Origin of the sequence: Corynebacterium sp. HMSC064E10 (assembly GCF_001812505.1) — a bacterium.
GTDB classification, from domain to species: domain Bacteria; phylum Actinomycetota; class Actinomycetes; order Mycobacteriales; family Mycobacteriaceae; genus Corynebacterium; species Corynebacterium amycolatum.
Genome location: NZ_KV809174.1, coordinates 515,329 through 572,999 on the forward strand (window position 1 = coordinate 515,329; position 57,671 = coordinate 572,999).

Genomic DNA, 57,671 nt, shown 5'->3' on the forward strand with positions numbered 1-57,671 from the left:
CCCGGGAAGGCCAGCACATTATTAATCTGGTTCGGGTGATCCGAGCGGCCGGTGGCCACCACTGCGCCGTACTTGCGAGCGATTTCCATCGGGATTTCCGGAATCGGGTTGGCCAGCGAGAACAGAATCGGGTCAGCGGCCATCTGGCTAATCGCATCCTCGCCGATACGGCCGGCAGAGACGCCGATGAACACGTTAGCGTCGACAAGCGCATCGTTGATCGAACCGGTGATACCGCGCGGGTTAGTCATGCCGGCGACCCACTGCTTGATGTCACTCAGTGGCTCGCGGTCCGGATGGATGATGCCGCGCGAATCGACGACAACGATGTCGGACACGCCAGCGGACAGCAGCATCTTCGTCGCAGCGACACCAGCGGCACCAGCGCCGGAGATGACCACGCGGAGATCCTGGAAGCTGCGGCCGGTCAGCTTGCAGGCGTTGATTAGGCCGGCGGCGATGACAATGGCGGTACCGTGCTGGTCGTCGTGGAAGATTGGGATGTCGAGCTCTTGGTCGAGACGCTGCTCAATCTCGAAGCAGCGAGGCGCGGAGATGTCTTCGAGGTTCACCCCGCCAAACGACGGTGCCAGCGCCTTGACCGTCTGGATGATTTCCTCCGTGTCGAGGGTATCCAGGACGATTGGCACCGCAGAGATACCGGCGAACTGCTCGAAGAGCTGGGCCTTTCCTTCCATAACTGGCAGTGCAGCCTTGGGTCCGATGTCGCCGAGGCCAAGGACTGCGGTGCCGTCGGAGATCACCGCGACGTTCTGGCCGGTCCAGGTGTAGGTGCGGGCCAGGGCCGGATCTTCGTGGATGGCCTCACAGACACGGGCGACACCTGGGGTATAGCCGATGGAGAGGTCGCGAATCGTCTCGAGCTTCATGGTCGAGTGCGAGCGGAGCTTACCGCCACGGTGCGCCTCGAAGATTTCCGCATCGGTGATGGTCGACGGATCTGTGGGGGCGGTGTCTTCTGGCACGGCGTGAAGCGGCGTCTTAGGGGAGTTCGCGTTCGCAGTGTGGTCGGAGGAGCTAGAGGAAGAATTCGCAGCAGGCATGATGACAGTCCAAAACGTGTTGAGTACTGAGTACTTTGTACTTTGAGAAAACTCGACCGCGGCGAGAGCTGCTGGTGGGCAGCACGCAAAGCCGGGAGCAAAAGCTGGCGAGTGATACGTAGTGGTGTGTGTAAAACTGAACCAGTCTTGCTATACGGGATTGGTATCTCATTATATGGACAGTTGGGTGGAAAATAAAATCTTTGCGGTTGGGGGAGCGGGGGCGGAACCTTGCTGCTGAAGCTCAGATTGCGCCACTTCGCGCCATATAATCAGAATTCAATCGATTGAAAGGTCCATTTCGTCCCATGCAAGATCAGACCAAGCTCATCCACTCCGGCTACGTTCCAGGTAATAAAGACCCACGTCAGGTGCCGATCATTCAGTCAACGACCTACACGTTCGACTCTTCCGACGACATCGCTGCGGTCTTCGACGAGCCAACTCACGCACTGATTTACTCCCGCTTCGCCAATCCAACGGTTATGGCCGTCGAAGAGAAAATCGCCGACCTTGAGGGTGGCGCCGCAGCAATGGCTACTACCTCCGGCCAGGCGGCAACTGCACTCGCAATCATGAATCTTTGCTCCGCGGGCGACTCGTTTGTCACCTCATCTGAGATTTACGGCGGTACCTCCAACCTCTTCGCTACCACGCTGAAACGCTTCGGTATCGAGGCAATCTTCGTCGATCAGAATGCCTCCGAAGAGGAAATCGCCGCGGCATTCAAGCCGAACACCAAGGCGCTATTTGGTGAAATCATTGCCAACCCGGCGATGAGTGTGCTCGATGTCGAGAAGTTCGCCCGCATCGCCCACGGCCAGGGGGTACCGCTGATTGTCGACAGTACCTTCGCCACCCCGATCCTGTGTAAGCCCATCGAACACGGCGCAGACATCGTCGTCCACTCCACTTCTAAGTACATGGACGGCCACGCAATCCAGGTCGGCGGCGTCATAGTCGACTCTGGCAAGTTTGACTTCACCAACGGCAAGTTCCCCGGCTTTACTGAGCCCGATGAGTCCTACCACGGCGTCGTCTACACCAAGGACTACGCCGTCGCGCCGTTTGTCATTAAGGCGCGCATGCAGCTACAGCGCGACTTTGGCGCGTACCCATCTGCTCACTCCGCCTTCATGCTGAACCAGTCGCTCGAGAGTCTCGATGTCCGCATGCGTCGTCACTGTGAGAATGCGCTGAAGGTCGCCGAATATCTCGAATCACGCACGGATTTGCTTAACGACGTTCGTTACCCCGGCCTGAAATCTTCCCCATACTACGAGCTTGCTCAGAAGTACCTCGACGGAGCTTCCGGTGTGGTCACGATTGACCTCAAGGGCGGCCGTGAAGCTGGCACGACCTTCATGGATGCGCTGCAGCTGGTGACCCGTCAGGTGCACGTGGCCGACTCCCGTTCCTGCGTGCTGCACCCGGCTTCCACCACGCACCGCCAGGTTCCGGATGAGCAGCTGCCGGCGGTGGGAATTACCCCTGGTCTTGTTCGACTGTCCATTGGTTTGGAAAACGTTGACGATATTATTGCCGATATTGAGCAAGCGCTGGCCAAGGTTGAAAGCTAGTTTGTCGAGAGTTTAGCCAGGTCCATGCCCTGTTTTTGTGGGCAAAGCCTGGTTTTTTCTTACCTTAATCGGCGTCTTATGGTTCGTGAATCGAAAATTTTTGTGTAGTGCGGAAGATTGAATCCAGGGTTCCTGAGATAGTTCCAACTGACGACAGAGAGCTGTTCGTTTATTGCAACTTCTACACAGGAGGCTTCTTACGATGTCCGATTCCACTTTCCCTCAGAACCCGCAGTGCCCACAGGGGCCGTATGGCCCCGAGGGGTCGTATGGCTCCCAGGATTCGCTGGGGCAGCAGTCCTACCAGCACAACTCGCAGGATCCGCTCGGCCAACAGTCCTACCAGCACAACCCGCAGGATCCGCTCGGCCAACAGTCCTACCCGCAGGGGTAGTCGGCAGCTGGGCAGATGGCTCAGGCTCCGAAAGAAAAGAAGAAGGGTGGCTGCTTCAAGTGGGGTGGTATCGCCGCGGGTGCTGTTGTGGTCCTAGCCGTGGCGGCCAGCTTGACCGGTGGCGGCGATGCTGATTCGGGCTCCGATTCTGAAGCTGCGTCTCTCTTTGATTCGGACACTGCAGTTGCGGCTGATTCTGGCTCTGTTGAGAATGCCGATTTCGCTGAGAACCCTGGGGCTGCTCTAGAGGAGCAGCAGGGCCAGGCGGAGGAGCAGGAAAAACAGGAAAAGCAGGAAGAGAAGGCTCCGACCGAGTACAAGAATGCTCTCCGCAAGGCCAAGAGTTACTCGGATTTGATGCACATGTCCAAGGCCGGCATCTATGACCAGCTGACCTCGGAGTATGGCGAGAAGTTCTCGCCGGAGGCTGCCCAGTATGCAATGGACAACCTTGAAGTGGACTGGAATAAGAATGCACTGGAAAAGGCGCGCTCTTACCAGGATTCGATGGCAATGTCCCCGGATGCGATTTACGAGCAGCTGACGTCGGAATATGGCGAGCAGTTTACCCCGGAGGAAGCTCAGTACGCGGCGGATAACCTGTAGCAGCGGGTTTCGTTTGTTGATGACGCCAATTGGCCAGAGCCCCGTTTGGATGCATGCTGCAAAAGGACGGTTTCCGCTTCACCAGAATGCATTTGCTGCACACTGAACGGTTGCTGGTGAAGCGGAAACCGTCTTGACTGTTTTAATGCGTGACCTGGCAGTTGAGCGACTGTCGGCAGCAAAACTTCGGCGCGGTGCAGATTGTGCCGAGAAAAATGTGGATTAGATGGCTGATTATGCATATTTCTCTAATGGTTCGTGGATGATTGGTGCTGCTGAAGGCGAGCCTTAGGGGAGTCCTACGTACTTTGTGGCAATAGACGAAAGGATTATCGAAAAGTCACATCGCGAATTAAAAGTGATAATTCGGTTTGCATACAATGCTGTAGAGATTGCTTTGTAGGTTAGTTCCTGCATATTGATCCAAAGAATCAATACCATCGGCAAATGGGTATCACGATAATTGTCAGCGTGTCGGCACCGATCTTTGTGGAGAACGAAATCGTCTTGTCCGTACCATCAGCACATCCTGAAGAATTTAAGCAGGCGGTGATGACCACGTTCCGCGTGGTGAAGGTTACGTGCACAAATGATATCAACGTGCCGACCATATCAGATTCGGCTGGACCTGCTGAAGACTGGGCAGGCTGCAAATAATAGGGCAGCCATCCGGCTACCCCGGCAGTCGAATGGCTGGAGACATAGTGTTTTAATGCGTTAACTTATTTGTGTACCTGGATTGTCTATAGGTCGTCCGAAGGGGTTCTTTATGCAAAAGAAGATTCGAAGTCTTTTCAACAGGTTGTTGGCCGGGATTGGGATAGCATCTCTATGTCTGGTGCAGTTACCCTCACCTGCACATGCTGAAAGTATTGAAGAACTCGCTAAGCAAGGAGTTCTCGAATGGCGAATTAAGCCAGATATTCCCAACGAGAATCCGTTGAACTCTGTACCCATGTCGTGGAACCCCGATTCGGGGCTTCCGCCATTTGCAGCGTGCGGTCCAGCAACTGACACATTAAAAACGGTAGCAAGCTGGAAGTATGTTGATTTAGGAACGCCGCAAGACTTCATGCACGCAAATGAAATTACATTGCGCTGTGGAGATGCTCATCACGGATTAAAGCACATCCGACAGAATCATCCTGAATGGTCAACGCTCGCAGACATTGAAGGAAAGGACGGGGATTCACTAATCCGGATTGCGATTGATGCTGCACTGGAGAACACTACGTGGTCAAAGAGAGTTGAACCTTCAAGTCAGAATCGTGATGGTAAGTTTTGCGCGTCCGCTCAGATTTACTTAGTTGATAAAGTCCGAGGGATAATTGTAAAGACACTTGAACCATCAATCTTTGTCGCTGAACATAGCCACCACGTTATTACTGCCTACCCCACCAATACGTCGAGGTGTAAATAGTATGGGGTTTGCACAAAAATTTATCGGTGCTCTTGAGGCAGACACCCATGTCGATGCTGACCATGCTGCTTTTATCGGATCTGACGGCGATGCTGTTTTGATTCGATACCGGGGCCGGGATTTGCAGTGGCAGATTCCTGTGCGAATCAATGAACCCGGTTGGCAGAAAATGGACTATATTACAAGCAGCTTTGATGGTGTAGATTTTGGTCTCTTCTTAGATGAGGAGCTTTATAAACTGAACGAAAAGGAGTGGATTAAACCGGAGTTGCACCTTAGTGATGACACAGGGAAGTGGCATTTGGTAGAAACAGCTAAGACCTTTACCTAGTCTGGGCAGTCTTCACCGTAGTAATCACTAACTCCAATCATCAATCCCGTCACATTGGTGAATTGCTCCCCATTAGTTGGACTGAGAAATCAGTTACCGACTCGTGGGGAGTAGCTTTCATTGAGAGCACGAAGTTCGCTAAGTAAGCAGCAGCGTGAGCAGTTGGTTGAGCTTTTCGAGCAGGGCAACGAACTCGATTTAGTTGTCCAGCTGGCTCCGGCCAAGTCGACGAGTGGATATGACCTGAAAATTACGAGTGTCTTTTTCCGCACGAGGAGAACGCGTACGCGGAATTGACGAAGATGGAAACATACGGGAGGTGACTTTCAATGATGGGTATCGTTTCGTTGTGCCAGAGGATCGAGAAGGAGTCTAGCCCGCGGGTGCAGTTCGACCGGCTGCATGGAGCAGGTGGTGACTTGACCCTCGAAATCTTCCTCAATGATCTCGTCGAAGCCCGAGCTTATGTGCCTGAATCTCTCAAGCGTGAGTTCCTTATGACCTGGGCCGATGAGCCAATCATTTTCGATGCAATCCCGGGGGAAGAGGAAGAGGGCATTACTCACGATCTCGTTGTCGAGTTCGCTGCGATGGATCCGGTAATCGACCTCGGTCCGAACTGGGGCTAATCAGAATCACGCCCTAATCAGCCCGGCCGCCCCACTACGGGGCGCGCCGGGCTCCGTCATGGAAGGCCCCGCCCGTGGTGGGCAACCGGTTTCGAAAACCGGCATGGGGCGTCACGGCGTCGGGGTTCGATTCCTCGGGCATTGACCCCATTTCCCCCTGGCGGGCTCTGTGGGGTTTTGCGTACCCGAAGTGTTTTTCTCCCAGGAGGGGCAAAAAGATCTATGTCTACGAATGAAGCGGCCGCTGATGTACCGGCCTCCGATTCCACGTCAGATGCTCCGGTGCAGGCTGAACCTGCTCGCGAGAATCACGGCGCGGAAGAGAAGCAGGTAATGACCATCGAGGATTACAAGTCCGCGTTGGAAAAGGTTCGTCGTGAGGCAGCGAAGTATCGCACGGAAAACAAGGAGCTTCATCCACAGGTAAAGAAGGCCAGGGAAGCCGAACAGGTCAGTTGGGGCGAGCTGCTCAAGGTGCAAGAGCGCATGGCGGCATTGGAGGCGGAAAAGGCCGCAGACGTGGACGAACCCCGGTCACCACGATCAGCCCGAAGGCACCGGATCATCGCCCGGACCTGGTGCAGCGAAACTTTCGTGCACACGGACCGGGCAGGCTTTGGGCTGCCGATATTACTTACGTTCGCGCCCTGTCCGGATTCGTCTACACCGCGTTTGTCGTTGATGTCTTCAGCCGGAAAATTGTTGGTGTTGCTACTCGCTCGACGATTCGTACCGATGGAGGCCTTGGAGCATGCGTTAACGACTGCTGGGGCGGATTAATGGCAACCAGTTGATTCACCATAGTGATCGGAGCAGTCAGTACGTGTCATTGAAATATTCCACGGCTTTATCTGAGCCTGGAATCCGCCCGAGTGGGGGAACAGTCGGCGCTTCTTATGACAATGCTCTGGCCGAAACAGTCAATGGTTTCTACAAAGTGGAACTCATTCATGCCCAAGGCCGATGGACGGCGGTCGGAGAAGTCGAACTGGTCATCTTGCGGTGGGTGCATTGGTGGAATACCAAGCGCCTTCACGAAGCATTGGACTACGCTGCCCCACAAGAGATAGAAACTGAGTACTATCTCACCCAGCCGGTCAGTACAGGGCAGTAAAAGAAGCGGAACTAAACCCAGGACGCTTCGCACCGCAGCCGGACTTGGCGAGACTGACCGGGATTGTTGGGGATTCGCAGGCGCTACCGACGGCCCGGAACCCACCGAGCGAGGAATGAGTCAAGAATCTTTGCCCCGCTAGTTTGAGTTGTTCGGTTTTCCCGAACGGCTTGGCTGGCGGGGCGTTTTTCATGCCTACAAGGCGGGGCTAGGCAACGATACTGTTTTCGAAAAGTACGATTTCACAGCCGAACTCTTGAGTTCGGAAATCGTACTGCTTTACGGCGCAATTGCGTGGTGCGTTTGTGGCTCACTTTTGGCTCAAAATACCCGTGAAAGTGCGTGAAAGTGCGTGAAAAGGAGTGAAAGATAGTGAATACAAACCCAAGCAAAAACCCGCCCCCACCAGGCTAAACGCCAGATGAAAGCGGGTTTTAAAATCGTGCCCCCGGTGAGACTCGAACTCACACTGGACGGGTTTTGAATCCGTTGCCTCTGCCAATTGGGCTACAGGGGCGCAAAGCCGTCGATAAGCGAAAATGCTCTGTCGAAGCGACCTTGACTAGTTTAGTCCATCGACCCCGAATTAGAAAAACGGCGCTGCGCATAAGCGACGACACTGACGATTGCGGCGCCGAGAATGAACAGTCCGAGGGCGAGTCCCCAGTCGGAGCCGATGCCCTGGAGCTCGTTGTTCTCGGTCTGCCACGGCCAGAGCGCGCGCAGGGAACCGAGCATGAGTCCGGACATGGCGACCAGCGTGAGCGCCTGGTGTGTACTCAACAGCCATTCGAGGAGGCGGATGAACAGGACGATGCCGATCAGCGCGCCGACGAAGAAAGTGCCGATGTAGGCGATGTCACGGTCATGAATTGCGCCCATGGTCGGCGCGTAGAGTCCGATGACCAACAGGAAGAAAGAGCCAGAAACGCCCGGCAGCACTAGTGCACACACGGCAATCGAAGCGGCGATGAGCACGAGCCATAGAGGTGGCTGTGTCGGCGCAGCTTGGGGTAGCGAAGTCAGCGCGAACAGGGCGACGCTGAAAAACAGGAAGACTGCGATGGCCTTGCCGCGCATGCCCGGCTGACGCAGGGCACCCGGCTGCAGCTCGTTCAGCGGCATGGTGATTGAGGCGGCGATCATGCCCATGAACAGTGCTCGGGAAGCGACCGGCTGATTGGTGACGAAGTTCTCCATGACTCCTGCCATGGAGAAGACCACGGCAACCATGCCGATAGCCACCGGGATGAGCAGCCACCAGTCAACCCTGCGCAGGTCCTCCTTGAAGGTGCCCTTGGAGATCGCTCGCGGCAGGTCGGTGATGCGCTTTGCCGATTCAATCAGGCGTCCGTAGATGCCCGTAATCAGCGCAAGCGTACCTCCGGAGACACCCGGAATCGTCTCGGCGAGACCAATGAGGCCACCACGAACTGCGTTGGCGATGACACCCAGCGGGGTCGGCTTCGGGATTTCAGAGTAGGGGCTCGTGGTCGGCAGCGTAGTCGACTCTGCACCAGGAGCGCTCATATTTTCAGTAGACATCGCAGGCCATTGTATGTCTTCCACCTGAGAAGAACCGTATTTCCGTGTGTGTATTAGCAGCTTCGGAGTGCGATTAAGAACACAAAACAAAAAGCAGCGCCTGGGGCGGCGCTGCTGATTCAGTGAGTTACGCAGGAGTAGGCGGTGGGTGGTGGATGGTGGAGCTGCTTCCTGAGCTGTTGAGCTGTGCTCGGACCTTAGCCGTGCTCGATAATCTGCTGCAGGCAGCTCCCCAGGGCCTCCACTGAGATCTTCGGCGCGTTGGTCTCGTCGATCAAACCGGTATCGGAAAGAACTAGGTATCCGACGCAGAGGGAAATAACCATCTGGCTGCGGTACACAGCAGTTTCGTGGCTGATGTTCTCTGGGCCGTCTTCTTCGACGCGGTGAATCAGGTCGTCGGCGATAGCTTCATTGAACCGTTCGGCGATGACTTTTGCAGTTTCCTCGGAGTCAAGGGATCCGACGATCAGCGGAATCATGGACTGTCCGGCCATTCCTTGACCAGTCAAAATAGCGCTGGCCATCCGCTGGCCAAGTTCATTGAAAGGAGCTCGGCTGAGCGTGCCTTTGAACTGGCTGAAGTCAATCAGTTCGGCCATGAGGCCTTCTTTGGAGCCGAAGTACTTGATGATGAGCGGCGCGCTAACGCCCGCATCGCTGGCAATCTCCTTCAGTGGCACGCTTCGCAAAGGCTTGCGCGCGAAGTGCCGAGCTGCAGCCGCGATAATGCGCTCGCGGGTGGACTGGGCACTCCGTTGGAAATTGGTCGAATCGAACTCACTCATGCTGACGAGTCTAAAGCCATGAAAGCGTAACTACGCCAATTGCTTTCAGGTGCACGCGCAGGACGTGGCGATATGTTTTCGCGGCCACCTCAAAGAGGGGGTAATTTCTAGACGCCTCATTGGGGGCAGGTTCTATGCATGTTGTTGAACAATCGTTGGAAAATATGGAAAAACTCCAGGAAAATAAGGCGAATATTAAAGTTGGATTACAGTATTTCGGAAACTGAAACCAAGTACCAAGCGACGCTAGGGAGGCTCCCTCTTGCGAATCACTGTTCAGGTGGACTAATGGGCTGCTGAGCCCGTTTCAAAATACAGCCTGATTACCGTAATTATTATTCACCGAAGCTGGTCGGCTAACAGCTCATCCTGCGCAGCCCGCGAGTCCCCAGCGCGAATCTCAGTTTTCCTACGCTGTTCGATATTTTCCTACACTGGGATGTCATGAAGAAGACCCTCATGCTTATCGACGGTCATTCCATGGCCTTCCGCGCGTTCTTTGCCCTTCCGGTGGATAATTTCTCAACCACCGGCGGTCAGACAACGAACGCGGTGTACGGCTTCCTTTCTATGCTGTCCAATATCCTCAGCGAGGAAAAACCCACGCACGTGGCGGTCGCCTTCGATGTCGCCCGCGAGACCTTCCGCAACGAGATTTTCCCGGAGTATAAGGCCCAGCGTGAGAAGACTCCTGAGGAATTCCGTGGTCAGGTGCCGCTTATTCAACAGGTGCTGAAAGAGATGGGCATCGTCACGCTGGAAAAGGACAACTACGAGGCCGACGACATTATCGCGACGTTGGCTACCCAGGCCAAGCCTGAGGGCTTCGAAACGCTCATCGTCACCGGCGACCGCGACTCATTCCAGTTGGTCAATGACACCACCACGGTGCTCTATCCAATGCGCGGCGTCACCACGCTGCATCGCTTCACGCCTGCGGCTATTGAGAAAAAGTACGGTCTAACGCCGACTCAGTACCCGGACTTCGCGGCCCTCCGTGGCGACCCTTCCGACAATCTCCCGGGCATTCCAGGGGTCGGCGAGAAAACCGCGACGAAGTGGATCGTTCAGTACGGCACACTGGAAAACCTCATCGATCACGCCGACGAAATCCGCGGCAAAGTCGGCGACAACTTCCGCGAGCGCGTCGCAAATGTCCAGCTGAACCGTGACATCACCGAAATGGTCAAGGACCTGCCCTTGCCGTACGGTCCGAACGAGCTCGAGCTCCGGCCCGCTGATGCCCAGGGAATCATCGACTTCTTCGACCGCCTCGAATTCGGCGATAACCTCCGCGAGCGCGTCTTCCGCACCCTTTCTATCGAAGGCGCGGGCGTCACCGCCTCCACCAGTGACAGCGCGACAAAGCTCGAGGCTGTCTCGCTTGACGACGGCGCCCTGGCTGTCTGGCTCGATGAACTGCACGAGCCGGCCGCGTTGCAGGTCGGGGAGCATACCTTGATGATTGGCTCCGCTGATGAGAAGGGCAAGACCTCCAGTCAGGCCGTTTCTCTCGACCTCGGCGAGCTATCCGCAGAAGATGCCGACACACTGCGCGAGTGGCTCGCAGGCGACCACCCGAAGCTGGTGCATGACTGTAAATCGGCCATGCATGCGCTCTGGAACTATGGCTTCGAGCTGGCGGGGGTTATCCACGACACTTTCTTGGCCGCGTACCTGCTGCGCCCAAGTCAGCGCAGTTACAGCTTGGACAACGTCGTCCAGCGGCACCTGGGGCAGACTCTTTCGCAGGCCGACGGTCAGATGACCCTGCTCGATGGCCCGGCCGAAGACGCTTCCCATGTCGCCGCCGTTATCGACCTGGCTGAACGACTGGCGGTCGAACTCGACGAGGCCGGGCTCTACAGTGTGTACGCCGACCTGGAAGTTCCGCTTGCTCCAGTGCTTGGCCGGATGGAACGCGTCGGTATCGCTGTGGATGTCGATGCGCTCGAGGAGCTTCACAAGCAGGCGCAGGCGGCTACCGATGAGGCGGAGAGTGAGGCTCGCAACCTCGTCGATAAGCCTGAGCTGAATCTCGGATCGCCGAAGCAGTTGCAAGAAGTCCTGTTTGACCAGCTGGGAATGCCCAAGACGAAGAAGACGAAGACTGGCTATTCCACGGCGGCGAAGGAAATTGAGGGGCTGGCGAAGGTCAACCCGCATCCGTTCCTGGATTACCTGCTGAAGTTCCGCGAGTCGCAGAAGATGAAGTCGACCGTGGAAGGATTGATTAAGGCCGTCGCTGATGATGGCCGTATTCATACGACCTTTAATCAAACGGTCGCGGCGACGGGGCGCCTGTCGTCGACGGAGCCGAATCTGCAGAATATTCCGGTGCGCACGGAGTTCGGGCGACGGATTCGTGAGGCGTTCGTGGTGGGCGATGGCTATGCGCAGCTGATTACCGCGGACTACTCGCAGATTGAGATGCGTGTGATGGCGCACCTGTCGCAGGATCCGGGGCTGATTGAGGCCTACCGACAGGGCGAGGATCTGCATAACTACGTCGGCTCGAAGGTCTTCGGTGTCGGCATTGATGAGGTCACGCCCGAGCTGCGTCGTCGTGTGAAGGCGATGAGCTACGGTCTGGCTTACGGTCTGAGCGCTTTTGGTCTGGCTCAGCAGCTGGATATCCCGCAGCGCGAGGCGAAGAAGCTCATGGAGGACTACTTCGAGCGCTTCGGCGGCGTGCGCGATTACCTGCACAAGGTTGTTGAGCAGGCGCGCAAGGACGGCTTTACGGCCACGATGTTCGATCGGCGCCGCTACCTGCCGGAGCTCAACGCCGACAACCGCATCGCTCGCGATAACGCGGAACGCGCGGCATTGAACTCGCCGATTCAGGGGTCCGCTGCAGACATTATTAAGATTGCGATGCTCCGGGTCGACGATGCTTTACGACGCGGCGGGTTGCGCTCGCGTGTCCTCCTGCAGGTTCATGACGAACTGGTTGTGGAAGTTGCAGATGGGGAAGAGGCGGCAATCAAGGAGCTGTTGCATCGGGAGATGGACTCGGCGGCTGAATTGCTGGTACCGCTGGATGTTTCCATCGGTGCTGGTGTGAACTGGGATGCTGCTGCGCATTAGTGGTGCGAAGGCGGGGCGGAGGTCGCGGCCGGCGGACCTTTTGCGGACTCACCGAGGGCGTGTTGCGGACTTGAATGTCGCAGCTCAAATCGGTATTGTTCGCTAGGTATGCATTAGCATGCCGACTTTGCAGCCTCGAGTTCCGGGGGACATCGGGTTAACTAATTGCCAATGGCGAGATTCGCCGAAAGCGGATTTGGCCCGGTTGTCCAGGAGTTTCTTTGAGGGGCAAGGCCGAAATTGTCCGTTTTTCGATTTCTATCCGCTTCGGAGCACATCTTATATGTCCACTTCTAACGTCCCTCAGGTTGCCATCAACGACATTGGCACCGCTGAGGATTTCCTGGCCGCTGTCGACTCGACGATGAAGTACTTCAACGATGGTGACATCGTTGAGGGCACCGTCGTTAAGGTTGACCGCGACGAGGTTCTTCTCGACATCGGCTACAAGACTGAAGGTGTCATTCCTTCCCGCGAACTGTCCATCAAGCACGATGTCGACCCTGACGAAGTGGTCGAAGTTGGCGATGAGATCGACGCGCTGGTCCTGACCAAGGAAGACAAGGAAGGCCGCCTCATCCTGTCCAAGAAGCGCGCTCAGTACGAGCGTGCTTGGGGCACCATCGAGCAGCTCAAGGAGAACGACGAGCCGGTTACCGGTACCGTCATTGAGGTCGTCAAGGGCGGCCTGATCCTCGACATCGGCCTGCGCGGCTTCTTGCCGGCTTCCCTCGTCGAGATGCGTCGTGTCCGCGACCTCCAGCCGTACATCGGCCAGGAGATTGAGGCCAAGATCATCGAGCTCGACAAGAACCGCAACAACGTCGTTCTGTCCCGCCGTGCATGGCTCGAGCAGACCCAGTCTGAGGTCCGCTCCGAGTTCCTGCACCAGCTGCAGAAGGGCCAGGTCCGCAAGGGTGTCGTTTCCTCCATCGTCAACTTCGGCGCATTCGTCGATCTCGGCGGTGTTGACGGCCTGGTTCACGTTTCCGAGCTGTCCTGGAAGCACATCGACCACCCGTCCGAGGTTGTCCAGGTTGGCGACGAGGTCACCGTCGAGGTTCTCGAGGTCGACCTGAACCGCGAGCGCGTTTCCCTGTCCCTGAAGGCTACTCAGGAAGATCCGTGGCGCGTCTTTGCCCGCACTCACGCAATCGGTCAGATTGTACCGGGCAAGGTCACCAAGCTGGTTCCGTTCGGTGCGTTCGTCCGCGTCGAGGAAGGCATCGAGGGTCTGGTTCACATCTCCGAGCTGGCTTCCCGCCACATCGATGTTCCGGACCAGATCGTCTCCGTCGACGAGCAGGTCATGGTCAAGGTCATCGATATCGACCTCGAGCGTCGTCGTATCTCCCTGTCCCTCAAGCAGGCTGACGAGGACTTCACCGAAGAGTTCGACCCGACCAAGTACGGCATGGGCGACTCCTACGACGAGCAGGGCAACTACATCTTCCCGGAGGGCTTCGACCCGGAGACCAACGAGTGGATGGAGGGCTTCGAGACCCAGCGCGCAGAGTGGGAGGCTCGCTACGCAGAGGCGGAGCGTCACCACCAGCTGCACGCTGCCCAGATCGAGCGTCACCGCGCTGCAGCTGCCGAGGCTGCAGAGACCGCTTCGAACTACTCCTCCGAGTCCGGCGAGGCAGCTCCGGCTGCTCCGGCCGCACCGGCTGCAGACAACGCAGGCGGCACCCTGGCTTCCGACGAGCAGCTCGCTGCTCTGCGTGAGAAGCTGGCTGGCAACTAAGCTAGACCGCTAAGGGCTTATACGTCCCTTTGAGAAATCGCCCCGGCGAGGTTTTCCTCGCTGGGGCTTTTTCGTGCCTTCTTTGCTTTACGACGGGCACCCGCTCGGCCTTTTTTCTAGTGGCGGCTTGGGTGCTTGCTGCATTTTTGGTCCTGGTGTTGGGACTTTGGGCCATGAAGGTGGCACCGCTGTTGCCTAAGGCGGGCTTGCGCTTCACCAGAAGTGGCTTGCTGCACAGTAACCGGCTGCTGGCGAAGCTCAAGCCGTCCTAATGGCCTTGGTGGCCCTTATGGCCGTGGTTGCCCTGTCGATTTTGGTGGCTCTGTCTGTTCTGGCCGCCGTTGACAGCCTGTCTGCCTACCCATATGGTTGATGATATGACAACAAAGTATGAAGCTAACCAGATAGAGGACTCCTCCCATTCCACCGGCGGTGTGTACTCCCAGGAGGGCAAAGACTTTAACCGCGATACTCGCTATATCAATGACCGCATTGTTAAGAACGGTCGCGAGGTAGGCGAGGGGATTAAGACGTGGCCCGTTGAAGCCGGGCGCTACCGTCTTGTTGCGGCTCGTGCGTGCCCGTGGGCACACCGCACGCTTATCGTTCGCAGGCTGCTTGGCTTGGAAGATGCAATTTCGGTCGGAATTCCAGGGCCGGTTCACGATGCCCGCTCCTGGACATTCGATAAGGGACCGGGTGGCCGGGACGAAATACTCGGCTACGAGCGCCTGCAGGAGGCATTCCTCAAGCGTTTCCCGGACTACCAGCGGGGCATTACCGTCCCGGCCATCGTCGAGATTGAATCGGGCGAGGTTGTGACCAACGACTTCCCCTGGATCACCTTGGATTTCATTACCGAGTGGACCGAGTTTCATCGCCACGGCGCCCCGGATCTCTACCCGGAGGAGATGCGTGAGGAAATGGATGAGCTCATGGAGTTCATCTATACCGAAATCAATAACGGTGTCTACCGCTGTGGCTTCGCGGGTTCGCAGGAGTCCTATGACAAGGCTTACGACCGCCTGTTCAGCGCCCTAGACAAGGTATCTGAGCGCTTAGAGACCCGCCGCTACCTCATGGGCGAGCACATCACTGAGGCCGACATTCGCCTTTACACGACCCTCATCCGCTTCGATGCGGTCTACCACGGCCACTTCAAGTGCAACCGGAACACGATCTCCGAGATGCCGGTTCTATACAACTACCTGCGTGATCTCTTCCAGACTCCGGGCTTCGGCGACACCACTGACTTTGTCGATATCAAGCGCCACTACTACGAGGTCCACCGCGACCTCAATCCTTTAGGTATTGTCCCGAAGGGCCCGGAGCTCTTCGACCTGCTCCAGCCGCACGGTCGTGAAGACCTTGGTGGCAGCCCATTTGGTAACGGTACCGCTCCGGATTCAGTCAACCCGGATCCCGTTGAAGAGGGCCACCGCATCGAGGATCTCGTCGTAAAGCACTAACGTGCCGGGGCGTGTCGACGTACCCTTAGAGACATGCTCAAAGTAGGACTAACCGGTGGCATGGGCAGTGGAAAATCTACGGTCGCCCGTAGGTTTGCCGAGCTCGGTGCCGCCATCATCGACGCTGATCAGATTGCTCGTGACGTCGTCGAACCCGGCGAACCGGCGCTGGCCGAACTCGCCGAAGCTTTCGGCGAGGGCATTTTGCTTGACGACGGCTCCCTCAACCGCGGCGAGCTTGCGAAGCGGGCCTTCGTATCCGCGGAGAAGACGGAGCTGCTGAACTCCATCACTCACCCGCGTATTGAGCAGCGCACCGAAGAGCAGTTCAACGCGGCAGGTGACGCCATCATCGTGTTCGACTCGCCGCTGCTAATTGAAATGGGGCAGTCGGAAGTGCAGGACCTCGTCGTGGTTGTGCATACCCCGGTGGAGGTCCGTCTCGACCGTCTGGTGGAAAGCCGCGGTGTAGACCGAGAGGATGCGAAGCAGCGCATCGCTAAGCAAATCAGCGACGATAAGCGTTTGCAGTTCGCCGATGTGGTGCTGGAAAACTCAGGTACCGAGGAGGATCTCGTGCGCCAGGTCGACCGGATTTGGGAGCGGATTATTCAGCCGCTGAACCAGATTCGTCAGCTACAGGCCGGGCAATAGCAGTCCGACCAGTAAACAGTTCCGCAAGCAGACTGACCAGCGGAAGCCCATCTAGGAGGAAGACCGACCGGCAAGATAATCCCGCAGCCGCGCGATCGCCTCCTCAATCACCTCGGCGCGCTTGCAGAAAGCGAATCGCACCAGGCCGCGGTATTTTTCTGACTCCGGGTCATCCACAAAGGCGGTGACGGGGATAGCTGCGACTCGGCATTCCTTGACCAGGCGGGTGCAGGTCTCCAGTGCGTCTCCATGCCCCCAGCTCGAGACATCGGCGACGACAAAATACCCTGCCTGCGGCGTGAAGACGTCGGCGCCAAGGCCCTCCAGCCCATCGGCGAGGAGCCGCATGTTGCCTTCGAGTTGGCTCGCTAGCTCATCCACCCATGGAGCACATTCTTTCAGGCCACGGGCGACCGCCGGCTGGAGGGGAGTAGCACCGACGTAGCTCAAGAACTGCTTGGCCTTGACCACGCCATCGAGCAACTCGGCCGGAGCGAGCGTCCAGCCAATCTTCCAGCCGGTGACGTTGAAGGTCTTTGCGGCGCTGGACACGACAATGGTGCGCTCACGCATGCCCGGCAGAGTGCTGATGGAAGAGTGTGACAATCCGTTGAAGTACAGGCGTTCGTAGACTTCGTCGGCAAGCACAAGCAGATTGTTTGCGATGGCGACATCGGCGATAGCCTGCAAGTCCTCGTTTGTGAGGATGGTGCCGGTGGGATTGTGCGGCGAATTGATGATGATCATGGCCGTTTCGGCGGTGACGGCATCGGCAAGTGCACTGCGGTCGAGCGACCAGAAGCGTTCGGTGTCCGAGGCCGTGGGAATGAGCGGCACCGCGGTATATGTGCAGTTAGCCAGTGCGATGGCGGCTTTGTACGAGTCGTAGTACGGCTCGATGACGATGACGTGGCTGCCGGGTTCGAGATGCCCCAAGGCGGTGGCGGCAATCGCTTCCGTGGCGCCGACGGTGACCAGGCATTCAGTGTCGGCATCGTAGACCTGTCCCGTGCGGCGGGCGCGATCGGCGACGATGGCCTCGCGGAGCACCTTCATACCGCGGCCGGGTCCGTACTGGTTATTTCCGCCAGCTATCTGATGCTGCGCCTCAGCGAGTACCTCCGCCGGCCCGTCCCAATCGGGGAAGCCCTGCCCAAGATTGATTGCATCGTACTCAGTGGCGAGGCGGGACATGGTGGCGAAAATGGTCTCGCCGAAAGGGCGCAAGCGGGAAACGGTCATGGTATTTACTGTAGGTGGAATCTCATGAGTTCGAAGCATGAAGCTGCAGGATGTGATGGTCGTCAGTCCGCGAAGCTGTGTACACCAGCTTTGGCGTGCCATCTCTGAGCGCTACAAATCGAAGCGACAATTCTAGACAAGAGCTTCAGATATTCTGTGCATTCTCTTCCTTTTAAAAAATAGTCTTTACCGCATGCAAGATTGGTCGTGGTACGCCCTTGAGGCTGCCAAATTGGTACAGCTGCGTGGCAGAGTTCCAGAAATTATCGCAGTTATACTAATGCTGCTGACTCTCGGGTTTCTCCTTTGGCTGGTTGCAAAGGGGAACAGCTCTAGAAAATCGGGACTAATTCAAGTTTGCGCGATTGTAGTGGCTGTCTCTGTGGTGAGCACCATCGGCTGGTATGTGCTTAATAAGGTGTGGCGACCGATCCCGGACTACATCGGTATTGAAGTTTTCGGACCATTCGCATCTGGCTTGTCCGGCATCGTTGCTCTAGTTGTAATTGCGTCTTCCAAGAAGCCTAGGCGCATCATTGCGGGTCTTCTCGTCTGCTCACTATCAGTACTCGGCGCCTATGCCGTTCCCAATATTCACTATGGCACGTATGCAAACTTGGCCCAGGTGCTACGCGGACCAGGCAAAGTGCAGGCTTTTGGCGAGGTAGATGGGCTCGCGCCGGTCGCGGATGTTTATCGTCCCGGTGACAGTGAGTCGGCAAAACAAACATCCTTGGAACAACGGTGGCGGCCACGCCAAGCCGAAAATATAGGTACTGATAGTAGCGTTCTCGTTCAAGCCGATATCCCTGCTACTAACTTCTCTCCGCGCCCCTCCATCGTCTACCTTCCTCCGGCATATTTTACTCGACCGCGTCCGCTGCTGCCTGTGCTTGTGCTAATGCCAGGACAGCCGGGTACGCCTAAGGATTGGTTGGTAAACGGTGACCTAAAAAACACTATGGACCGCTTTGCTGAGCAACACAATGGATTGGCGCCGATTGTGGCGATTGCTGATCAGCTTTCTTCGAGCTTCAAGAACCCGCTCTGCTCCGATACTGAAAATGGGGCGGTCGCAACCTATCTGGAACATGACGTACCGGCGTGGCTAGAGGAACACTTCCAAGTAGACACTCGACCGCAATCGTGGGCTGTTGGCGGATTGTCCAATGGAGGTACCTGCGCAATGCAGGTTCTCAGCCGTAAAGGTGGGCCGTACCGCACCGTTTTGGACATGTCGGGTGAGGAGTTTCCAAATCTGCACAACCTTGAGACGACTATCGACAAGGGATTTGGCGGTGACAAGGCCGCATTTGAGGAAAACAATCCACTTTCGATTTTTTCCTCGGGGGAGGATTTCACCGGGTATTCCGCATTTTGTTCCATTGGCGATAAGGAACCTAGAGACGTCATCGAAGGGCTCTGGAAAGTCTGCCGAGCCGGGCATAGCCAGGGAATGGACGTACAGGAGCGCACCTATTCTGGAACGCACGAATGGAAGGTGTGGGAGAAGTCGCTTGACGACGAGCTTCCCTGGCTCGCGGCGAAAATGAATCTTATTCGGATGCCGAGCCACTAAGTCGCAAGACTACTAAATATGTTTCCCAATACGCCATTAAAAGTGGGCTGTCTGTTTAGATCAACTTCGAGATAAAAGATTGGATTTCAAGGATATGGCGCTACAATCGTTATTTCAGTGGCTTAGGGCGCACGGAAAAATCTTAAAGATTGTTTTCTATATTGCGATAATCTCCATTATCGTGCTTGTCGCTCGTGACCAGTTTGCCGCTATTTCAGGAAGCCAACTTCGAGAAATATTTGTTGATACGTCGATGCACGTAAATGCAATCATCATGGCATTGGGACTGATTGCGTTCAGCGCGACGGGGCTCTACGATTTGGTCGCTTCCAAATACGCCGGTGTGGAGGTGTCACCGCGCGAAGCGTTGAAAATCGGTTGGATTGCGCAGGCCTTTAATAATTTTGCCGGATTTGGCGGTCTCACCGGAGGCACAATTCGCGCAAAATACTATACCTGGGCGGGTGCGGACCGAGATAAGTCCATTGGAGTTTCGGCCAGTGTGTGGGCTGCCAACCTACTTGGATTATTCGTACTGTTGGCAATAACTTTGCCGTACGCAGTGCATTTCGATGGCTGGTTAATTATCGTCGCGATAATCTCATGTATGTATCTACCGCTGTTTTTCTTGGCGGACAGATTGAAACTTGGGGTGATCGATTTAAGAAAAACGACGTTTGCGCAGATAGGAATGCGCGAAAAGTGGAATCTTCTCGGCGCCTCTGTTATCGATTGGGCCGCAGCTGGGCTATTTTTCTGGGCATGTGTTCGTGTCTTCACACTGGATTTCTCATTCCCAATTGCTATCTTTATTTTTGCAACCGCGACTTTGGCCGGATTGCTATCTTTCCTGCCCGCGGGTGCCGGTAGCTTCGACCTCACGGTGATTGCACTGTGCGCCAAACTTGGCCTCGACACTAATCAAGTTTTGCTTGGGCTGGTACTGTATCGCGTTTTCTATTACATCGTTCCGTGGCTGTTGGCCACGGTCGTGTGGGTCGCCGACAGCGTGAAAGAACTCGAGTCCGATTTTCCGCACCGTGTCATGGCGCGGGTGCTGGCTTTAGTAACCGTTTTTTCTAGCCTCCTGCTCTTTATCTCAGCGCTAACACCTGAAATCGCCTCTCGTATTCAAATCATCCAAGAGGTTTTGCCAAGTACTGTGCGGAAGGCATCGCACTTGACCGTGTTATTTACCGCAGTCATGTTGCTTATCTTGGCGCGCGGGATTAACCAGCGAGTTAGGCGTTGTTACCAGCTGGTCTTGGTCTTGCTCGGTGTGGCAGCTGTTGCTTGTTTAGCCCGCGGAATCGACTATGAAGAGGCTATTTATCTCGCGGTCTTTGCACTAGCACTATTTGCATCGCGCAGTGCCTTTGACCGAGATCCACTCCCATTAAAGTGGAGTAGTTTCGTGCCGACGGCAGCTCTGGCGATTGCTATTCCAATCGTGCTTTCGAGTTGGCATGCGCTTCGGGTAAACAAGGTGGTCAATGTACCCGCACCATCCCATCATGCCAATACCCACTGGCCAATGATTCTTTTCTACGTAATGCTCGCCTGCGCAGTGGCAATTGCGGTATTGTTTTCTCGTTGCCGCGCTCCAGAGTTTGAGGAGCCATGCGAAGAGCAGACACGTCGTTTCGAGAAGCTGATTGCAAAATGGGGTGGAAATGCTTTCTCGCACCTATATTACCTAGGCGACAAGCAGGTCTTCTTTACCGTCGATAAGCGAAATGGTGCGGATAGAGCAGCACTGTTGTATCGCCCGCAGGGTACGACATTGATTGCACTCGGTGACCCATTTGGCGACCCGGATTCTTTCAATCAATTATTCGCGGACTTTATTGATTATGCAGACACCTTTCAGTGTTCCGTCGCATTCTATGAAGTGGGCGAAGAGCATTTGGCGCGGTGCGTCAATGAGGGGATGAGCCTGGTCAAATTAGGTGAAGATGCGACGGTTGATATTTCTGGTTTCACGAGAGTCGGTAGTAAGGGCAAGACCTTCCGGCGCATGCACAACAAGTTGGAAAGCTCCGCTTGTACTTTTGAAATTGTCGAAGCACCGTACAGTCCAGACCTCATTACGGAATTGCGAGATGCATCGCAGGCGTGGCTCGGAAAGCGCACAGAAATGAGTTTTTCTCTCGGCTTCTTCGACGAGAATTATCTATCTCGTGCACCGATTGCCATAGTCCGATCGGCAGACTCAGATCGTATTGAAGGGTTCGCATCGCTAATGCCGCAGGGGTTAAGCGTTGCGTCGGTGGATTTGATGCGCATTCGCCCCGATGCGCCAGATGGCGTGATGGATGGCATTTTCGTGAATCTGATGGAGTGGGCAAAGAACCATGGATATACCGAGTTCAATTTTGGCATGGCACCAATGTCAAACACAGGTGCCCGACCGCATTCTAGGCTCAGCGAAAAAACGATCTATTTGGTGTACAACTACGGCGGACGGATTTATAACTTCCGCGGGCTGCGCAATTACAAGGAGAAGTTCAAGCCTGTATGGAAGTCTCGGTACTTGACCTACACCGATGTGAAATCGTTGCCTGCCATTACCGCAAGTCTGTCGAAACTGATCAATCGGCCAGGGCAGTATTCAGCAATTGCGCTGTCAACGAGTGAAGACGAAATGCCTGCTCCCGAAATGGCAATCAACGCTAATTGATATAAATCCGTGCGTCGTTTCCGCCGCTGCACGCCACGACACCATCGCCCTGCGTGCCGCAGCTGACATCGTAGGTCTGGCCGGTCGCAGGGCTCGTTGCCTGAATATTCGGCTTCAAATTATCGCGAATGTTATCAGCGGTGGCGTTGAGACCGTCGGTCTGCTGATGGAAGACCTCGGTGGCAAACTCACAGCTGGTATTCGGCCCGGCAACGACCAGATTCGTGCGGTAACCATCGCCATACACGCAAACAGTCATCTCCTCGCCCCCGGTAAACGTGGTCCCCGGCGACGAGTTGCTGTAGATGATGTCCCTCATCGCCTGGCCGATGTCTGCATTTTCGCTTGACGACGAAGACGTGGTTTCCGTATCCCTATTGGTTTGTCCACCATTTTGTGATGGGGCCGTCTCGGAAGAATTTGCATCGTCGGAAGTGTCGTCGGAGTTTCCGGCAGCGCCACCGTTATTGCTGCCGCCAGCATCAGAGTTTGAGCCGGTTGGGTTCGGCCTATTCTCTGAGTTTGCGTTTGATGCGTTGCCGTCAGTCTGAGTCATGGTGGCGGTGTCAGCTGCCGATTGGCTAGTTACTGCGCCGTCGTTTTGAGAGCAGGCGGTGAAGGTCAATGCGGTTGTGGCGAGGATACCGGCGATGAGTGCACGTCGTGAAGCAAAGGTGTGGTGGGTGTTCGTAGGCGTCACGCAGTGGGCAGTAGGGAGTTTTCGCACTATGAAAGTAATAACGATTCGATGAAAATCAGGGCGGTATTTCGACCTGTTTTCTAGAGCCAACCATTGTCGCGAGCAGTTTTCGCGGCCTCGACGCGGTTTGAGGTATTCGTCTTCGTGATAATTGACGACACCTGATTGCGCACCGTGCCCTTGGCAATGAAGAGCTGGCCGGCGATTGTGCCCGTATCAGCGCCTTGGAGAATCAGTCGAGCGATCTCGACTTCGCGGTCGGTCAGGGGAGAGTCGGCCGTGAAAAGTGAGGCCTCGGCCAAGGCCGGATCGATGACTCGGAGGTCGGAGTGGACGCGTCGAATAGCTTCTGCGAGCTGCTCAGGAGGCGTGTCCTTTGCCAGGAATCCGCTGGCACCGGCCTGAAGTGCGCGTTTGAGGTAGCCGGGGCGAGCAAAAGTAGTGACGACGAGGCAGCGGCAGTGGTCAGAAATTTTCGCGATGGTGTCAATGCCGTTGAGGCGCGGCATTTCGATGTCAATAAGCGCGACATCGACGTCCTGCTCGGTGACTTTTTGCGTTGTTTCAATGCCGTCGGCGGCTTCAGCCACGATGTCCAAGTCCGGTTCGGTTTCCAGTAGAGCCTTTAAAGCCCCTCGAACTAGGTGCTGATCATCAGCTATGAGAACGCGAATCATCTATTCTCCCGCGCATATTCGGTGACGGTTGTGTCAGTGAGGTGGTTTTTGGAGCTTGTGGTGGATGAACGGCCCGCGTGGTGGGAACGGTGCGAGCGCTGCAAGCGTGACTGCGTCATCGTGGCCACAAGGCGAGTGCCGCGACCTGGTGCGGACTCGATAATGAGGTCACCGCCAGCATCCTGGACACGCTGCTTCAGCCCAGCCAATCCACCAGCGGCGACAGTTTGGCCTTCGCCCGTGGTAGCCGCGGAGGAATCGCAGCCTAGGTCGGAAATGTCGAAGCCGATGCCATCGTCGATGATTTCCACGCTGGATGGTGTGAGTTCGATTGAGACATTCTCCGCCTCAGAATGCCGAATGATATTGGTGGTGGCCTCGCGAATCACCCAGGAGAAGAGTTTCGCATTGGTGGTTACACCGCTGGAATCGTCGGGAAGCGAAGCCTCAATGTGTGCGGTGTGGAATGCCCGCGCGGCGGCGGCGAGCTCGCCTGCGAGATCCGGCTGGCGCATGCGTGTGACTGTTGAGCGGACTTCGGCAAGCGATGTGCGCGACAGAGCGGTGATGGCCTCGAGTTCGGCAGCGGCGGCATCGGGGTTGGTGTGGACCAAACGCCGCGCGACTTCAGATTTAAGCGAGATGACCGTCAGCGAATGGCCCAGCACGTCGTGGACATCGCGGGCGATGGAGTCGCGCTGCTGGCTGAGCTCAATTTCCTGGTTGAGCTGGGCTCGTTCCTGGGAGAACCTGCTGAGTTGAACAACGCAGCAGACAACGACGGCCCAAAACAGGGCATCGATGGGTAAGATGAGACCGCTTTCCGGAGCCAAGAAATGACTAATGGTAACGATTGTTGCGCCGAGCACGCCAATGCTGAGGATGGCGGGGATGATGGGCAGCATCCAACTGAGCAATGCTGCGACAAATGGCAGGAATGCGCTGGCGCCGTTTCCCACAAGCGGGATGGAGAGCAGGCCGAACGCTGCGACTATGCACAGGGCAAGTATGTTGCGAGCTCGTTGCAACCAGCCGCGAGGATAGTAGTGAAGTGAGCCCCAGATGAAGATGTACACCAGCGCAAAGCTGACAATCAGCGCAGTTATCTGAGCGACCTTTTCGGCGCCGAAACCGAAGAAGACGAAGGGTAAAACCACAATCCAGATGCCAGCCGACAGTGCGGAGTAGACATGGAATCCCTGGAAGGGATGGCTGAAGCTGCGTCGCAAAGTGGTTGTCATAGATGCCTAGGCGGTCTCGGTCGGTGGCAGAGGGAAGTTGGTCTAGTTAGTCACAGGTTAGATGGAGGCGATGGCTATCGCTTGGGTTTGCTATCTAGCCGTGTTTCGCCGCGCTATTTACAGCCGCGACTTCTCGCGCTTGTTCAGATATATGCAGAAGCCGATTAGCAGGATGCTCCACACTGCAACATTGACAATGGGCACCCACAGTGGCTCGGTGTAGAGTCCTGCACCAGTATCCGTGCTGGGAGTAAGACCTGCGGTCAGCGGATACCTCGACAGAGTCACAGAACCGAACAGTGGCGTGAAGCGGCTGATTGCCAGCAACGTGCCCTGCATCGGGATAAAGAGGTTACCGAGGTAAGACAGCACGACAATCGAGCCCGACGCGATACTGAGCGCTGACGGCTTCGGCAGCAGCAGTGCCCAGGCATAGCCGTAGAAACCAAACGGCAAACAGGTTACAACACAGAGAATGAAGCTGACAATCCAGGCCCGTGGCTCCATCTCGGCGCCGATGACGAGGCCGAGAAGATACATTGCCGCAATCGGCAACACTGCGGCGAAGAGCACCAGAATTGCCTGGCTTAGTACAATACGCGACGTCGACATTGGTGTCAGCGCAAGCTGGCGACCCCATCCCGTGGTTTGCTCCATAATCGTTTGTCCGGCGCTGGCCACCGCTGCTGTGACGCCGCCGTAAATAGCCATGCCAATCATCACGTAGGCGGTGACATTGCCGTGAGGGAAGGCATCGCCGCCGCGGTCGAGCGAGGCACCGAACACCAGAAAGAACAAGATGGGCAGGCCGATGGAGAAGAACAGGTTCGACCAGTCGGACAGATAGCGTTTGATCTGAATGGCGATGTATGTCGACAGGCCGTGGGATTCGGTTAGCTTTGTTGCGCTGGTACCAGCAGTCGCGCCGGGTATGTCGGACGAAGTTTCAGTCGCGGTGTACGTCATGGCAATCCTTTCCAGTTATTTCCTTTAGTTCCCAGCAGCCACGGCGACATCGGGCGTGGCATCAGCTGCAACATCTGCGTCACGCTGCATAGAAATGAAAATGTCATCAAGCTTCGCGCGCTGGACCGTGAAGTCGGTCGCATCCGTCTCCGTTACCAAGTGACGAAGCAGTGAGTCCGAATCCCGTGTCCGCAGCCGCACGCGCCTACTGGTCCCGGCCGGTTCCCCAGCAGCGCTACTCAACCAGGTGACCTCATCGACCTCAGTGCGCTCTGAAAGCTCCGGTGCCGCACCCGGAAAATTAGCCTCAACCAGCACTGATTTACTCAGCGCAAGCATGCTCGGCGTATCCAAGTCCGCCATGATACGCCCCTTGTGCAGCATGATGATTCGCTTCGAAAAATCCTCCGCCTCATCCATGTAATGCGTGGTGAACAACACCGTCGTGCCACGCTCCGCCCGGGCATGAATATCCGCCCAAAAATTGCGCCGCGCACTCGGATCCATCCCCGCTGTCGGCTCATCCAACATAATCAACTCCGGATCACCGAGCAGGGCCAACGCAAACTTCAATCGCTGCTGCTCACCGCCCGAGCACTTACCGACTTTCCGCTTCAGCAAGGGTTCCAGCCGCGCTTGCTTTACGACGTCCGCCAACGCCACATGCTCCGAATAGCCACTGGCAATCATCTTGAGTGTGTCCTCGACCGTTACGTCGGGAAGCAAACCGCCCGTCTGCAAGATAGCGCCGACCTGCTGAGCATTGACCGCGTTCCTGGATGATTGGCCGTTGACTTCGATGCGGCCGGCGGTGGGTGTGGTCAGGCCGAGGATGAGATCGATAAGTGTGGTTTTGCCTGCGCCGTTTTCACCGAGGATGGCGACGACCTCACCGCGGCGGACGGTGGCGCTGACATCATCGAGTGCGGTTACCTGGCCTTTGCTGAATTGCTTGGTGATATTGGAGAACTCGAGAATTACGTCCGGATTCATAGTTCCAAGTTCAGCGCGGATTAGAGGTATGGACGTATAGGTAATGTCACGAATTGCCCATGACAGGTGTCATTGCTTGTTGGCGTAGCCAACCGTTGGATTCCACTCCCAGACTTTCTGGCAGGCAGGCCATCCTGGTTTATAGTCCACGCGGGGACGGCGCTTTTGTACCCATCGGATTGCCTGCTCGATTTCGTCGAGGACGCTGTCGAGATTCCAATTGATGCATGAGTCTGTGAACCGCAGGACTATCCAGCCGTGCAGCGTGCCGGAGTTGGTCTTCCAACGATCTGAGATGAATGAGTCCTCGTTCGCGTGGTACTTCTCGGAGTCGACTTCGATGGCTATTTTCCACTGGTCAAGTAGGATATCGAAGCAGTAGGGGCCGATGAAGTGGTTCATTCGGATCCGGTACCCGCGCTTAATCAATGGGCGAGCCAGCTTGCGCTCGAGTTCGCTGCATGCGCCGATCGGCGTGGTGGCGATGATTTCACGCAGCCATGCGGGGACTTTCCGCATCCGGCTGAGGTCGTGGTTGAGTCGCTTCTCGCCGTCCCGGCCGGCGTAGTGTGTTTCCAGGATTCTGCGTGCATAGTCTTTTGAAGCTCGTGCTGCCCAGAGTGCTTCGACAACTGGAAGGCCATTGATGCTGGTGCAGGCCGGCAGGCGGCTATGCCTAATAGAGAAGGTTTCGGCCTGAACTGATCCCGCGCCTTCCGTCTGGATAGGAAATGTCAGGGGAAGTCTCAAGTGGATTTGAGCTGCGCTTTTACCGCTTAGAGCAATCTTTTTGTAATGCCCTGTGATTGCTCGGGCGACTGAGGCGGGAGAGTGGTCGTCAATGTAGAGGCCACGTACTAATTTAGTTAGTCTGCCTTGTTGTAGGAGGGCTCTGGTCTTTTTCTCTCCGATGCCGAGTGCACGTAACTCGGCCGTGGTGAAACTTCCCATGGTCGGGACTCTAAGCCTTTTTGATTCAGGGGCTTTTCTTTGAGAGAGGCTCCGCGTCCAATCTGTGGACAACTTTCAAGGTGTGGATAATCCAGGCCGCCCGCAGCCGCGCAGCCGCAGCCTCAACCTCAACCTCGTACCCGCGGACCATCGATAAGACGGCTTGCACTTCACCAGGAGCCAGTCGCTGCGTACCAAGGGCCAGCTGGTGAAGCGGAACCCCGCCTGCGGTGCCTGCGGTGCCTGTGCTGGCCCCAAATCCCCACAGCCACCCCAAAGCCCAGGGAAGCGAGCATAACCAGCCCATGTAAAGCAGCCTTCGCTACGCTGGGAACTATGGCATTTGCAGCAGAGCAACCCGTCCTCGCGCACTCGGAGTTCCGTCCCGTCGGTGAAGTCGAGCGCGCGGAGGGAACCTTCGAGGTCATCAGCGAGTTCGAGCCCTCGGGCGACCAGCCGCAGGCAATCGCGGAACTGTCGGAACGCCTGGACAGAGGCGAGCGCGAGGTCGTCCTGATGGGTGCCACGGGTACCGGTAAATCAGCCACTGCGGCGTGGCTGATCGAAAAGGTGCAACGGCCAACCCTCGTCATGGCGCCGAACAAGACTCTGGCGGCTCAGCTGGCCAATGAGCTCCGCAGCCTGCTGCCAAACAACGCGGTCGAGTACTTCGTTTCCTACTACGACTACTACCAACCAGAGGCCTACATCGCGCAGACCGATACCTATATTGAAAAGGATTCCTCCATCAACGAGGATGTGGAGCGCCTGCGCCACTCGGCTACTTCAGCGCTGTTGTCGCGTCGCGACGTAGTCGTCGTCAGCTCTGTTTCTTGCATCTATGGCCTGGGTACCCCGCAGTCTTACCTCGACCGTTCGGTGTGGCTGAAGGAGGGCGAGGAAGTCGATCGCGACCAGTTCCTGCGCCTTTTGGTGGACATTCAGTATGCCCGCAATGATATCGCTTTTACCCGCGGCACCTTCCGAGTAAAAGGCGACGTGGTCGACATCATCCCGGCCTACGAAGAAAAGGCCGTGCGGGTGGAGTTCTTCGGCGACGAGATTGATTCGCTGTACTACCTCAATCCAGTCACAGGCGACGTCATCGACCAAGTCCCTGAGCTGCGCATTTTCCCTGCTACGCACTACGTCGCCGGCCCGGAGCGCATGGAACGTGCCGTCGCGGACATCAAGGCCGAGCTCGCCGAACGCCTGGCAGACCTAGAAAACCGCGGCAAGCTGCTGGAAGCACAGCGTCTGCGCATGCGCACGGAGTACGACCTCGAAATGATCGAGCAAGTCGGCTTCTGCTCCGGTATTGAGAACTACTCGCGCCACATCGATGGTCGCGCGCCGGGCTCGGCCCCCGCGACGCTCATCGACTATTTCCCGGAGGACTTCCTCACTATCATCGATGAGTCGCACGTCACTGTGCCGCAGATTGGCGGCATGTTCGAGGGCGATGCCTCCCGTAAGCGCAACCTCGTCGACTTTGGTTTCCGCCTCCCGTCGGCGCTGGATAACCGGCCGCTGACGTTCGATGAATTCGATGCCCGAGTGGGCCAGGTCGTGTTCATGTCCGCAACGCCGGGTGACTATGAGCTCGAGAAGGCCGGTGGTGAGTATGTGGAGCAGGTCATTCGTCCGACTGGGCTGGTGGATCCCAAGATCGTCGTTAAGCCGACTGAGGGGCAGATTGATGATCTGATTGGCGAGATCCGAAAGCGCACCGAGCGTGACGAACGCGTCCTCGTGACCACCCTGACGAAGAAGATGGCGGAGGACCTGACCGACTACCTGCTCGAAACTGGCGTGCAAGTGCGGTATATGCACTCGGATGTGGATACGCTCAAGCGCGTTGAGCTGCTGCGACAGTTGCGTCTCGGTGAGTACGACGTGCTGGTCGGCATTAACCTGCTGCGCGAGGGCCTCGACTTGCCCGAGGTTTCGCTGGTGGCAATCCTCGACGCTGACAAGGAGGGGTTCTTGCGTTCGGAGCGTTCGTTGATTCAGACGATTGGTCGTGCCGCGCGAAACGTTTCCGGCGAGGTGCACATGTACGCCGACAAGATTACCGATTCCATGCAGTTCGCCATCGATGAGACGGAGCGGCGCCGCGAAAAGCAGATCGCGTACAACACCGAGCATGGTATCGATCCGCAGCCGCTGCGCAAGAAGATTGCGGACATTCTGGATCAGGTTTACGACAACGCTGACACTGATTACGAAGGCAAGACCGGTGCGCCCGCCGATGCGCTGCTCTCGCGTGCCGACGGCTCGGGCGCGGCCGATGGTGCCAGCGGTAAGCAGATGCCGCGGGCTGAGCTCGAGGCTCTTATTGCAGATTTGTCGGAGCAGATGGCCGCGGCTGCGCGTGAGTTGAAGTTCGAGCTCGCGGGGCGCTTGCGCGATGAGATTTTCGACCTCAAGAAGGAACTTAAGGGGATGATTGAGGCCGGTGTCGAGTAGTTTTTTGCTACTGTTGTGGGAAGTAAAACAGTGTATTCGCGAAAGTGCCTCTGGCCAGTGGGTTCGGGGCAACGACGGCGTTACGCACGATGAACTGTTTTAATGCAACTTCCACAGTGAGGGATAGTTTTCATGAGTGATTACAAGACCATTGTTGTCGGCACGGATGGTTCTAAGTCGTCGCTGCTCGCAGTAGAGCGCGCTGCCTCGATTGCTGCCGCTTTCGATGCCACCCTGGTTATCGGCTGCGCTTACTACGAGACTGCAGAGGATGCGTCCAAGACCCTGCGCCAGGATTCGGTCCAGGTCCTCGGTGATGACCCGGCTCAGAAGAACCTGGCTGCTGCTAAGGAGGCCGCAGAGGCCGTCGGCGCGACCAAGGTTGAGACTGAAGTTCGCTCGGGCTCCCCGGTTGAGGCTCTGATGTCGCTGGTCACTGACCGTCGCGCGGACCTGCTGGTGGTTGGTAACCGTGGTATTAACTCGCTGACTGGTCGTCTGCTGGGCTCCGTGCCGGCGGATGTTGCTCGTCAGTCGGACTGTGATGTCATGATTGTTCACACTGTGAGCTAATAAAACCGTGAGCTTACAAAACGGTGAGCTAACAATTTAGCTTTCGTTTTAAACCGGCGCCTCTGAGTTGAGGTGCCGGTTTTTCTATTGCCGTCCGGTGATAACTCCTTCTTCAACTACAAAAGGCCAGCTAATTCCATTTCTAGTTAAGACCTGGTTGCGAAGGGATTCAGGAAGAACTTCGGTACGGCTGCCATAGCCCATGAGGTACTCGTCAAAAGCGGGCAGTCGAAGCGTCAGTGAAAGCGCGGCTTCAAGCTCGGCCTCAGTTACGTTCTGCTGCCATGCCGGCATGAAGTACTCATTTTGCGTGAGGGGTTCGCCGGTGAATTCTGTGTCAGTTGGCGCGTGCGAAGAGGCGGAGGAATCGAGGGAGAAAGGAACTATTAAGTGGTCGATAAGCTTAAGGGCCTTTTTCGCTTGAGTTTTCGTCAGTCCCAGCCACCACGCGAAGTCAGCTACACAGATAGGTCCGCGGGAATCAACATAGCGCCAGGCAATGTCGGCCAGCGTGGATTCAGCTGAGTGTCCTGTGCTGGAGCCCTCTGTGGTTTTTTCTGAGAGGCCGCCTTTGAAAGTTACGTCGGTAAGCAGGACGAAGGTATCTTGGGCTCCTTTTCGTGGCCCTTGGATGACAGCGCCTTCGCCGCCGAATGTGCGCAGTAGGTGAGGGCCTCTTTGCTCCGTGGGGTCTATTCCATGATCTGCGAAAACCTCATAGGCTTCGGTCCGAGTCAGCGGGTCGGACAGACCACGTGAGCGCAATTCGGAATGAAATGCTGCCCGTGCGGTCTGCACATCATCTTGAGAAAGTCCGAGTGTCGTACGGCGTCTTGCTGCCGCCTTTTCGATGCGCGGATTCGTCAACCTCATAATTGCTTCCGCGTCTTGTGCTGAAACAAAGTGCAGGGTGCCTCGTTGAGACCAACAGCGAACGATGTCGAAAGAAGAAATGGCTGCTAAAACATCGTCGGAGGTGCTGCCACTGCGTAGGGCGATGGCATTAACACCGTTCGAATAATTCTGCCCTTGTAGAGCAACCATGCCATGCGTTGCTGATAATGCAGGCGACTTGAGATTTGTATTCCAATCGCTGCGTGCTTGACTTGCAGCTAACCTCTGGGCAATGAGACGGCGTGCGCGAAGTTCAGCTAACTGAGGTAGATAGTTTTGGGACATTATGTCTCACTCATTCTGTACGGCACTATCCTCGTCATTCTAACCATTGCAGCTCCGGCAAAACGCTCGACTGCTGAGGCGCCACAACAATTAGTCCCTGGGTCGCACGAGTCAGTGCAACATACAGGTCCTGTAGCCCCTGCGGAGATTGCGCCACAATCTGGTCAGGCGCGACGACGATGACCTCGTCGAATTCCAGGCCCTTTGAGGTCGTGATGTCGTAGACCGCGCAGTTGGTGAGTTTGTTGGGGCGAGTAGCAGGTGCGTCATTGGCGCTAGTCGCGTCGGCAGCATTAGAGCCACCAGCCCCGCCATCTTCACCATCTCCACCAGTTCGGCCAGCGAGAAAATCCCGCACCTCCGCGCGCGTGGCGTCGAGCAACTCTGCCGGGGCGATGACCGCGACCAGGCGATCCGGTTGTGCAACCCGCTCCACATGTGCCAACGCCTCCGTCACGGTGCGAGCCTGAACAGGCTTGCGGCCGGTCGCGCGAATCGACTGCGGCGCCTCCAGCTCCGAATCAATCTCAGCCAGGACGCTGGCGGCAACCTCCATCACCTCAGCAGGGGTGCGGTAGTTGACGGTCAGCTCGTGGAGATGCCACCTCGAGCCGATGATCGGTTCCAGCACATCGTCCCAGGTCGCGGCACCTGCGGGTGAGCCCGTCTGGGCCACGTCGCCGACGAGGGTCATCCAACCATTGGGGCTGCGGCGGCGCAGCATGCGCCAGGCCATCGCGGAGAGTTCCTGAGCCTCGTCGACGATGACATGGCCGTAGGCCCACAGGCGATCCGCCGCCGCCCGCTCGGCGGTGGATCGCAGGTCGCGCTCACGGTGGCGTTCGGCCAGTGCCTCGGCATCGATGACGTCGTACGCAGATAGAATCTCGGCCTCGAAGCCGTCGTCAAGGTCCTGGGACGCAGAGCTGGACAGGGTATCCAACGCGCCCTGCGCCTCCTCGACGCGGGCCTGCCAATTCTCGTCATCGGTCTCCGCTTCACCAACCGGACCGAGGAGCTCCGCCAGCTCGTCGAGAAGCGGGGCGTCGGAAGGCATCCAGTCGGTGCCTTCCGGCCGGTAGAGAGCCTCGCGCGTCAGCTCGTCGTAATCGCTGGCGGCGTAGTCGATGGCCTCGCGGGAACTCAGCAGTTCCGACAGCACCTGCTCGGGTGTGAGTGCGGGCCACAGCTCGTCGAGGATGTCAGCGACTGCTCCGGATTCGTCAATTTCGTCGCGCAGGTCGGCAACGTCGGTCACGGACAGCAGGTTTTCGCCGCCCAGCGGGTCGGCGCCAATGACCTCGGCCATCTGTGCGGCCAGGAGTTCCACCACGTGATCCCGGAAAATCGGACGTGCCAGATTATGTGGTTTACGAGTCCGCCGCGCACGCGTTCGCGCGGCTTTCACCATCTCTGGCGTGATGGTCAGGATGATGTTGTCGTTACGGACTTCAAACGACTCCGCGGGGAGCTCCTGGTAGGCCCGCACGGCTTCGCGCAGGATAGTGAGCATCTCCATCGAGCCCTTAACTTCCTGCGCAACCAGGGGTTCGGGGTTGTGCCCGTCGATAAGCGCGTTGGACGCGCGTACGCCGGGGTAGAGATCGGCGATGGTGGTCAGCACCACGCCTGTTTCGCCGAGGCTCGGCAGCACGCGGGAAATGTAGTCGAGGAAGGTCGTGTTCGGGCCGATGATGAGGACACCGGTTTTCGCCAGCTGATCGCGGTAGGTGTAGAGAAGCCACGCGACGCGATGCAGCGCCACCGCCGTCTTGCCCGTGCCGGGCCCGCCCTGGACGACCAGGGTGCCGCGGGTGGAATCGCGGATGATGAGGTCCTGCTCGCGCTGAATGGTCTCCACAATGCCGCGCATATGGCCGGTGCGCGCTTGATTCATGACCTCGCGCAGCACCGATTCGCCACCGACACCAGCCTCGACTTCGGTTTCGTGTGCGCTGTCGGCTTCCTCGCCGGAGAGCCATTCGTCGTCAATGCTGCGGACCTTCCGGCCGTGCGTGCGCAGGTGGCGACGCAGGCTGACTCCCTCGGAATGCGCGGTCGTGGCCAGGTAAAACGGGCGCGCACCATCGGCACGCCAATCCATGATGACCGTGCGGTAGTCGTCGTTTTCATCGGACAGGCCGATTCGCCCGATGTATCGCTTATCGACGGTCGCCCCCGGCCCTTCCTCTGCCAAAGGATTGTCGGGGTCTGGGTCATCGATATCGATTCGACCAAAGACCAGGCCAATCTCGGCTGAGCGGTAGCGGTCCAGGTTAGCCTGTAGTCGGTGGTATTCCACCTCGCGTTCAACGCGGGCTTGCGGGTCTGGGTCGTCGATGAGCATGACCTGTCGCAGGTACTCCTGGTCGCGCTCGCGTGCCCGGTCGAGGAAGCTGAACGCACGATCGACGTAGGCCTGTTCTGCAGCGAGGGTGCTCTCTTCTTCTCGCTGTGGTGCTGAACTTGCCTGGTCCGGCAGACCTGCCTGGCCAGTGCGGCCAATGCGGCCTGTCTGGTCCTGCCCGGGCTCGGATGCGAGCGACGCCAACCTGGTCTCCTCAACAGTTCGTTAAAACTAGTGCTAATTGATGTGCTGAATGAATATAAAAATATGAAAACGCCCCCGCACGCGTAGTGGCGTGGGGAGCGTTTAAGTATACCGCCTGAACTACTGCAGCAAACTTACTGCAGGCGCTTCTGCGCCTTCTTTGCAGACTTCTTGGCCTCCTTGGAAGCCTTGGCTGCGCGCTTGCGCAGTTCCTTGCGCTGCTTGCGAGTGTCCTTCTTGAGATCCTTGCCCAGGTCCTCGGCGTAGTCGCGAGCGTCCTCAGCGAGCTCGCTAGCCTTGGCAATCCAGTCGTCCTTGTTGTCCTCGACGTAGCTCTTAGCGGTGTCGAAGGCGCCGGTGAGCTGCTCGCGCCAGCTGTCCTTGTTGTCCTCGACGTATTCACGAGCCCCATCGGTGGCCTCAGAAGCGCGGTCGCGGAGCAGGCCGGCCTTTTCGCGGACGTTCTCGCCGGCGGAAGCGAAAGCTGCGCTGACTTCCTCAGTGCGCTGCTCGGTTTCAGACTTGGTCGGCAGGGCAGCCTGAACCTTCTTGTTCAGCTGCTTGCCAGCCTTCTCAGCGCGCCAAGCGACACCCGGCTTGCCGTCGGTGTCAGCGGTAGCCAGGAAGAGGCCACCCAGCAGACCGATGTCGGTCAGGAATCCAGTGCGGCGAGCCGCCTTCTCCTTCGAGTCCTGGGTCTCCCAGAATGCGTGGCGAGCCAGCATCGTCGGAATTTGTGCAGCGACCAGAGCCGTGGCGGACAGGCGTGGGGCCTTACCCAGAGCGTAGAGGGAACCGGCGGCAACCTTGGTACCAGCGACGGCCTGAACAACCAGCTTCTCGCTATTTGGCACGTACTTGTTGTACTGGTTCGGGGTTACGGAGCGGACGCGGGCAATCAGGTCGCGTGCCCCCTCTTCATGATCCTTCTGGTTCATCAGCGTGTCGACACCGTCGGCAACGAAAACCGAGGCCAGCATTGGTCGGGCAAACTTGCGAATCATCTAAATTCCATCTCCTTTGTCGTCCAGGTGAAACCGTGTTTTTGGCCACCTGGTCGCTGTAATTCACTATTAATCCTACGCAGCCTGGCCTATTTATGTCGTGGGAATGACGAGTTTTTCAGACGCTGCGACTGCATCTAGCGCTACCAACCACGCTCATCCAGCACTACCAGCCGCGCTGGCGCCAGTTCTCCACCTCGGGGCTCTCGACGCCAACTGTGGTGTCCTTGCCGTGGCCGGGGTGAATCACCGAGTCGGCGGGGTAGACGTGGAAGACACGGCTCTCGACATCGTCGATAAGCTGCGAAAAATCCTCGGGCGAGTACGTTTTACCGACACCGCCTGGGAAGATGCTGTCACCGACGAAGAGGTGGTGTGACGGGGTGTCGTCGGAAAGCGCGCCGGTTACCTTGGCGGACAGGTCGAGACAGAGGCCGCCTTTGGTGTGCCCGCGCAAGATGAACGTGGGAAGCGTGATGCCCTCGCCGAAAGTAATGGTCTCGCCGCCGTCGAGTTGCTGGTCGGCGGGTTCGGGAATGCCTGCAGCGTCGAGGCATGACGTGATGTGGCGGGCCGGGAATGCCTGCAGGAGCTCGCCGAGCGCCTGGACGTGATCACCGTGGGAGTGCGTGGTGACAATCGTGCGGACCTGCGCGCCGACGTGCTCAACCAGGCGGACTAAGTGGTCGGCGTCGGTGGCGGCATCGATAAGTAGGGAATTGTCGGGCTCGCGGGAGTCGACCAAAAGGTAGACGTTGTTTTCCATCGGTCCGACGGAGGTTTTATAAATAGTGACATTGCCGTAGTCAATGCGCTCAACGCCGCGCGTGCTCGGCGCGTTGGAGTAGGGGCTAATTGTAATGACGTCGTTCATGCGCCCCAGGGTAATGAGGTGTCTGTCGGTGCGCTAGGAACGCGACTTAACTGCGAGTCTCTGAACACATGTGCGAAAAATTGGTTATGGACTGTAGACTGGTCGGCAGTGAATCGTCGACGAATTGAGGTTTCCCACTGTGGCTGAACGTCTAGTGGTCAGAGGCGCCCGCGAGCATAACCTGCAGGGTGTTGACATCGATTTGCCCAGAGACAAGATGGTGGTTTTCACCGGTCTGTCGGGGTCGGGTAAATCGTCACTGGCATTTGACACAATTTTCGCCGAGGGCCAGCGCCGTTACGTGGAGTCGCTGAGCTCCTATGCGCGCATGTTCCTGGGGCAGATGGAAAAACCCGATGTAGAGATGATTGAGGGGCTCTCGCCGGCGGTGTCAATCGACCAGAAGTTGACGAACCGCAACCCGCGCTCGACCGTCGGAACCATCACAGAAGTGTATGACTACCTGCGTCTGCTCTACGCACGCACCGGTACTCCGCACTGTCCGACCTGTGGGGAAGTAATCTCCTCACAGACTCCACAGCAGATTGTCGATCAGGTCATGGAGATGCCGGAGGGCACCAAATTCCAGGTCCTCGCACCCGTCGTGCGTACGCGCAAGGGTGAGTTCGTCGACCTGTTTGAACGCCTCGCATCCGAGGGCTACGCGCGTGTCATCGTCGACGGCGAAATGCATCGCCTGACGGATCCGCCGAAGCTGAAGAAGCAGGTCAAGCATGACATTGACGTGGTTATTGACCGCCTTCAGGTGAAGGAGTCACAGCAGCGCAGGCTCACCGATTCCGTCGAAACGGCGCTTCTGCTTGCCGACGGCGTCGTGGTCATCGACGCAGTCGGGCTAGAGGCAGATGACCCGCGTCGAACCCAGCGTTTCTCGGAGAAAATGGCCTGCCCGAATGGGCACCGCATCGCTATCGATGAGCTGGAACCACGGTCGTTTTCGTTTAACTCGCCGTATGGTGCCTGCCCGGAGTGCGACGGCATCGGCACCAAGCTGGAGGTGGACACGGACCTGGTCATTCCAGATCCGTCGCTGCCGACGATTGAGGCGATTGCGCCGTGGCGGCAGACGCTGAACAAGAAGTACTTTGAAAAGCTGGTCGAGGGGCTCGCCACCGAGATGAGCTTCGACCCGACCACGCCTTTCGAGGATCTCACAGCGCCGCAGCGTAAGGCCCTGCTGCATGGTTCCAGCCACAAGGTCACGGTGCGTTACCGCAATAGGTACGGCCGTACTCGCCAGTACACCGCGCCGTTTGAAGGCGTGATGCCGTACCTGCACCGCAAGCTGTCGCAGGCAGAGAGTGACTCTCAGAAGGATCGCTTCCAGGGGTACATGCGTGAAGTGCCGTGTCCTGCGTGTAATGGCACGCGTCTGCGGCCAGAAATTCTTTCGGTGACGCTGGATTCGGCGGAGTTCGGGCAGAAGAATATTGCCGAGCTCACAGAGCTGTCGGTCCACGATGGCTCGGCATTCCTGAATTCGCTGACTTTGGGCAAGCGTGAGGAAATGATTGCCGGTCGCGTTCTGCGTGAGGTGCAGGCTCGTCTGAAGTTCCTGCTGGATGTGGGGCTGGACTATCTGTCCCTGTCGCGTTCGGCGGGCACGCTGTCCGGTGGCGAAGCGCAGCGAATTCGTCTGGCCACCCAGATTGGTTCGGGGCTCGCCGGCGTGCTTTATGTCTTGGATGAGCCGTCGATTGGTCTTCACCAGCGCGATAACAATCGTCTAATCAAGACTCTGAAGAACCTGCGCGACCTGGGCAATACCCTGATTGTGGTCGAGCATGATGAGGACACGATTCGCGAGGCCGATTGGCTGGTCGACATTGGGCCAAAGGCCGGTGAATACGGCGGCCAGATCGTCTACCAGGGTGACCCGTCGGGCATTGTTGACTGCGAGGAATCACTGACAGGTGCGTATCTCTCGGGTCGTCGGGTATTGGCAGTGCCGGAGAGCCGGCGTGCAATTGATAAGTCGCGCATGGTGACGGTCAAGGGCGCTCGCGAGAACAACCTGAAGAAGATTGACGTGAAGTTTCCCCTCGGTGTGCTGACCTGTGTGACGGGGGTTTCCGGATCAGGCAAGTCGACCTTGGTCAACGAAATTCTGGCCAAGGTGATGAGCAACGAGCTCAACGGAGCTCGTCAGGTGCCGGGTCGACACAGCCGCGTGGAGGGGCTGGATCACCTGAACAAGCTGGTGCAGGTTGATCAGTCGCCGATTGGCCGCACCCCGCGCTCCAACCCCGCGACGTACACCGGCGTGTTCGACAAGATTCGTAACCTCTTCGCTGAGACGCAAGAGGCCAAGGTCCGCGGCTACAAGCCCGGTCGCTTCAGCTTCAACGTCAAGGGCGGTCGCTGTGAGGCGTGTAAGGGCGACGGCACCATCAAAATCGAAATGAACTTCCTGCCGGATGTCTACGTGCCCTGCGAGGTCTGCCATGGCGCGCGCTACAACCGCGAAACGCTGGAAGTTCGCTACAAGGGCAAGACCATCGCCGAGGTGCTCGACATGCCCATCTCCGAGGCAGCGGAGTTCTTTGAGCCGATTCAGTCGATTGCGCGTTATCTCAATACGCTTGTCGACGTCGGCCTGGGCTATGTCCGTCTCGGACAGGCGGCAACCACGCTCTCGGGTGGTGAGGCTCAGCGCGTGAAGCTGGCCAGTGAGCTGCAGAAACGCTCTAATGGTCGCACCGTTTACATCTTGGATGAGCCGACCACGGGTCTGCATTTTGAGGACATCCGCAAGCTCATGCTGGTATTGCAGGGTCTGGTGGACAAGGGCAATACCGTCATTGTCATTGAGCACAATTTGGATGTCATCAAGTCTGCGGATTGGATCATTGACATGGGACCGGAGGGCGGATCCGGCGGTGGCACCGTGGTTGTAGAAGGCACGCCGGAGGACGTCGCGAACTGTTCCAGCTCCCACACCGGGCAGTACCTGAAGCCGCTGCTTAAGTAGCTTAGGTAGTCGGCTCGTTTCCGTCGGAAATTCCTGGACCGTCGGTGCGGGTGACGCCTTCCAGTCTGTCAGCAACGGGGTCGGCATCGGCAGCATTGGCATCGGCGGCAGCGGCAGCGCCGACAGCGGTGGCAGCGTCAGAATCGCTGGCGGTGCCGTCACGGTCCGATGCCGCTGGTTCCTCGGCATTCTTCTGCTTTGCTCCGGAGACCGCCATGGCTAGCAGAATTAGACCACAGCCGAGGAACGCCAAGGCGCGGATAACGCCATCGAGTGTTGCCATGTCGTAGAAGATCAGCTTGACGATAGACAGCGCCGCAATGGTCAAACCCGCTGCCAGTCGCGCCGGAATGTGGTGGAACCTCTTCGATAGCACCAGCATGCCAGCTATCGTGGCCCAGAAAATACTCAGCAACATGTGTGCAGCGTTGAAGCTCACGCCAATAGTTGTGAGCAGCACGATAAATGGCATACCCAGCGCAGCCAGGCCAATCAGTGCAAAAGCTGGCGGCAGCTGCGACCTCGCCGCCGTCACGGCCAGGCCGACGTCGGCGCACAGCAGGAACAACAGCGAAAGCATTTCTGCCCACGTTGCCGAGTAGTCAGCCGCAGCACCGGCATTCAACGCTGCGGGCAGGATGTAGAGGTGTACTACCGTTGCGCCGAGCAGCCAGGTCAGCGCCGCAATCTTTGTATAGGGTGCGACGGCATCCCGCGTTGGCTCAGGAGCTTGTAGTCGGGTGCCAAGCGCGCTGTGCTTCGGTGCTGTGGCCAGCGCCCAGACAAAGAGCGCGGCACCGATGGAGATTGGGATGAGACCCCAGGCGTGGGTTCCAGTACCGGCTCCTGCGTCCCCTTCTGGGCCCGCTACCGCGAGTGCAAGCCAGGGCAGAATTGCCGTGGCCAAGGCCATTGGGGCGAGATAGCTGAAGATGGCACGGTTCCAAAGGAATATCGCAGCAATTGCGATGAACAGCACGAATCCGCCGTAGAACAGCAACCAGAGGCTGGAGGTGTACTGTGCGGCGTTGACCGTTGGGACTGCAGCTATAACCGGAGTCGAGAAGGCAACTACTGACGTGATGGTGACCAGATCGTCTTCCCAAGTGCTGGTCTCCGAAGGCTCGTCGTCAAGCTCGGGAGTGAGTTGGCGAGCCAACGCCAGCGGGCCGAACTGGGCAAACACGAAAAGGGCAATGGTGAGTGCGGCGATTGCAGGCATCACCAGTGCATTGTTGGTCGTAATCGCGCCGATGAGAACGTTTGCGCCGAGCAGGAATGCGACTACGTACTTCCGGAAGGGGATGTTCAAGAAGCAGACGATAGCGGCGATAACCATCAGTTGAAGGGTGATTTGCGCGAGCGAGGAGCTCAGCGGGTGGGCGTGGAAGTTGAGGCCGATCGTCGCCCACAGCATTAATCCGGTGTTGATTGTGATGGCCCACGCGGCGGTTGCGCTCGACTTTGTCCACCGCGCGCCGTATAGGCCGACGGCGGCGAAAGGCAGCATGATGACCAGCGTCGCCGCCACCGGAATCCAGTCGAGGAGGTAGGACATCGACATCGTTGTCAGGTGTGCAGCGGCTAGCGATGTCGCAATCAATGCCGTTACGCCAGCAGGCGGTGCTTGACGACGGTGCGCTCGCACAGCCGCGACCGCGAGCACGGCGGCCAACAAGTAAGCCAGGACCACACGACCGGCCGGTCCAATCAGGCCGGATTGGATTGCGACCGCGACGAAGAACGCGATACCGGCAGCGGTGATGAGACCGCCAAAGATCGCAATGATTCTGATGATTGCCTTCTCGTTGCGCCACCAGGGTTCGCGGGGCTCGCGAGGTTCACGCGGTGCCTCTGGCAGTTTCGGCGGCGGGGCGGAGCCGGTTGGGGAAGACTGCGGTGAGGGAGAAGACTGCGGCGACTTCGAATCCCGCCGCCACTGGTGGGCAGAGGGGAAGCCGAACATCGGCTGCGCACCTGCGTCGCTCTGTGGCAGGGGAGCTGGTTGATTCCGCCAGTCCGCTTGTGTTGGCGGTGGCTGCGGATTGTGTTGATGTGCCCCTTGGGGCGCAGCATGGGGCGGCGCTTGAGGTGTCCGCTCAGGCGCCGATTTAGGTACCGCTTGAGGTACCGGCGCAAATTCCGTTCCCGTAGTTTGAGGCGCGCTCGGTACAGTCGGCGCTTGCCCGCTTGCCTGCGAAAGGCGCACCTGCCAAGTTCGGGTGAGTTGAGCCAGCCGAAGCGAGCTGGCCTCCAAATCTGCCAGAGCATGGGAAAGCTCTGAGACGGAGTCGCCGGTCAGGACAAAATCTCTGGTCGGGGGCTTGTCGTATCGGGCGGAATGCTGATTAGGGTTGGTGTTCTCGGCTTTAGGGCCAAAGCCGTTGGAGCCAGTATTCATGGTGACGACTTTAATCGTGTTTGACCTAAAAACTATGGAGAGAATCTACCAATCTGATTACAATTCCGATTGCACTTTTTAACGCTCGGTAGTGCGCCGGGGGAGCTGATGGCGAATAACCTGGCGTAAGAGTCGGTTTTGGTATGCGAGAACGCTTGTGTTAGCATCTCGTGTACGACCGCCAGAATGTGATGCTTCTTGCTGCCTTCGGGGAGCATTTAGTTGCATTCGGCAGCGAAGAGGATTTAAGTCCCACCCTAGGTGCGCCAAAGAATTACGGTAGCGCCGGGGTCCACCCTAATCGGTGATGTCACATCGCACGATTGGAAGGCGTCCTTATACAGTGTGTAGTAATCCGCTGTAGACGCGTGGCTTTTCTTCCTTTCCCGCTTGCTATCGCGGTTTGAAACGAAGATTGTTCAGGTTCAACCTAGGAGGCCACATCAGCGCTGAAGCTCGTATTAACGAGGATATTCGAGTACCGGAAGTCCGCCTTGTAGGACCGAATGGTGAGCAGGTGGGCGTTGTCCGCACCGGTGACGCACTCAAGCTCGCTTACGAAGCAGACCTTGACCTGGTTGAGGTTGCTCCGCGAGCAAAGCCGCCGGTCGCCAAGATTATGGACTACGGCAAGTTCAAGTACGAACAAGCCCAGAAGGCACGCGAGGCTCGAAAGAACCAGCAGCAGACTGTGGTCAAGGAGCAGAAGTTCCGTCCGAAGATTGATGACCACGACTACGAAACCAAGAAGAACAACGTTGTTCGTTTCTTGGAGAAGGGTTCGAAGGTCAAGGTCACGATTATGTTCCGTGGCCGTGAACAGTCTCGTCCAGAACTGGGATTCCGCCTGTTGGAGCGTCTGGCCGCCGATGTCGAAGAGTACGGCACCGTCGAGTCTCGCCCGAAGCAGGACGGTCGCAACATGACTATGGTCCTGGGGCCGGTTCGGAATAAGGGTAAGAAGTAACCGACCTGACCAGAAATGGTTGTAAACGAGATCTTTGCGCCATGAGCGTCAAAGATCGGTAGGGGAGAGTTTTAACATGAAGCAGAAGACCCATAAGGGCACCGCAAAGCGCATCAAGGTTACCGGTTCCGGCAAGCTGCGCCGCGAGCAGGCTAACCGCCGCCACCTCCTGGAGGGCAAGCCGTCCACTCGTACCCGTCGCCTGAAGGGCACCACGGACGTTGCTAAGTCGGACGTCAAGCGCGTCAAGCGTCTGCTGGGCAAGGCTTAATTTTTCAAGTCTCGTCCCAGGGCAATCGCCCTCTTAATTTCACTAGTTCTTAAAGACAACGAAAAGGAAGTATCACCGTGGCACGTGTGAAGCGGTCTGTTAACGCTAAGAAGAAGCGTCGCGAAGTTCTCGATTCCGCAAAGGGCTACCGTGGTCAGCGCTCTCGCCTGTACCGCAAGGCCAAGGAGCAGATGCTCCACTCCAAGACTTACGAGTTCCGCGATCGCCGCCACCGTAAGGGTCAGTTCCGTCGTCTGTGGATTCAGCGCATCAACGCTGCTGCCCGCGCTAACGACATCACCTACAACCGCTTCGTCCAGGGCCTGAACCTGGCTGGCGTTGAGGTTGACCGTAAGAACCTGGCTGAGCTGGCTGTCAACGACCCGCAGGCATTCGCTGCTCTGGTCAAGGTCGCTAAGGACGCTCTGCCGGAGGATGTCAACGCTCCTGTTGCTAAGTAAAGCAGCTACGAGGTAACTCGTACGTAGCGTCGGCAAGCGCCTGCGACTGGCAGTGCGGTCTTGCCAACATCTCTGAAAAACCACCGTCGATTGGGTTAACGAATAACCTTGGCGGTGGTTTTTCGTATCCGCACTGGCGGTTATGAATCCCGAGCCGCATCACTAGGATTAATCACTATGAACTCTGCGCTGTACTTCAACGACGAGCCGTTTACTCCTCGCACTCCGCGCGTCTCGGCGGCTATTCAGCTCCACCGTGCGGCCAAGCGGAAGAAGGCTGGGCGCTTCCTCGTCGAGGGCTTCAATTCCGTCGATGCGGCTATCCGCGCAGAGGCTGTCGTGGAAATCTTCGTCACGGCAGCCGCCGCCGAGCAGTTCTGCGAGCTGCTCACGGGGTATCTCGAACCTGGGACGCAGCGCAAGTCTGTTTCGCTTATCGACGACTCCGCCGCCCGCTCATTAAGCGAAACCGTCACCACTACCGGGCTTTTCGCCGTCTGCGACACAGGTGCGGTGTCCACTTCGTTGGAGGAGGCCATTGAGGTTGGAAAGCAGTCCGGTTGTCTGGTGATTCCGGTGGAGTGCAATGACCCGGGCAATGTTGGCACGATTGTGCGCATGACTGATGCCCTCGGTGCTGGTGCGGTGATCCTTGCTGGCGATTCGGTTGACCCTTTGAACTCGAAGGCCGTGCGTTCCTCTGCGGGGTCTGTTTTCCATACACCGGTCGCACGCGAGCGCGATATCGATGTCGTTGTGGAGAGAGTCAGGGAAGCGGGTTTTACCACCCTCGCTACGGCGATGGATGGCGCTCTCACGCTCGGTGTTGATGCGCTTCCCGACGGTCCCGTCGCCTGGCTTTTCGGCAACGAAGCACATGGCCTGTCGGAGGAGATTACGGCCTCGGCGGGGGCGAGTGTGGCCATCCCGATTAAGGGCGAGGCAGAGTCGTTGAACCTCGCCACCGCAGCGGCTATGTGCCTGTGGGAGACAGTTCGGGGTAACTAGGAAACCTCGATGGTGAGGTGCGTGCACGTGTGCAGTTATCCTCGACTATGATTGTTCCATCACAAGAACTGATAGTCCTATATAGAAGTGGTTGACACGTGAGCGATTCGCCAAATCCTATCGATCTTTCCGAGGACGCCCTCCAGGCGGCTGCGCAGAAGGCCACGGATGCCTTTGACGCTGCCGGCAACCTGGATGAGCTTTCTGCCGCCCGTCGTGAGCACTTGGGGGATGAAGGTTACATTCCGCAGGCTCGCCGCGCGCTGGGCTCCATTCCGAAGGCTGAGCGCAAGGATGCTGGTCGTCGCGTGAATGTTGTTCGCGGAGCTGTCGAGAAGCACTATGCAGAGCGTCTTGCGGTGCTGGAGGAAGAGGAAAACGCGCGCCGTCTGGTCGCGGAGCGCATCGACGTGTCGGTGGACACCACGCGAGGCCAGCGTGGCGGTATGCACCCAATTACTATCCTGTCTGAGCAGATCGGTGACATCTTCGTGGGCATGGGTTGGGAAGTTGCCGAGGGCCCGGAGGTCGAAGCCGAGTACTTCAACTTTGACGCGCTGAACTTCCTGCCGGATCACCCGGCTCGTACCCTGCAGGATACTTTCCACATTGCGCCGGAAGGATCCAAGCAGGTGCTGCGTACGCACACCTCTCCGGTTCAGGTTCGTACTCTGCAGTCGCGTGACCTGCCAATTTACGTTATCTGCCCGGGGCGTACCTTCCGTACCGATGAGCTCGACGCCACCCACACCCCGGTCTTCCACCAGGTCGAGGGGCTCGCTGTGGACAAGGGTCTGACCATGGGCCACTTGCGCGGAACGCTGGACCATATGGCAAAGGCGCTGTTCGGACCGGAGACCAAGACCCGTATGCGCACCAACTACTTCCCGTTCACCGAGCCGTCGGCTGAGGTTGATGTCTGGTTCCCGAACAAGAAGGGCGGCGCTGGCTGGATTGAGTGGGGCGGCTGCGGCATGGTGAACCCGAACGTGCTGCGGGCCTCCGGCATTGACCCGGAGGTGTACTCGGGCTTCGCGTTCGGCATGGGGCTGGAGCGCACCCTGCAGTTCCGCAACGGTCTGACCGATATGCGCGACATGGTCGAAGGCGATGTTCGCTTCACGCAGCCGTTCGGTATCCGCGGCTAATTCACTGACCTACAGATAGGAGTTTTACTTACATGTTCATTCCACAGTCGTGGGTCACTGAAATCGCTCGCGGCCCAGAGAACACCATCAACCCGGACTGGTCCGTCACCCCGGACGAGCTGGATGAGGGCTTTGTCCGCGTTGGTTTTGAAACCGAGGGGCACGAGCCGCTGGAGAAGATCGAGGGTCCGCTGGTTTTCGGTCGTGTCGACCACATTGAGGAGCTCGAGGGCTTCAAGAAGCCAATTCGCTTCTGTCAGGTCAACGTCGGCGATGCCAATGGCACCGGCGAACTGCAGGAGATTATCTGTGGTGCCCGCAACTTCGAAGAGGGCTCGATTGTCGTCGTCGCACTGCCGGGCTGCGTGCTGCCGGGCGGTTTCGAGATTTCCGCACGGAAGACCTACGGCAAGGTTTCCAACGGCATGCTCTGCTCCGAAGCTGAGCTGGGCATGACCGATTCCTCCGCCGGTATTCTCACGCTCCCGTCGGCCCCGGCTGAGCTGGGTTCGTGCGCCAAGGAGTTCATTGGGCTCGATGATGAAAAGTTCGAGGTCAACATCACTCCGGACCGCGGTTATGCGCTGTCGGCCCGCGGTCTTGGCCGCGAGATCTGCTCCGCATTCAACCTCGACTTCGCCGATCCAGCCAAGGTCAAGGAGCTACCGGTCGATGGTGAGATCCTGAACGTCACCATCGACGAGGACACCGACACCCGCCGCTTTGGTCTGCGCCGCGTCACCGGCATCAATCCGAACGCCGAGACCCCATGGTGGATGCGCCGCCGTCTGCTGCTGGCTGGTCAGCGTCCGGTCAACGTGGCCACGGACGTCACCAACTACGTGATGCTGCTGCTCGGTCAGCCGATGCACGCCTTCGATGGCTCCAAGATCGCTGGTGGCCTGCACATCCGCAACGCTAAGGCCGGCGAGACTCTGACGACTCTCGACCACGTGGACCGCAAGCTCGACCCGGCGGACGTCGTCATCTGCGACGACAACGGTATTCAGTCACTGGCCGGCATCATGGGCGGACTTACCTCTGAGATTGCCGACGACACCACCGATGTGGTCTTCGAGGCCGCCAACTGGTCGCCGCTGCACGTCTTCCGCAGCGGTCGCCGCCACAAGCTGAGCTCCGAGGCTTCACGACGTTTCGAGCGCGGCGTGGACACCGCCCTTGTCGAGCCGGCTCTGGACTTGGCCTGCCAGCTGCTCGCTGACATCGCCGGCGGCACTATCGACACTGGTCGCACCCTGCTCGGCGAGGTTGCCACCATGCCGACTATTGACTTTGCCGTCAACCGCGCCAGCGAAGTTGCGGGCGTTGATTACCCGCGTGAAACCGTCATTGGTCGCCTGCGCGAGGTCGGTTGCGAGGTCGTTGACAACGGTGACCGCCTGGCTGTCACTCCGCCAACCTGGCGCTCGGACCTGACCATGTCCGCTGACCTGGTTGAGGAAATCTTGCGACTGGAGGGTCTGGAAGACATTCCGGTTATCCTTCCAATCGCTCCGGCCGGCCGCGGTCTGACCGAGCGTCAGCTGCGCCGCCGCTTCGTCGGTCACGCGTTGGCCCACAATGGCTACCTGGAGATTCTGCCGACACCGTTCATTGCCAACGATGTATTCGACGTCTGGGGCCTGGACGCTGATGACCCGCGTCGTAATACCGTCAAGGTCATCAACCCGTTGGAGTCCGACCACGCTCAGCTGGGCACGACTCTGCTGCCGTCCATGCTGGAGTCGCTGAAGCGCAATGTTGCTCGCGGCCAAGTCGACCTGTCGCTCTATGGTGTGGAGCAGGTATCCATCGAGCGCGGTAACGGTGTCTCGCCGATGCCGTCGACTGCCGGCTTGCCGAGCGAGGCCGAGCGCGCTGAGCTTCTGGACTCGCTGCCGGAGCAGCCACTGCACGTCGCCACTGTCGCCTGTGGGCGTATCCGCCTGGATAGCCCGTGGGGTGATGAGGCCGCGTACACCGTCGCCGATGCCATCGAAGCTGCGCGCATTGTTGCCCGCGCTGCCAACGTCGAGCTGGAGATCCGTAACGCTGAGGTGCTGCCGTGGCACCCGGGCCGCTGCGCTGAGCTGCTTGTCGACGGTCACGTCGTCGGCCACGCCGGTGAGCTGCACCCGAAGGTGTGCAAGGATGCTGGTCTGCCGGAGCGCACCTGCGCTATGGAGATCAATCTCGATGCACTGCCGGTGACGGAGCACTTGCCGGCGCCGGTACTCAGCCCGTTCCCAGCCGTCCACCAGGACGTCGCGCTTGTTGTCAGCGATGAGGTCTCTGCCGCAGAGGTGGAGAAGACTCTGGTGGAAGGTGCCGGTGAGCTCCTCGAATCCATCCGTGTCTTCGATGTTTACCGTTCCGAGCAGATGGGCGAAGGCGTTCGCTCACTGGCGTACTCCCTGCGTTTCCGCGCACCGGACCGTACGCTGAAGGAAGAGGAAGCTTCCGCAGCTCGCGAGGCGGCCATTGAGCTGGCCACTACCCGTCACGGCGCTCAGCTGCGCGGCTAAAAGGGGAAGCCCCAGGCAGAGATACCCATGATTGGCATCTTGCGTCACCGCGACAACAGGCTGAATAGCGCAGAGGCACGAGAGCAGCGTGTCGGAGTGCGCGCTGTGAGCAGTGCGAAGCCTGCGGCGACTGTGGCAGCAGCTGCTGTCACGGCAGGTCTATTGCTCACCGGCGCGCCGAGTGCGGCTGCGCTGGTCGGCGGGGAGGCTGCTGCGCCTAGTGTGGCGGCGGACTCCGTGGTGTCGGTCATGGTCCGGACCAGTCCCCATACCGGAAACTTTTGCACGGGAACTGCAATCGCCCCGCAGTGGGTAATGACCGCAGCTCACTGCGTCCGTGATGTCCAGGTACAGGTTGGGGAAGTCGAGGTCGGTTTCGGCCCGGATGCCCGGCGTGTACCGATTGATCGCTGGGAGATTGCGCCCACCGGTGACGTAGCGCTTATTCACCTAGCGGGCGATGCAGCTCTTCCGGAGTATCCCGCAATGGAACGTCGTCAAGCGTTTTCAGAGCAAGAAACGGCAGGCACGGTCTATGGGCGATCGCTGCTCGGCGATGTTGCAGATGGCTCGCTGCCGATGGCGACCGTCACCGCGTCGATGTGCCCGGTGAAGTATCAACAGTGCGTGCGGGAAGACTCAGTGTTGGCGCACATGGAGCGCCCCGCGGCGTTGCAGGTGGGCGATTCGGGCGGACCGCTCTTTATCGACGGCCAGCTGGCTGCGGTGTTCTCGGGTGCAGTGGCTTTTGATGGCAGCGTCGCCCCGGAGGAGTCGGGTTACTATCTCTACACCACGACGTCATCGGTGGCGCAGTGGGCAGATGGTGTGATGAGCCAGGAGTCAAACGGCGTAGTTGAATAGTCCGGCGTTGAGTAGTCCGGTGTTGAATAGTCCGGCGTGCTGGTTGAACGAAGTGTATGTACCGACGACGGCGTTATATTCATAAATCACTCACGTCACATTGGTAGAATTCCAGCACTTTGACAACGAATTCTATGAATATCTTGCAACACAGTGAATAAAAGTGTTGAATGTTTGACATGAGTATTTCCGTTGCCATTGCCGGTGCGACCGGTTACGCAGGAGGAGAGATTCTCCGCATCCTGTTGTCGCACCCGGCGTATCTTTCCGGCGAACTAACCATCGGCGCACTGACGGGAGCATCCAACGCGGGTGCTCGTGTGGGCGACATTATGCCTCATGTGGCACCTTTGGCTGACCGTCGTATTGAGCCGACTAATGGTGACACACTCGCTGGACATGACGTGGTGTTCCTCGGGCTGCCCCACGGTCATTCGGCTGCGATTGCAGAGCAGTTGGGGGATGACACGGTAATTATTGACTGCGGCGCGGATTTCCGCCTGCAGGATGCCGCTGAGTGGGAGCACTACTACGGCTCGGAGCATGCCGGTACCTGGGCTTACGGTATTCCAGAGCTGCCGGGCAACAGGGAAGTAGTGGCTGCTTCGAAGCGCATTGCTGTGCCGGGTTGTTTCCCCACTGGGGGTACAATTACGGCGCTGCCGGCAGTTGCAAAGAACCTGGTTGAGCCGGACCTGTCCGTTGTTTCCATCACCGGTACCTCCGGTGCGGGCAAGAAGGCGGCTGTGCCCCTGCTCGGGTCCGAGGTTATGGGCAATCTCCGCGCCTACAACACTGCGGGCAAGCACCGCCACACCGCAGAGTTCCTGCAGAACCTCAAGCCGTACGCAGAGGATCTCACCGTCAGCTTCACGCCCGTACTCGCCCCGACGTCGCGCGGCATTCTCACCACTATTACCGCCCCGCTTGTCGACGGGGTTACAGAGGCAGCCGCACGGGAAGCCTACCTCGAGTTCTACAAGGATGAGCCGTTTGTGCAGGTGTTGGCCGAAGGGCTGCTGCCGCAGACACAGTCGGTAATTGGCTCTAACTTGGTTCAGATTCAGGTCGAGGTAGATGAACGCGCCAAGCGCCTGGTGCTGACCTCGGCGATTGACAATCTGACAAAGGGCACCGGTGGTGCCGCAGTTCAGTGCATGAATTTGGTTACTGGACAGAATGAAACTGCAGGACTTCCACTGGTAGGAGTTGCCCCATGATGAAGGAAGAAAAAGAAGGTCTCGTCAACGTCGCTGGTGACGAAGGCGGCGTATGTGCACCTCAGGGGTTCGCGGCCAGCGGTGTCATTGCAGGCATCAAGGTCAGCGGAAACCCGGACATGGCGCTCATCGTAAACCAGGGGCCGGAGAAGACCGCGGCGGCTGTCTTTACCACCAACCGTGTCCATGCTGCGCCGGTGACGGTATCCAAGAAGCACATCGCTGACGGCAAGCTGTCGGCAGTGGTGCTGAACTCCGGCAATGCCAACGCCTGCAATGGTCAGCCGGGTATTGCCGACGCCCTCGAAGTCTGCCAAAAGGTCGCAGATGGGCTCGGCGTCGACGTTACCGAGATTGGCGCCTGTTCCACCGGCTTGATTGGTGACCGGTTGCCGATGGACATTGTGCTGGCAGGTGTGCCGAAGCTGATTGAGAAACTGGGCGGCGATACCGCCGCAGGTACGGCTGCAGCAGAGGCCATCTTGACCACTGACTTGGTGGCAAAGCAGGCCGTTGCGCATGGTGACGGATTCACTGTCGGTGCTATGGGCAAGGGCGTTGGCATGATTAGCCCGTCGATGGCCACGATGCTCGGTGTGATTACGACGGATGCGTCGGTAAGCGCAGAAATGGCGCACGAGGCTATTGCCAAGGCGAGCGAGGTTACGTTTAACCGCCTAGATATTGATGGCTCCACCTCCACCAATGACACCGTCATCATTTTGGCCAACGGTGCCTCTGGCGTGAAGCCCTCGCAGGAGGAGCTCGATCAGGCAGTGCTCAGCGTGTGTGATTCCATCGCACGCCAGATGCAGTCGGACGCCGAAGGCGTGACCAAACGTGTGTCCGTGACCGTGCGTGGCACCGGTGGCGCTGAAGATGCCCTGGTAGCTGCTCGCATTATCGGCCGCGACAACCTCTTCAAGTGTGCGATGTTCGGTTCGGACCCGAACTGGGGTCGTGTGTTGGCGGCTGTCGGTACCGCGCCGGTGGATATGGATCCCGAGCACATCACGGTTTCCTTCAATGGTCACGTAGTCTGTCGCGATACCGGTGGCACGCCTGATGCTCGTGAAGTGGATCTCTCCGGCAAGGACATCGCCGTTGAGGTTGACCTCGGTACTGGTAATCCGGAAGAGGCCACGATTCGTACGACGGACCTTTCCCACGATTACGTTCACATCAACTCGGCATATTCGTCGTAACGGTTTTGAGGAGACTCTGCAATGGTTCACCAGTTGACCGAAGGGCTGTCCTTCGAACAGCGGGCACATGTGCTGGCGGAAGCCCTGCCGTGGCTGCAGCACCACCGTGACAAGATTGTGGTGGTCAAGTACGGCGGTAACGCGATGACCGACCTGAAACTGAAGAAGGCCTTCGCGCAGGACATGGTTTTCCTGCGCACCGTGGGGGTGAAGCCGGTGGTTGTCCATGGCGGTGGCCCCCAGATTTCGTCGATGCTCAAGCGCCTGGGGCTGGAGGGAGAGTTCCGAGGCGGTTTCCGTGTCACGACTCCGGAGGTCATGGAAATTGTCCGCATGGTTCTCTTCGGGCAGGTCGGCCGCGAACTAGTGAACCTCATTAACGCCTACGGGCCGTATGCGGTAGGTACCTCTGGTGAGGACGGTGGCCTGTTCACCGGTACTCGACGCACGGTAAACGTCGGTGGCAAGGAGACAGATATCGGGCTGGTTGGCAATATCACCGAGGTGCACTCGGAAACGCTATTGGACCTGATTGATGCCGGCCGTATTCCGGTGGTCTCCACGATTGCGCCGTCCGCTGACGGCAAAGAGGTCTACAACATCAACGCCGACACGGCAGCAGGTGCACTGGCATCGGCAATTAACGCGAACCGTCTGGTGATTCTGACTAATGTCGAGGGTCTCTACACGGATTGGCCGAACCGCGATTCGCTGGTGTCCAAGATTTCCACTTCGCACCTGCGAGAAATCCTTCCGACGCTGGACTCGGGCATGATTCCGAAGATGGAGTCCTGCCTGAATGCAGTGGATCAGGGAGTGCCAGCGGCTCACGTTATCGATGGCCGCCAGCCACACTCGGTGCTGCTGGAGCTGATGACTTCCGGCGGTATCGGCACAATGGTAGAGCCCGGATAAGGCAGAAAAGACGGACAAGAATTTACCTACACACACGTTAGGCAGGTCGAAAGACGACATGAGCGACTTCAAGCAGCAGTGGCAACACACGATGATGAACAATTACGGCACGCCGCGCATTGAGCTTGTGCAGGGTAAGGGCGCTATTGTCACGGATTCCGAGGGCAAGGAATACCTGGACCTGCTCGCCGGTATTGCAGTCAACGCGTTGGGTCACGCGCATCCGGCGATCGTGGAAGCCGTGTCCAAGCAGATTTCCACGATGGGGCACGTGTCCAACATCTTCGCCTCTGAGCCACCACTGGCACTGGGCGAGAAGCTCATTGAGCTCACTGGTTGGGACACTGATGACACCCGGGTTATGTTCTGCAATTCCGGTACCGAGGCCAATGAGGCTGCATTCAAGCTGGCGCGTTTGACGGGGCGCAACCGTATTATCGCGACCCATCACGGGTTCCACGGCCGCACCATGGGAGCACTTGCCATGACCGGTCAGCCGGACAAGCGCACGCCGTTTGAGCCGATGCCGGGTGGAGTCGAGTTCGTGCCCTACGGTGACATCGATTTCCTCACCAAGACCATCGAATCCGATCCGTTGGGTGTCGCAGCGGTGATTCTGGAACCAATTCAGGGTGAGACCGGTGTGGTCGCACCGCCAGAGGGATACCTCGCCGAGGTCCGCGAACTGACCAAGCGCTTCGACGTCCTCATGATCGTCGACGAAGTGCAGACCGGCATTGGCCGTACCGGACAGTGGTTTGCCCACCAGCATGACGGCATCGTCCCGGATGTCATGACCCTGGCCAAGGGCCTCGGCGGCGGCCTGCCGCTGGGTGCTGTCATCGCCAACGGTCGCGCAGCGGAACTGTTCACTCCCGGTGCACACGGCACCACTTTTGGTGGCAACCCGGTCTGTGCCGCTGCCGGCCTGGCCGTCATCGAGACGCTGGAAGAAGAAAAGCTGCTCGATCGAGTCACCGAGAAGGGCAAAGTCCTGGCTCGCAAGCTTGCGTCGTTAAACCATGTTGATCACGTGCGCGGTCGCGGCTTCATGCTTGGGCTGGTGCTGTGCGAGAACCTGGCGAAGGAAGCAGTTAACGCCGGTTATGAGCGCGGTGTCATTCTGAACGCGCCGCAGGCGAATGTGCTGCGAATTGTGCCGCCGCTGAACCTCAGTGATGAGGAAATCAACCGCGCCGTCGAGTTGATTGATGCCTGCCTGAACGACGCCGCCGAGGCTGTCGCCAACAATGGAAGGAATTAGGAACTGATGCTCCGTCATTTTCTCGCCGATGATGACCTGACTCCACAGGAGCAGGCTGAGGTGCTGCAGTTGGCTGCAGAGCTGAAGGCAGCGCCGTACTCCCGCCGGCCGTTTGAGGGGCCGCAGTCGGTTGCGGTGCTGTTCGACAAGACCTCGACTCGTACTCGTTTCTCCTTCGATGCCGGTATTGCGGCTCTGGGTGGCAACGCAATTGTGGTTGAAACCGGAAACTCGCAGATGGGCAAGGGCGAGACCTACCAGGACACTGCTGCTGTGCTCAGCCGTTTTGTCTCGGCAATCGTCTGGCGTACCTACGCACAGTCAGGGCTGGAGGCCATGTCTGAAACCGCGACGGTGCCGATTGTCAACGCACTTTCCGACGAGTTCCACCCGTGCCAGATTCTCGCTGACCTGCAGACCATCATCGAGCACAAGTGCCCGGAAGAAGGCCAGGCGGGACTGCGTGGCAAGAAGGCTGTCTACTTCGGCGATGGTGCCAACAACATGGCCAACTCCTACCTAGTAGGCTTCGCCACCGCAGGGCTGGACGTCACCATCTGTGCGCCGGAGAACTTCCAGCCGGAGCAGGTCTACGTCGACCGCGCCAAGAAGGTCGCGGAGCAGACCGGTGCGGCCGTGGCCGTGACCGCAGACGTCGATGAGGCCATTGCCGGTGCCGACGTTGTCATCACCGATACCTGGGTCAGCATGGGGCAGGAGAACGACGGCCTGGATCGTCGCACTCCGTTTCTGCCGTACCAGGTCAACGCTGAGCTGATGGCGAAGGCAAATGAGGATGCCATCTTCCTGCACTGCCTGCCGGCATACCGCGGCAACGAAGTTACTGCCGAGGTCATCGATGGCCCGCAGTCGGTAGTCTTTGACGAGGCGGAAAACCGCATGCACGCTCAGAAGGCGTTGCTGACCTGGCTGGTGGAGAGGCAGTAAGGTCATGACCGCAGCACAACCAGGTTCTCGCACAGCTCGGCAGACGCGCATCGCTGACCTGTTGGCGCAGCATCACGTGTCCAGTCAGGTTCAGCTCGTCGAGCTGCTTGCCGACGAAGGCATTGAGATTGCGCAGGCGACGTTGTCTAGAGACCTCGATGAGCTGGGCGCCCGAAAGATTCGCGATGGAGTCAACGGTTCGCGTTATTCCATCGTCGAAGATGCACTCGCTGTCTCCAGTGGGGCGGTGGCCAGGATGCGGCGCGTTTTAGACGAGCTGCTGGTCTCCATTGATCATTCGGGCACCATCGCGGTTGTGCGTACACCACCGGGAGCCGCACAGTATCTAGCCAGTGTGATTGACCGTGCGGGACTCAAAGAAATCGTTGGCACAATTGCGGGAGATGACACCGTAATGTGCCTGGCTAGAGAACCACTTTCCGGCGCTGACCTAGCCCAGCGTCTAGCCGCCGGAACGAACCAGTAAACTATTTCACGAAATGCTTTAAAGCACCGATTAAAGGAGCGCTTACCCTATGACCAACCGGGTTATTCTTGCTTACTCTGGTGGCCTCGATACCACCGTTGCTATTCCGTACCTCAAGGAAATGACCGACGGCGAGGTCGTCGCAGTTTCTATCGATGTCGGACAGGGCGGCGAGGACATGGAGTCCGTGCGTCAGCGCGCTCTGGACGCCGGCGCTGTCGAAGCTGTCGTTGTCGACGCTAAGGACGAGTTCGCCGAGGAGTACTGCCTGCCGACCATTAAGGCAAATGGTCTCTACATGAAGCAGTACCCGCTGGTTTCTGCACTGTCTCGCCCGCTGATTGTTAAGCACATGGCGAAGGCGGCAGAGGAGTTCGGTGGCACCCACGTTGCTCACGGTTGCACCGGTAAGGGCAATGACCAGGTCCGTTTCGAGGTCGGTTTCGCCAACACCGCACCGGATCTGAAGATCATCGCTCCGGCTCGTGACTTCGCGTGGACCCGCGATAAGGCCATCGCCTTCGCTGAGGAAAAGGGTCTGCCGATTGAGCAGTCCAAGTCGTCGCCGTTCTCCATTGACCAGAACCTGTTCGGTCGCGCCATTGAGACCGGCTACCTGGAGGACCTGTGGAACGCACCGACCAAGGATGTCTACGCGTACACCGAGGATCCGACCCTGAACTTCAACTCTCCGGATGAGGTCATCATCTCCTTCGAGGATGGTAAGCCGACTGCCATCGACGGCAAGAAGGTTTCCGTGCTCGAGGCCATCGAAGAGATGAACCGCCGCGCTGGTGCTCAGGGCATCGGTCGTCTGGACATGGTTGAAGACCGACTGGTCGGCATTAAGTCCCGCGAGATCTACGAGGCTCCGGGCGCAATTGCCATCATGGCCGCACACGCAGCGCTCGAGGACGTCACCGTTGAGCGTGAGCTGGCTCGTTACAAGCGCCAGGTCGAAGGCGAGTGGGCCAACCTGGTCTACGACGGCCTGTGGTTCTCGCCGCTGAAGCGCGCGCTGGATGCCTTCATCGAGGAGTCCCAGAAGGGCGTTTCCGGTGATATCCGCATGGTCATGCACGCTGGTCACTGCAACGTCAACGGTCGCCGTTCGAACACCTCGCTGTACGACTTCAACCTGGCTACCTACGACGAGGGCGACACCTTCGACCAGACCCTGGCTCGCGGTTTTGTCGAGCTGCACGGCCTGTCCTCGAAGATGGCCGCAAAGCGCGACTTCAACCTGTAAAGATTCTCCAGAGCGACTAGAGCGAAAGGCCTATTGGAAAAGACAATGGTCGAAAAGCACGGTACCAACGAAGGCTCCCTGTGGGGCGGCCGCTTTGCGGGTGGCCCGTCCGAGGCGATGGCTGCATTGAGCAAGTCCACCCATTTCGACTGGGTGCTCGCGCCTTACGACGTTCTTGCGTCCAAGGCCCACGCCCGAGTGCTGCATGCTCGCGGGCTGCTCAGCGATGCCGACTTTGACACCATGATTGCAGGCCTTGATCAGCTCGGCCGCGACGTTGCCTCCGGCGAGTTTGGTCCAGAGGCGACGGATGAGGACGTCCACGGGGCCATGGAGCGCGGTCTGATTGACCGCGTCGGCCCGGAGGTCGGCGGTCGCCTGCGCGCTGGACGTTCCCGCAATGACCAGGTGGCAACCTTGTTCCGCATGTGGCTGCGCGATGCCGTGCGCGGTATCGCACTGGATGTCACGGACCTGGTCGGCGCCCTGGTTGCTCAGTCCAAGGCACATCCGGATGCCATCATGCCGGGCAAGACTCACTCTCAGGCGGCTCAGCCGGTGCTGCTGGCGCACCAGTTGCTGGCACATGCGCATCCGCTGCTGCGTGATCTCGACCGTATCCGCGATCTCGACCGTCGTTTGGCTGTATCCCCGTACGGCTCTGGTGCGCTGGCAGGATCCTCGCTGCATTTGGATCCGGAGGCCATCGCTGAGGAGCTCGGCTTCGACTCTGCCACGGACAACTCCATTGACGGCACCTCTTCGCGTGATTTCGCCTCTGAGGCGGCATTCGTCTTCGCCCAGATTGCCGTGGATATGTCGCGTCTGGCAGAGGAAATCATCTACTGGGCCACCCCTGAGTACGGCTACGTCACTCTGGCTGATGCCTGGTCGACTGGTTCCTCCATCATGCCGCAGAAGAAGAACCCGGACGTGGCAGAGCTGACTCGCGGTAAGACCGGTCGTCTGATTGGTAATCTTGCAGGGCTCATGGCCACGCTGAAGGCTCAGCCGCTGGCTTACAACCGTGACCTCCAGGAGGACAAGGAGCCTCTGGTGGACTCGGTCGAGCAGCTGACCCTGCTGCTGCCGGCATTGACCGGTCTGGTGGCAACGCTGACCTTCCACGAGGATCGTCTGCGCGAGCTCGCTCCGGCAGGCTACACCCTGGCCACTGACCTGGCTGAATGGCTGGTCCGCGAAGGCGTACCTTTCCGTGACGCTCACGAGGCATCCGGCCAGTGCGTCCGCATCGCAGAGTCCAAGGGCGGTATCGGTCTGGACGAGCTTTCCGACGAGGACCTCGCCGGTGTCCACCCGGCACTGACTCCGAAGGTCCGCGAAGTGCTTACTATCGACGGCGCTGTCGCTTCCCGCGACACCCGTGGTGGTACCGCGGGAGTGCGTGTTGCAGAGCAGCTCGCTCGTGTCGACGAGAAGAACACTGAGCTAAAGCAGTGGGCTGAAAAGCCGGTTCGCAGTTAAGTGTTCGGACAGCCATCGTGACACCCTGGCAATTCAGTTCGGTAAGGTAGTGGACTATGAGCCTTGATCCGAAACTCCTTGATATCCTCGCTTGCCCGCGTGACAAGGGGCCGCTTGAATACCTCGAAGACGAGCAGGTGCTGGTCAACCC

General features: G+C 58.2%; 47 protein-coding genes, 1 tRNA gene and 1 pseudogene (2 of these 49 only partly in view). 33 read left to right on the top strand and 16 right to left on the bottom strand.

Annotation, left to right across the window (positions count from 1 at the left end; all coding sequences use genetic code 11):
• Nucleotides 1–1,064: the 5' portion of an NAD(P)-dependent malic enzyme gene (locus HMPREF2860_RS10565; RefSeq protein WP_038625696.1), read on the bottom strand. 256 nt of this gene lie to the left of the window's left edge; 1,064 of the gene's 1,320 nt are visible here — the first part of the coding sequence; the start codon lies at nt 1,062–1,064; the stop codon falls past the left edge of the window.
• 308 nt (nt 1,065–1,372) lie between these two features.
• On the opposite strand from HMPREF2860_RS10565, the gene HMPREF2860_RS10570 reads away from it, so the two are divergent.
• The 8 genes and pseudogenes from HMPREF2860_RS10570 to HMPREF2860_RS11105 form a co-directional block, all read left to right on the top strand.
• The gene (locus HMPREF2860_RS10570; protein WP_070628917.1) at nt 1,373–2,644 is read left to right on the top strand and encodes an O-acetylhomoserine aminocarboxypropyltransferase/cysteine synthase family protein; all 1,272 of its coding nucleotides are present in this window, start codon (nt 1,373–1,375) and stop codon (nt 2,642–2,644) included.
• 202 nt (nt 2,645–2,846) lie between these two features.
• Nucleotides 2,847–3,038, top strand: coding sequence for a hypothetical protein (locus tag HMPREF2860_RS10575; RefSeq protein WP_038625694.1), 192 nt, complete (start codon nt 2,847–2,849; stop codon nt 3,036–3,038).
• Nucleotides 3,039–3,053: 15 nt separating this feature from the next.
• Nucleotides 3,054–3,644, top strand: a complete 591-nt coding sequence (locus HMPREF2860_RS10580) for an Ltp family lipoprotein (protein WP_052155529.1) — start codon at nt 3,054–3,056, stop codon at nt 3,642–3,644.
• A gap of 471 nt (nt 3,645–4,115) precedes the next feature.
• Nucleotides 4,116–4,301 carry a hypothetical protein gene (locus HMPREF2860_RS10585; protein ID WP_141737469.1) on the top strand — a complete coding sequence of 62 codons (186 nt, stop codon included), beginning with the start codon at nt 4,116–4,118 and terminating at the stop codon, nt 4,299–4,301.
• A 112-nt stretch (nt 4,302–4,413) separates the two neighbouring features.
• Nucleotides 4,414–5,064, top strand: a complete 651-nt coding sequence (locus HMPREF2860_RS11100) for a hypothetical protein (protein ID WP_141737468.1) — start codon at nt 4,414–4,416, stop codon at nt 5,062–5,064.
• Between the two features lies 1 nt (nt 5,065).
• Nucleotides 5,066–5,395 carry a hypothetical protein gene (locus tag HMPREF2860_RS10590; protein WP_038625690.1) on the top strand — a complete coding sequence of 110 codons (330 nt, stop codon included), beginning with the start codon at nt 5,066–5,068 and terminating at the stop codon, nt 5,393–5,395.
• 329 nt (nt 5,396–5,724) lie between these two features.
• Nucleotides 5,725–6,024 (top strand): hypothetical protein, encoded by a 300-nt coding sequence (locus HMPREF2860_RS10595; protein ID WP_052155528.1) that lies wholly within the window; start codon nt 5,725–5,727, stop codon nt 6,022–6,024.
• Between the two features lie 494 nt (nt 6,025–6,518).
• Nucleotides 6,519–7,138 (top strand): annotated as a pseudogene (locus tag HMPREF2860_RS11105) (IS3 family transposase); the annotation flags it as partial.
• A 443-nt stretch (nt 7,139–7,581) separates the two neighbouring features.
• On the opposite strand, the gene HMPREF2860_RS10605 reads toward HMPREF2860_RS11105, so the two are convergent.
• The 3 genes from HMPREF2860_RS10605 to HMPREF2860_RS10615 all read right to left on the bottom strand — a co-directional run bounded on the left by HMPREF2860_RS10605 (nt 7,582) and on the right by HMPREF2860_RS10615 (nt 9,471).
• Nucleotides 7,582–7,655, bottom strand: a tRNA-Leu gene (locus tag HMPREF2860_RS10605).
• Nucleotides 7,656–7,705: 50 nt separating this feature from the next.
• The gene (locus HMPREF2860_RS10610) at nt 7,706–8,683 is read right to left on the bottom strand and encodes a DUF368 domain-containing protein (protein ID WP_038625686.1); all 978 of its coding nucleotides are present in this window, start codon (nt 8,681–8,683) and stop codon (nt 7,706–7,708) included.
• 197 nt (nt 8,684–8,880) lie between these two features.
• Nucleotides 8,881–9,471 (bottom strand): TetR/AcrR family transcriptional regulator, encoded by a 591-nt coding sequence (locus tag HMPREF2860_RS10615; protein WP_038625684.1) that lies wholly within the window; start codon nt 9,469–9,471, stop codon nt 8,881–8,883.
• A 459-nt stretch (nt 9,472–9,930) separates the two neighbouring features.
• Here HMPREF2860_RS10615 and polA point away from each other — a divergent pair, with 459 nt between their 5' ends.
• The 4 genes from polA to coaE all read left to right on the top strand — a co-directional run bounded on the left by polA (nt 9,931) and on the right by coaE (nt 16,431).
• Nucleotides 9,931–12,561: a DNA polymerase I gene (gene polA / locus HMPREF2860_RS10620; RefSeq protein WP_038625682.1), complete on the top strand. Its 2,631-nt coding sequence runs from the start codon at nt 9,931–9,933 to the stop codon at nt 12,559–12,561.
• A gap of 283 nt (nt 12,562–12,844) precedes the next feature.
• Nucleotides 12,845–14,308: a 30S ribosomal protein S1 gene (gene rpsA, locus HMPREF2860_RS10625; protein WP_005510285.1), complete on the top strand. Its 1,464-nt coding sequence runs from the start codon at nt 12,845–12,847 to the stop codon at nt 14,306–14,308.
• Between the two features lie 377 nt (nt 14,309–14,685).
• Nucleotides 14,686–15,777: a glutathione S-transferase family protein gene (locus HMPREF2860_RS10635; protein WP_239392976.1), complete on the top strand. Its 1,092-nt coding sequence runs from the start codon at nt 14,686–14,688 to the stop codon at nt 15,775–15,777.
• Nucleotides 15,778–15,810: 33 nt separating this feature from the next.
• Nucleotides 15,811–16,431, top strand: a complete 621-nt coding sequence (gene coaE, locus HMPREF2860_RS10640; RefSeq protein WP_038625675.1) for a dephospho-CoA kinase — start codon at nt 15,811–15,813, stop codon at nt 16,429–16,431.
• A gap of 51 nt (nt 16,432–16,482) precedes the next feature.
• On the opposite strand, the gene HMPREF2860_RS10645 is transcribed toward coaE, so the two are convergent.
• Complete coding sequence (locus HMPREF2860_RS10645) at nt 16,483–17,673, bottom strand: aminotransferase class I/II-fold pyridoxal phosphate-dependent enzyme (protein ID WP_070628919.1); 1,191 nt, start codon at nt 17,671–17,673, stop codon at nt 16,483–16,485.
• Between the two features lie 193 nt (nt 17,674–17,866).
• Between HMPREF2860_RS10645 and HMPREF2860_RS10650 the strand changes: the two genes are divergently transcribed.
• Together HMPREF2860_RS10650 and mprF are read left to right on the top strand one after the other, a co-directional pair.
• Complete coding sequence (locus HMPREF2860_RS10650) at nt 17,867–19,252, top strand: alpha/beta hydrolase (RefSeq protein WP_070628920.1); 1,386 nt, start codon at nt 17,867–17,869, stop codon at nt 19,250–19,252.
• Nucleotides 19,253–19,346: 94 nt separating this feature from the next.
• A complete protein-coding gene (mprF, locus tag HMPREF2860_RS10655) occupies nt 19,347–21,932 on the top strand; it encodes a bifunctional lysylphosphatidylglycerol flippase/synthetase MprF (protein ID WP_070628921.1) in 2,586 nt (861 codons plus the stop codon).
• Here the strand turns inward: mprF and HMPREF2860_RS10660 are convergent.
• The 6 genes from HMPREF2860_RS10660 to HMPREF2860_RS10685 form a co-directional block, all read right to left on the bottom strand.
• On the bottom strand, nt 21,925–22,632 hold the full coding sequence (locus HMPREF2860_RS10660) for a hypothetical protein (protein WP_070628922.1): 708 nt from the start codon (nt 22,630–22,632) through the stop codon (nt 21,925–21,927). The two genes, mprF and HMPREF2860_RS10660, sit on opposite strands and share 8 nt — an antisense overlap.
• Before the next feature lie 80 nt (nt 22,633–22,712).
• Nucleotides 22,713–23,309: a response regulator transcription factor gene (locus tag HMPREF2860_RS10665; RefSeq protein ID WP_048732178.1), complete on the bottom strand. Its 597-nt coding sequence runs from the start codon at nt 23,307–23,309 to the stop codon at nt 22,713–22,715.
• Entirely contained in the window at nt 23,306–24,550 is a 1,245-nt protein-coding gene (locus tag HMPREF2860_RS10670; protein ID WP_016422916.1) for a sensor histidine kinase, read from the bottom strand. The genes HMPREF2860_RS10665 and HMPREF2860_RS10670 overlap by 4 nt, the downstream gene beginning before the upstream one ends.
• 117 nt (nt 24,551–24,667) lie before the next feature.
• Nucleotides 24,668–25,516, bottom strand: coding sequence for an ABC transporter permease (locus tag HMPREF2860_RS10675; RefSeq protein ID WP_005511993.1), 849 nt, complete (start codon nt 25,514–25,516; stop codon nt 24,668–24,670).
• Nucleotides 25,517–25,540: 24 nt separating this feature from the next.
• Nucleotides 25,541–26,509: an ABC transporter ATP-binding protein gene (locus tag HMPREF2860_RS10680; RefSeq protein ID WP_038625667.1), complete on the bottom strand. Its 969-nt coding sequence runs from the start codon at nt 26,507–26,509 to the stop codon at nt 25,541–25,543.
• Between the two features lie 69 nt (nt 26,510–26,578).
• Nucleotides 26,579–27,460: a type IV toxin-antitoxin system AbiEi family antitoxin domain-containing protein gene (locus HMPREF2860_RS10685; RefSeq protein WP_070628923.1), complete on the bottom strand. Its 882-nt coding sequence runs from the start codon at nt 27,458–27,460 to the stop codon at nt 26,579–26,581.
• A 336-nt stretch (nt 27,461–27,796) separates the two neighbouring features.
• Here HMPREF2860_RS10685 and uvrB point away from each other — a divergent pair, with 336 nt between their 5' ends.
• Nucleotides 27,797–29,929: an excinuclease ABC subunit UvrB gene (uvrB, locus tag HMPREF2860_RS10695; RefSeq protein WP_070628925.1), complete on the top strand. Its 2,133-nt coding sequence runs from the start codon at nt 27,797–27,799 to the stop codon at nt 29,927–29,929.
• A 132-nt stretch (nt 29,930–30,061) separates the two neighbouring features.
• Nucleotides 30,062–30,502, top strand: coding sequence for a universal stress protein (locus HMPREF2860_RS10700; RefSeq protein ID WP_005511992.1), 441 nt, complete (start codon nt 30,062–30,064; stop codon nt 30,500–30,502).
• Between the two features lie 84 nt (nt 30,503–30,586).
• Here the strand turns inward: HMPREF2860_RS10700 and HMPREF2860_RS10705 are convergent, their stop codons facing one another.
• The 4 genes from HMPREF2860_RS10705 to HMPREF2860_RS10720 form a co-directional block, all read right to left on the bottom strand.
• Nucleotides 30,587–31,681, bottom strand: a complete 1,095-nt coding sequence (locus HMPREF2860_RS10705) for a DNA glycosylase AlkZ-like family protein (RefSeq protein ID WP_038625658.1) — start codon at nt 31,679–31,681, stop codon at nt 30,587–30,589.
• A gap of 34 nt (nt 31,682–31,715) precedes the next feature.
• Nucleotides 31,716–34,232 (bottom strand): HelD family protein, encoded by a 2,517-nt coding sequence (locus tag HMPREF2860_RS10710; protein ID WP_038625656.1) that lies wholly within the window; start codon nt 34,230–34,232, stop codon nt 31,716–31,718.
• 134 nt (nt 34,233–34,366) lie between these two features.
• A complete protein-coding gene (locus tag HMPREF2860_RS10715) occupies nt 34,367–35,236 on the bottom strand; it encodes a DoxX family protein (RefSeq protein WP_049180969.1) in 870 nt (289 codons plus the stop codon).
• Between the two features lie 166 nt (nt 35,237–35,402).
• Nucleotides 35,403–36,110, bottom strand: a complete 708-nt coding sequence (locus tag HMPREF2860_RS10720) for an MBL fold metallo-hydrolase (RefSeq protein ID WP_083309530.1) — start codon at nt 36,108–36,110, stop codon at nt 35,403–35,405.
• A gap of 139 nt (nt 36,111–36,249) precedes the next feature.
• Here HMPREF2860_RS10720 and uvrA point away from each other — a divergent pair, with 139 nt between their 5' ends.
• Complete coding sequence (uvrA, locus tag HMPREF2860_RS10725; protein WP_070628926.1) at nt 36,250–39,102, top strand: excinuclease ABC subunit UvrA; 2,853 nt, start codon at nt 36,250–36,252, stop codon at nt 39,100–39,102.
• A gap of 1 nt (nt 39,103) precedes the next feature.
• On the opposite strand, the gene HMPREF2860_RS10730 is transcribed toward uvrA, so the two are convergent.
• Nucleotides 39,104–41,503 carry a DUF2339 domain-containing protein gene (locus HMPREF2860_RS10730; RefSeq protein ID WP_070628927.1) on the bottom strand — a complete coding sequence of 800 codons (2,400 nt, stop codon included), beginning with the start codon at nt 41,501–41,503 and terminating at the stop codon, nt 39,104–39,106.
• A 415-nt stretch (nt 41,504–41,918) separates the two neighbouring features.
• On the opposite strand from HMPREF2860_RS10730, the gene infC reads away from it, so the two are divergent.
• The 16 genes from infC to HMPREF2860_RS10810 form a co-directional block, all read left to right on the top strand.
• Entirely contained in the window at nt 41,919–42,470 is a 552-nt protein-coding gene (gene infC / locus HMPREF2860_RS10735; RefSeq protein WP_005511730.1) for a translation initiation factor IF-3, read from the top strand.
• A gap of 76 nt (nt 42,471–42,546) precedes the next feature.
• Nucleotides 42,547–42,741, top strand: a complete 195-nt coding sequence (gene rpmI, locus HMPREF2860_RS10740) for a 50S ribosomal protein L35 (RefSeq protein ID WP_005511726.1) — start codon at nt 42,547–42,549, stop codon at nt 42,739–42,741.
• A gap of 77 nt (nt 42,742–42,818) precedes the next feature.
• Nucleotides 42,819–43,202, top strand: coding sequence for a 50S ribosomal protein L20 (gene rplT / locus HMPREF2860_RS10745; RefSeq protein WP_070628928.1), 384 nt, complete (start codon nt 42,819–42,821; stop codon nt 43,200–43,202).
• A 177-nt stretch (nt 43,203–43,379) separates the two neighbouring features.
• The gene (locus tag HMPREF2860_RS10750) at nt 43,380–44,210 is read left to right on the top strand and encodes a TrmH family RNA methyltransferase (protein WP_070628929.1); all 831 of its coding nucleotides are present in this window, start codon (nt 43,380–43,382) and stop codon (nt 44,208–44,210) included.
• Between the two features lie 98 nt (nt 44,211–44,308).
• The gene (gene pheS / locus HMPREF2860_RS10755) at nt 44,309–45,358 is read left to right on the top strand and encodes a phenylalanine--tRNA ligase subunit alpha (RefSeq protein WP_070429629.1); all 1,050 of its coding nucleotides are present in this window, start codon (nt 44,309–44,311) and stop codon (nt 45,356–45,358) included.
• A gap of 32 nt (nt 45,359–45,390) precedes the next feature.
• Nucleotides 45,391–47,883 (top strand): phenylalanine--tRNA ligase subunit beta, encoded by a 2,493-nt coding sequence (gene pheT / locus HMPREF2860_RS10760; protein ID WP_070628930.1) that lies wholly within the window; start codon nt 45,391–45,393, stop codon nt 47,881–47,883.
• A 27-nt stretch (nt 47,884–47,910) separates the two neighbouring features.
• Nucleotides 47,911–48,747 carry a trypsin-like serine protease gene (locus tag HMPREF2860_RS10765; protein WP_070628931.1) on the top strand — a complete coding sequence of 279 codons (837 nt, stop codon included), beginning with the start codon at nt 47,911–47,913 and terminating at the stop codon, nt 48,745–48,747.
• A 179-nt stretch (nt 48,748–48,926) separates the two neighbouring features.
• Nucleotides 48,927–49,967 (top strand): N-acetyl-gamma-glutamyl-phosphate reductase, encoded by a 1,041-nt coding sequence (argC, locus tag HMPREF2860_RS10770; protein WP_187402459.1) that lies wholly within the window; start codon nt 48,927–48,929, stop codon nt 49,965–49,967.
• Nucleotides 49,964–51,172, top strand: a complete 1,209-nt coding sequence (gene argJ / locus HMPREF2860_RS10775; RefSeq protein WP_070628932.1) for a bifunctional glutamate N-acetyltransferase/amino-acid acetyltransferase ArgJ — start codon at nt 49,964–49,966, stop codon at nt 51,170–51,172. The genes argC and argJ overlap by 4 nt, the downstream gene beginning before the upstream one ends.
• 21 nt (nt 51,173–51,193) lie before the next feature.
• Entirely contained in the window at nt 51,194–52,087 is an 894-nt protein-coding gene (gene argB, locus HMPREF2860_RS10780) for an acetylglutamate kinase (protein ID WP_005511727.1), read from the top strand.
• Nucleotides 52,088–52,145: 58 nt separating this feature from the next.
• Nucleotides 52,146–53,351 (top strand): acetylornithine transaminase, encoded by a 1,206-nt coding sequence (locus HMPREF2860_RS10785; protein WP_070628933.1) that lies wholly within the window; start codon nt 52,146–52,148, stop codon nt 53,349–53,351.
• A gap of 6 nt (nt 53,352–53,357) precedes the next feature.
• Complete coding sequence (gene argF / locus HMPREF2860_RS10790) at nt 53,358–54,299, top strand: ornithine carbamoyltransferase (RefSeq protein WP_038625624.1); 942 nt, start codon at nt 53,358–53,360, stop codon at nt 54,297–54,299.
• 4 nt (nt 54,300–54,303) lie between these two features.
• On the top strand, nt 54,304–54,786 hold the full coding sequence (locus tag HMPREF2860_RS10795; protein ID WP_038625622.1) for an arginine repressor: 483 nt from the start codon (nt 54,304–54,306) through the stop codon (nt 54,784–54,786).
• Between the two features lie 49 nt (nt 54,787–54,835).
• On the top strand, nt 54,836–56,035 hold the full coding sequence (locus HMPREF2860_RS10800; RefSeq protein ID WP_038625621.1) for an argininosuccinate synthase: 1,200 nt from the start codon (nt 54,836–54,838) through the stop codon (nt 56,033–56,035).
• Nucleotides 56,036–56,080: 45 nt separating this feature from the next.
• A complete protein-coding gene (argH, locus tag HMPREF2860_RS10805; RefSeq protein WP_038625620.1) occupies nt 56,081–57,520 on the top strand; it encodes an argininosuccinate lyase in 1,440 nt (479 codons plus the stop codon).
• A 56-nt stretch (nt 57,521–57,576) separates the two neighbouring features.
• On the top strand, nt 57,577–57,671 hold the 5' portion of the coding sequence (locus tag HMPREF2860_RS10810) for a Trm112 family protein (RefSeq protein ID WP_038625618.1). The gene runs 79 nt beyond the window's last position; 95 of the gene's 174 nt are visible here — the first part of the coding sequence; it begins with the start codon at nt 57,577–57,579; its stop codon lies beyond the right edge, outside the window.

What these genes read in the sequence shown, in the direction of transcription:
- coaE (WP_038625675.1), top strand. Translation starts at nt 15,811, where the DNA reads ATGCTCAAAGTAGGACTAACCGGTGGCATGGGCAGTGGAAAATCTACG.
- HMPREF2860_RS10785 (WP_070628933.1), top strand. Translation starts at nt 52,146, where the DNA reads ATGAGCGACTTCAAGCAGCAGTGGCAACACACGATGATGAACAATTAC.
- HMPREF2860_RS10700 (WP_005511992.1), top strand. Translation starts at nt 30,062, where the DNA reads ATGAGTGATTACAAGACCATTGTTGTCGGCACGGATGGTTCTAAGTCG.
- HMPREF2860_RS10650 (WP_070628920.1), top strand. Translation starts at nt 17,867, where the DNA reads ATGCAAGATTGGTCGTGGTACGCCCTTGAGGCTGCCAAATTGGTACAG.
- HMPREF2860_RS10615 (WP_038625684.1), bottom strand. Translation starts at nt 9,471, where the DNA reads ATGAGTGAGTTCGATTCGACCAATTTCCAACGGAGTGCCCAGTCCACC.
- HMPREF2860_RS10750 (WP_070628929.1), top strand. Translation starts at nt 43,380, where the DNA reads ATGAACTCTGCGCTGTACTTCAACGACGAGCCGTTTACTCCTCGCACT.
- HMPREF2860_RS10795 (WP_038625622.1), top strand. Translation starts at nt 54,304, where the DNA reads ATGACCGCAGCACAACCAGGTTCTCGCACAGCTCGGCAGACGCGCATC.
- HMPREF2860_RS10670 (WP_016422916.1), bottom strand. Translation starts at nt 24,550, where the DNA reads ATGACAACCACTTTGCGACGCAGCTTCAGCCATCCCTTCCAGGGATTC.
- uvrB (WP_070628925.1), top strand. Translation starts at nt 27,797, where the DNA reads ATGGCATTTGCAGCAGAGCAACCCGTCCTCGCGCACTCGGAGTTCCGT.
- HMPREF2860_RS10610 (WP_038625686.1), bottom strand. Translation starts at nt 8,683, where the DNA reads ATGTCTACTGAAAATATGAGCGCTCCTGGTGCAGAGTCGACTACGCTG.
- HMPREF2860_RS10570 (WP_070628917.1), top strand. Translation starts at nt 1,373, where the DNA reads ATGCAAGATCAGACCAAGCTCATCCACTCCGGCTACGTTCCAGGTAAT.
- HMPREF2860_RS10580 (WP_052155529.1), top strand. Translation starts at nt 3,054, where the DNA reads ATGGCTCAGGCTCCGAAAGAAAAGAAGAAGGGTGGCTGCTTCAAGTGG.
- HMPREF2860_RS10665 (WP_048732178.1), bottom strand. Translation starts at nt 23,309, where the DNA reads ATGATTCGCGTTCTCATAGCTGATGATCAGCACCTAGTTCGAGGGGCT.
- rpsA (WP_005510285.1), top strand. Translation starts at nt 12,845, where the DNA reads ATGTCCACTTCTAACGTCCCTCAGGTTGCCATCAACGACATTGGCACC.
- HMPREF2860_RS10675 (WP_005511993.1), bottom strand. Translation starts at nt 25,516, where the DNA reads ATGACGTACACCGCGACTGAAACTTCGTCCGACATACCCGGCGCGACT.
- argF (WP_038625624.1), top strand. Translation starts at nt 53,358, where the DNA reads ATGCTCCGTCATTTTCTCGCCGATGATGACCTGACTCCACAGGAGCAG.
- HMPREF2860_RS10705 (WP_038625658.1), bottom strand. Translation starts at nt 31,681, where the DNA reads ATGTCCCAAAACTATCTACCTCAGTTAGCTGAACTTCGCGCACGCCGT.
- mprF (WP_070628921.1), top strand. Translation starts at nt 19,347, where the DNA reads ATGGCGCTACAATCGTTATTTCAGTGGCTTAGGGCGCACGGAAAAATC.
- pheT (WP_070628930.1), top strand. Translation starts at nt 45,391, where the DNA reads ATGTTCATTCCACAGTCGTGGGTCACTGAAATCGCTCGCGGCCCAGAG.
- rpmI (WP_005511726.1), top strand. Translation starts at nt 42,547, where the DNA reads ATGAAGCAGAAGACCCATAAGGGCACCGCAAAGCGCATCAAGGTTACC.
- HMPREF2860_RS10685 (WP_070628923.1), bottom strand. Translation starts at nt 27,460, where the DNA reads ATGGGAAGTTTCACCACGGCCGAGTTACGTGCACTCGGCATCGGAGAG.
- argB (WP_005511727.1), top strand. Translation starts at nt 51,194, where the DNA reads ATGGTTCACCAGTTGACCGAAGGGCTGTCCTTCGAACAGCGGGCACAT.
- HMPREF2860_RS10765 (WP_070628931.1), top strand. Translation starts at nt 47,911, where the DNA reads ATGATTGGCATCTTGCGTCACCGCGACAACAGGCTGAATAGCGCAGAG.
- argC (WP_187402459.1), top strand. Translation starts at nt 48,927, where the DNA reads ATGAGTATTTCCGTTGCCATTGCCGGTGCGACCGGTTACGCAGGAGGA.
- HMPREF2860_RS10590 (WP_038625690.1), top strand. Translation starts at nt 5,066, where the DNA reads ATGGGGTTTGCACAAAAATTTATCGGTGCTCTTGAGGCAGACACCCAT.
- HMPREF2860_RS10635 (WP_239392976.1), top strand. Translation starts at nt 14,686, where the DNA reads ATGACAACAAAGTATGAAGCTAACCAGATAGAGGACTCCTCCCATTCC.
- HMPREF2860_RS10595 (WP_052155528.1), top strand. Translation starts at nt 5,725, where the DNA reads ATGATGGGTATCGTTTCGTTGTGCCAGAGGATCGAGAAGGAGTCTAGC.
- HMPREF2860_RS10680 (WP_038625667.1), bottom strand. Translation starts at nt 26,509, where the DNA reads ATGAATCCGGACGTAATTCTCGAGTTCTCCAATATCACCAAGCAATTC.
- HMPREF2860_RS10645 (WP_070628919.1), bottom strand. Translation starts at nt 17,673, where the DNA reads ATGACCGTTTCCCGCTTGCGCCCTTTCGGCGAGACCATTTTCGCCACC.
- HMPREF2860_RS10720 (WP_083309530.1), bottom strand. Translation starts at nt 36,110, where the DNA reads ATGAACGACGTCATTACAATTAGCCCCTACTCCAACGCGCCGAGCACG.
- HMPREF2860_RS10715 (WP_049180969.1), bottom strand. Translation starts at nt 35,236, where the DNA reads ATGATTCGCAAGTTTGCCCGACCAATGCTGGCCTCGGTTTTCGTTGCC.
- polA (WP_038625682.1), top strand. Translation starts at nt 9,931, where the DNA reads ATGCTTATCGACGGTCATTCCATGGCCTTCCGCGCGTTCTTTGCCCTT.
- argH (WP_038625620.1), top strand. Translation starts at nt 56,081, where the DNA reads ATGGTCGAAAAGCACGGTACCAACGAAGGCTCCCTGTGGGGCGGCCGC.
- HMPREF2860_RS10575 (WP_038625694.1), top strand. Translation starts at nt 2,847, where the DNA reads ATGTCCGATTCCACTTTCCCTCAGAACCCGCAGTGCCCACAGGGGCCG.
- argJ (WP_070628932.1), top strand. Translation starts at nt 49,964, where the DNA reads ATGATGAAGGAAGAAAAAGAAGGTCTCGTCAACGTCGCTGGTGACGAA.
- HMPREF2860_RS10730 (WP_070628927.1), bottom strand. Translation starts at nt 41,503, where the DNA reads ATGAATACTGGCTCCAACGGCTTTGGCCCTAAAGCCGAGAACACCAAC.
- HMPREF2860_RS11100 (WP_141737468.1), top strand. Translation starts at nt 4,414, where the DNA reads ATGCAAAAGAAGATTCGAAGTCTTTTCAACAGGTTGTTGGCCGGGATT.
- HMPREF2860_RS10800 (WP_038625621.1), top strand. Translation starts at nt 54,836, where the DNA reads ATGACCAACCGGGTTATTCTTGCTTACTCTGGTGGCCTCGATACCACC.